Annotated in this window: 50 protein-coding genes and 2 pseudogenes (2 of these 52 cut by a window edge); 40 read left to right on the top strand and 12 right to left on the bottom strand. The window is 68.0% G+C overall.

The window, feature by feature from the left end:
• Window positions 1–309 carry the 5' portion of a DUF6278 family protein gene (locus tag OG562_RS35135; RefSeq protein ID WP_266405345.1) on the bottom strand. The gene continues 111 nt to the left of window position 1, outside the view, so 309 of the gene's 420 nt are visible here — the first part of the coding sequence; its start codon is at window positions 307–309; the stop codon falls past the left edge of the window.
• A 211-nt stretch (window positions 310–520) separates the two neighbouring features.
• Here OG562_RS35135 and OG562_RS35130 point away from each other — a divergent pair, with 211 nt between their 5' ends.
• Complete coding sequence (locus OG562_RS35130) at window positions 521–2,314, top strand: SGNH/GDSL hydrolase family protein (protein ID WP_266409685.1); 1,794 nt, start codon at window positions 521–523, stop codon at window positions 2,312–2,314.
• A gap of 34 nt (window positions 2,315–2,348) precedes the next feature.
• On the opposite strand, the gene OG562_RS35125 is transcribed toward OG562_RS35130, so the two are convergent.
• From OG562_RS35125 to OG562_RS35110, 4 genes are all read right to left on the bottom strand, one after another.
• On the bottom strand, window positions 2,349–3,128 hold the full coding sequence (locus OG562_RS35125) for an exodeoxyribonuclease III (protein ID WP_266405344.1): 780 nt from the start codon (window positions 3,126–3,128) through the stop codon (window positions 2,349–2,351).
• 38 nt (window positions 3,129–3,166) lie between these two features.
• Window positions 3,167–3,802, bottom strand: coding sequence for an MBL fold metallo-hydrolase (locus OG562_RS35120; protein WP_266405342.1), 636 nt, complete (start codon window positions 3,800–3,802; stop codon window positions 3,167–3,169).
• A 70-nt stretch (window positions 3,803–3,872) separates the two neighbouring features.
• Window positions 3,873–5,174: a 4-carboxymuconolactone decarboxylase gene (gene pcaC, locus OG562_RS35115; protein ID WP_266405340.1), complete on the bottom strand. Its 1,302-nt coding sequence runs from the start codon at window positions 5,172–5,174 to the stop codon at window positions 3,873–3,875.
• Between the two features lie 457 nt (window positions 5,175–5,631).
• A complete protein-coding gene (locus OG562_RS35110) occupies window positions 5,632–6,837 on the bottom strand; it encodes a tyrosine-type recombinase/integrase (protein ID WP_266405339.1) in 1,206 nt (401 codons plus the stop codon).
• Between the two features lie 880 nt (window positions 6,838–7,717).
• Between OG562_RS35110 and cutA the strand changes: the two genes are divergently transcribed.
• Window positions 7,718–8,038: a divalent-cation tolerance protein CutA gene (gene cutA / locus OG562_RS35105; RefSeq protein WP_266405338.1), complete on the top strand. Its 321-nt coding sequence runs from the start codon at window positions 7,718–7,720 to the stop codon at window positions 8,036–8,038.
• A 74-nt stretch (window positions 8,039–8,112) separates the two neighbouring features.
• Here the strand turns inward: cutA and OG562_RS35100 are convergent, their stop codons facing one another.
• Window positions 8,113–9,354 (bottom strand): helix-turn-helix transcriptional regulator, encoded by a 1,242-nt coding sequence (locus OG562_RS35100; protein ID WP_266405337.1) that lies wholly within the window; start codon window positions 9,352–9,354, stop codon window positions 8,113–8,115.
• Window positions 9,355–9,485: 131 nt separating this feature from the next.
• Here OG562_RS35100 and OG562_RS35095 point away from each other — a divergent pair, with 131 nt between their 5' ends.
• Window positions 9,486–9,995 (top strand): ATP-binding protein, encoded by a 510-nt coding sequence (locus OG562_RS35095; protein WP_266405336.1) that lies wholly within the window; start codon window positions 9,486–9,488, stop codon window positions 9,993–9,995.
• A 62-nt stretch (window positions 9,996–10,057) separates the two neighbouring features.
• Here the strand turns inward: OG562_RS35095 and OG562_RS35090 are convergent, their stop codons facing one another.
• Together OG562_RS35090 and OG562_RS35085 are read right to left on the bottom strand one after the other, a co-directional pair.
• The gene (locus OG562_RS35090) at window positions 10,058–10,558 is read right to left on the bottom strand and encodes an SAM-dependent methyltransferase (RefSeq protein ID WP_175435692.1); all 501 of its coding nucleotides are present in this window, start codon (window positions 10,556–10,558) and stop codon (window positions 10,058–10,060) included.
• 72 nt (window positions 10,559–10,630) lie between these two features.
• Complete coding sequence (locus OG562_RS35085; RefSeq protein ID WP_266405333.1) at window positions 10,631–12,019, bottom strand: Tat pathway signal protein; 1,389 nt, start codon at window positions 12,017–12,019, stop codon at window positions 10,631–10,633.
• A 189-nt stretch (window positions 12,020–12,208) separates the two neighbouring features.
• Here OG562_RS35085 and OG562_RS35080 point away from each other — a divergent pair, with 189 nt between their 5' ends.
• The 30 genes and pseudogenes from OG562_RS35080 to OG562_RS34935 all read left to right on the top strand — a co-directional run bounded on the left by OG562_RS35080 (window position 12,209) and on the right by OG562_RS34935 (window position 48,438).
• Window positions 12,209–12,715, top strand: a complete 507-nt coding sequence (locus tag OG562_RS35080) for a DUF6415 family natural product biosynthesis protein (RefSeq protein ID WP_266405332.1) — start codon at window positions 12,209–12,211, stop codon at window positions 12,713–12,715.
• Between the two features lie 229 nt (window positions 12,716–12,944).
• A complete protein-coding gene (locus OG562_RS35075; RefSeq protein WP_266405331.1) occupies window positions 12,945–14,846 on the top strand; it encodes a glycoside hydrolase family 15 protein in 1,902 nt (633 codons plus the stop codon).
• Window positions 14,847–14,871: 25 nt separating this feature from the next.
• The gene (locus tag OG562_RS35070; protein WP_266405330.1) at window positions 14,872–16,386 is read left to right on the top strand and encodes a sensor histidine kinase KdpD; all 1,515 of its coding nucleotides are present in this window, start codon (window positions 14,872–14,874) and stop codon (window positions 16,384–16,386) included.
• 72 nt (window positions 16,387–16,458) lie between these two features.
• Window positions 16,459–16,974, top strand: coding sequence for a roadblock/LC7 domain-containing protein (locus tag OG562_RS35065; protein WP_266405329.1), 516 nt, complete (start codon window positions 16,459–16,461; stop codon window positions 16,972–16,974).
• The gene (locus OG562_RS35060; RefSeq protein WP_057608332.1) at window positions 16,971–17,378 is read left to right on the top strand and encodes a DUF742 domain-containing protein; all 408 of its coding nucleotides are present in this window, start codon (window positions 16,971–16,973) and stop codon (window positions 17,376–17,378) included. The genes OG562_RS35065 and OG562_RS35060 overlap by 4 nt, the downstream gene beginning before the upstream one ends.
• Window positions 17,350–18,021, top strand: coding sequence for an ATP/GTP-binding protein (locus OG562_RS35055; protein WP_266405328.1), 672 nt, complete (start codon window positions 17,350–17,352; stop codon window positions 18,019–18,021). Before OG562_RS35060 ends, OG562_RS35055 begins: the two co-directional genes overlap by 29 nt.
• The gene (locus OG562_RS35050) at window positions 18,021–18,659 is read left to right on the top strand and encodes a GAF domain-containing protein (protein WP_266405327.1); all 639 of its coding nucleotides are present in this window, start codon (window positions 18,021–18,023) and stop codon (window positions 18,657–18,659) included. The genes OG562_RS35055 and OG562_RS35050 overlap by 1 nt, the downstream gene beginning before the upstream one ends.
• Window positions 18,660–18,742: 83 nt before the next feature.
• Complete coding sequence (locus OG562_RS35045; RefSeq protein WP_266405326.1) at window positions 18,743–19,996, top strand: acyl-CoA dehydrogenase family protein; 1,254 nt, start codon at window positions 18,743–18,745, stop codon at window positions 19,994–19,996.
• 128 nt (window positions 19,997–20,124) lie between these two features.
• Entirely contained in the window at window positions 20,125–20,619 is a 495-nt protein-coding gene (locus OG562_RS35040) for a LuxR C-terminal-related transcriptional regulator (protein ID WP_266405325.1), read from the top strand.
• The gene (locus OG562_RS35035) at window positions 20,616–21,266 is read left to right on the top strand and encodes a hypothetical protein (RefSeq protein ID WP_266405324.1); all 651 of its coding nucleotides are present in this window, start codon (window positions 20,616–20,618) and stop codon (window positions 21,264–21,266) included. The genes OG562_RS35040 and OG562_RS35035 overlap by 4 nt, the downstream gene beginning before the upstream one ends.
• A complete protein-coding gene (locus tag OG562_RS35030; RefSeq protein ID WP_266405322.1) occupies window positions 21,263–21,835 on the top strand; it encodes a DUF6624 domain-containing protein in 573 nt (190 codons plus the stop codon). Before OG562_RS35035 ends, OG562_RS35030 begins: the two co-directional genes overlap by 4 nt.
• Window positions 21,836–21,909: 74 nt before the next feature.
• Window positions 21,910–22,377 carry a DUF6082 family protein gene (locus OG562_RS35025; protein WP_266405320.1) on the top strand — a complete coding sequence of 156 codons (468 nt, stop codon included), beginning with the start codon at window positions 21,910–21,912 and terminating at the stop codon, window positions 22,375–22,377.
• 132 nt (window positions 22,378–22,509) lie between these two features.
• On the top strand, window positions 22,510–22,698 hold the full coding sequence (locus OG562_RS35020) for an FxLD family lanthipeptide (RefSeq protein ID WP_057608338.1): 189 nt from the start codon (window positions 22,510–22,512) through the stop codon (window positions 22,696–22,698).
• Window positions 22,699–22,785: 87 nt separating this feature from the next.
• On the top strand, window positions 22,786–24,825 hold the full coding sequence (locus OG562_RS35015; protein WP_266405317.1) for a lantibiotic dehydratase family protein: 2,040 nt from the start codon (window positions 22,786–22,788) through the stop codon (window positions 24,823–24,825).
• 2 nt (window positions 24,826–24,827) lie between these two features.
• Window positions 24,828–25,892 (top strand): lanthionine synthetase C family protein, encoded by a 1,065-nt coding sequence (locus OG562_RS35010; RefSeq protein ID WP_266405316.1) that lies wholly within the window; start codon window positions 24,828–24,830, stop codon window positions 25,890–25,892.
• Between the two features lie 35 nt (window positions 25,893–25,927).
• Window positions 25,928–27,973 carry a methyltransferase, FxLD system gene (gene fxlM / locus OG562_RS35005; RefSeq protein WP_266405314.1) on the top strand — a complete coding sequence of 682 codons (2,046 nt, stop codon included), beginning with the start codon at window positions 25,928–25,930 and terminating at the stop codon, window positions 27,971–27,973.
• Between the two features lie 4 nt (window positions 27,974–27,977).
• On the top strand, window positions 27,978–29,090 hold the full coding sequence (locus tag OG562_RS35000; protein WP_266405311.1) for a hypothetical protein: 1,113 nt from the start codon (window positions 27,978–27,980) through the stop codon (window positions 29,088–29,090).
• Between the two features lie 232 nt (window positions 29,091–29,322).
• Complete coding sequence (locus OG562_RS34995; protein WP_266405309.1) at window positions 29,323–31,263, top strand: ABC transporter ATP-binding protein; 1,941 nt, start codon at window positions 29,323–29,325, stop codon at window positions 31,261–31,263.
• A gap of 144 nt (window positions 31,264–31,407) precedes the next feature.
• Entirely contained in the window at window positions 31,408–32,670 is a 1,263-nt protein-coding gene (gene fxlM, locus OG562_RS34990) for a methyltransferase, FxLD system (RefSeq protein ID WP_266405305.1), read from the top strand.
• A gap of 76 nt (window positions 32,671–32,746) precedes the next feature.
• Window positions 32,747–33,886, top strand: coding sequence for an NUDIX hydrolase (locus tag OG562_RS34985; protein ID WP_266405303.1), 1,140 nt, complete (start codon window positions 32,747–32,749; stop codon window positions 33,884–33,886).
• 57 nt (window positions 33,887–33,943) lie between these two features.
• Window positions 33,944–35,425 (top strand): NUDIX domain-containing protein, encoded by a 1,482-nt coding sequence (locus OG562_RS34980; protein WP_266405301.1) that lies wholly within the window; start codon window positions 33,944–33,946, stop codon window positions 35,423–35,425.
• Window positions 35,422–36,066 (top strand): hypothetical protein, encoded by a 645-nt coding sequence (locus OG562_RS34975; RefSeq protein WP_266405299.1) that lies wholly within the window; start codon window positions 35,422–35,424, stop codon window positions 36,064–36,066. The genes OG562_RS34980 and OG562_RS34975 overlap by 4 nt, the downstream gene beginning before the upstream one ends.
• An 876-nt stretch (window positions 36,067–36,942) precedes the next feature.
• The gene (locus tag OG562_RS34970; protein WP_266405296.1) at window positions 36,943–37,788 is read left to right on the top strand and encodes a hypothetical protein; all 846 of its coding nucleotides are present in this window, start codon (window positions 36,943–36,945) and stop codon (window positions 37,786–37,788) included.
• A gap of 27 nt (window positions 37,789–37,815) precedes the next feature.
• On the top strand, window positions 37,816–39,639 hold the full coding sequence (locus OG562_RS34965; RefSeq protein WP_266405294.1) for an amino acid adenylation domain-containing protein: 1,824 nt from the start codon (window positions 37,816–37,818) through the stop codon (window positions 39,637–39,639).
• The gene (locus tag OG562_RS34960) at window positions 39,611–43,531 is read left to right on the top strand and encodes a MupA/Atu3671 family FMN-dependent luciferase-like monooxygenase (protein ID WP_323187589.1); all 3,921 of its coding nucleotides are present in this window, start codon (window positions 39,611–39,613) and stop codon (window positions 43,529–43,531) included. The genes OG562_RS34965 and OG562_RS34960 overlap by 29 nt, the downstream gene beginning before the upstream one ends.
• Window positions 43,528–44,910, top strand: a complete 1,383-nt coding sequence (locus OG562_RS34955; RefSeq protein ID WP_323187588.1) for a condensation domain-containing protein — start codon at window positions 43,528–43,530, stop codon at window positions 44,908–44,910. The genes OG562_RS34960 and OG562_RS34955 overlap by 4 nt, the downstream gene beginning before the upstream one ends.
• Window positions 44,911–45,338: 428 nt before the next feature.
• Window positions 45,339–45,554, top strand: a pseudogene (locus tag OG562_RS34950) (hypothetical protein); the annotation flags it as partial.
• Window positions 45,524–46,282, top strand: coding sequence for a recombinase family protein (locus tag OG562_RS34945; protein ID WP_323187669.1), 759 nt, complete (start codon window positions 45,524–45,526; stop codon window positions 46,280–46,282). The pseudogene OG562_RS34950 and the gene OG562_RS34945, both read left to right, overlap by 31 nt.
• A 615-nt stretch (window positions 46,283–46,897) precedes the next feature.
• Window positions 46,898–47,962, top strand: a complete 1,065-nt coding sequence (locus tag OG562_RS34940) for a hypothetical protein (RefSeq protein ID WP_266405292.1) — start codon at window positions 46,898–46,900, stop codon at window positions 47,960–47,962.
• Between the two features lie 110 nt (window positions 47,963–48,072).
• Complete coding sequence (locus OG562_RS34935; protein ID WP_323187668.1) at window positions 48,073–48,438, top strand: AAA family ATPase; 366 nt, start codon at window positions 48,073–48,075, stop codon at window positions 48,436–48,438.
• A gap of 3 nt (window positions 48,439–48,441) precedes the next feature.
• Here the strand turns inward: OG562_RS34935 and OG562_RS34930 are convergent, their stop codons facing one another.
• The 4 genes from OG562_RS34930 to OG562_RS34915 all read right to left on the bottom strand — a co-directional run bounded on the left by OG562_RS34930 (window position 48,442) and on the right by OG562_RS34915 (window position 52,070).
• Window positions 48,442–49,890, bottom strand: coding sequence for an amidase family protein (locus OG562_RS34930; protein ID WP_266405290.1), 1,449 nt, complete (start codon window positions 49,888–49,890; stop codon window positions 48,442–48,444).
• Complete coding sequence (locus tag OG562_RS34925; RefSeq protein WP_266405288.1) at window positions 49,887–51,095, bottom strand: MAB_1171c family putative transporter; 1,209 nt, start codon at window positions 51,093–51,095, stop codon at window positions 49,887–49,889. The genes OG562_RS34930 and OG562_RS34925 overlap by 4 nt, the downstream gene beginning before the upstream one ends.
• Window positions 51,092–51,568: a hypothetical protein gene (locus OG562_RS34920; RefSeq protein WP_266405286.1), complete on the bottom strand. Its 477-nt coding sequence runs from the start codon at window positions 51,566–51,568 to the stop codon at window positions 51,092–51,094. The genes OG562_RS34925 and OG562_RS34920 overlap by 4 nt, the downstream gene beginning before the upstream one ends.
• Window positions 51,569–51,638: 70 nt before the next feature.
• Entirely contained in the window at window positions 51,639–52,070 is a 432-nt protein-coding gene (locus OG562_RS34915; protein WP_245237322.1) for an XRE family transcriptional regulator, read from the bottom strand.
• A gap of 888 nt (window positions 52,071–52,958) precedes the next feature.
• Between OG562_RS34915 and OG562_RS34910 the strand changes: the two genes are divergently transcribed.
• The 7 genes and pseudogenes from OG562_RS34910 to OG562_RS34880 form a co-directional block, all read left to right on the top strand.
• Window positions 52,959–53,855 (top strand): helix-turn-helix domain-containing protein, encoded by an 897-nt coding sequence (locus tag OG562_RS34910; RefSeq protein WP_266405280.1) that lies wholly within the window; start codon window positions 52,959–52,961, stop codon window positions 53,853–53,855.
• A gap of 2 nt (window positions 53,856–53,857) precedes the next feature.
• The gene (locus OG562_RS34905; protein WP_266405278.1) at window positions 53,858–54,574 is read left to right on the top strand and encodes a hypothetical protein; all 717 of its coding nucleotides are present in this window, start codon (window positions 53,858–53,860) and stop codon (window positions 54,572–54,574) included.
• Window positions 54,575–54,734: 160 nt separating this feature from the next.
• Window positions 54,735–55,376: a WhiB family transcriptional regulator gene (locus OG562_RS34900; RefSeq protein WP_266405275.1), complete on the top strand. Its 642-nt coding sequence runs from the start codon at window positions 54,735–54,737 to the stop codon at window positions 55,374–55,376.
• Window positions 55,373–56,966: pseudogene (locus OG562_RS34895) on the top strand (hypothetical protein). The gene OG562_RS34900 and the pseudogene OG562_RS34895 overlap by 4 nt, the downstream one beginning before the upstream one ends.
• Window positions 56,963–57,154 carry a hypothetical protein gene (locus tag OG562_RS34890; protein ID WP_057608355.1) on the top strand — a complete coding sequence of 64 codons (192 nt, stop codon included), beginning with the start codon at window positions 56,963–56,965 and terminating at the stop codon, window positions 57,152–57,154. Before OG562_RS34895 ends, OG562_RS34890 begins: the two are co-directional and overlap by 4 nt.
• 85 nt (window positions 57,155–57,239) lie before the next feature.
• Window positions 57,240–57,476: a hypothetical protein gene (locus OG562_RS34885; RefSeq protein WP_266405268.1), complete on the top strand. Its 237-nt coding sequence runs from the start codon at window positions 57,240–57,242 to the stop codon at window positions 57,474–57,476.
• Window positions 57,473–57,671: the 5' end (the start) of a hypothetical protein gene (locus OG562_RS34880; RefSeq protein ID WP_266405265.1), read on the top strand. Its footprint extends 428 nt past the window's final position; the window shows 199 of its 627 coding nt (coding positions 1–199); its start codon is at window positions 57,473–57,475; its stop codon lies off the right edge, out of view. The genes OG562_RS34885 and OG562_RS34880 overlap by 4 nt, the downstream gene beginning before the upstream one ends.

Genomic DNA, 57,671 nt, shown 5'->3' with positions numbered 1-57,671 from the left:
GACCGGCTGCCCGCCCGGCCAGACCTCCCAGACGGCGCCGGGCACGCTGCGCACGATGACCGTGCCCAGGTAGAGGCCGGCGTCGTTGCCGAGCCAGGGCAGGATCTCCTCGTCGTCGCGCCAGCGCGGCAGCAGCTGGTCCAGCGCCTCCAACGAGGCGGCGGTGTCGTCGAGTCGGATCCCCGTCAGGGCCGCCTGGGAACGCAGCAGCTCGCATTCGGAGAGGAGTGCGGCCACCCCCTCGGGGTCCGCGGTCAGCACCGCTTCACCGTGCTTCTTGCGCTTGTTGCCCAGGAAAGGGATGTTCATAAGCCCAGCGTGACATTCGCACCGACGTGCGCACCACAGGCGCGCGGGCAAGCGCTTCCGGTCGAATGTCCGCGCCCGCCGCGCATGGCGCGTTGACCGGCGCGTTCCGGCTCCCTAGCGTCGCGAGACGCTGCTGATCATCGGCCGGTGCGGGAGGAGTCGGTACGTGCGCCGAGGTGTCCGGGGTCTCCCCGGGGTGGGCCCCTTCCTGATGGTCCCGATCGTCCTGCTCGCGCCGTTCCTCGCGCCCCCGCCCGCGCGGGCCGCCGGACCGCTCCCGCTGGAGGCGCTCTACGACAACACGGCCGTCGGCGACGACGCCCGTCCGGGGACCGCGGACCTGGACGGCACGGGCGCCTCGCTGTCGGCGCGGGACCTCACGGCGGCGGGCTGGACGCCGGGCCGGGCGCCGACCGTGCAGGGCGCCCGGCTGCGCTGGCCGCGCCGCGCGCCGGGCGTCCCCGACAACGTGCGCGCCGCCGGACAGTCCGTCCGCCTCGCCGGCCGGGGCGACGCCCTCGCCTTCCTGGTCACGAGCACCGGCGGCGCCGAAGCCGGCGGCCCGGGAACCGTTCAGTACACCGACGGCTCCCGCTCCCCCTACCGGCTGACCGCCCCGGACTGGCGCACCGGCCCCCTCGCCACCCGGGCGCTCGCCCTGCCGCACATCACCACCCCCGCCGGCCAACTCACCGAGAAGGCCCGCCTGTACGTCGTGACGGTCCCGCTCGCGCGGAGCCGCGAGATCGCCTCGGTACGGCTCCCCGTGGCCCCGGACCTGCACGTGTTCGCGCTCTCCCGGCGCAGCGCGGCGCCGCCGGGGTGGACCGGGAGCTGGGCGACGGCGACGTCCGGGCATCCGGCCGTGGGGCCGTGGACCGACCGGACGCTGCGCCTGGTGGTGCACACGTCGGCGGGCGGTCCGCGGGTGCGCCTGCGGTTCGAGAACGCTTTCGCCTCCGCTCCGCTGCGTATCGGCGGTGCGACGGTGGCGGTGCGGGCGGCCCCGGGCCCGGAGGCAGCCGCGGGGACGCCTGCGGGGGCGCGGGGCGTGCCACGGCGGCGGGCTCACGGCGGCGCGGCGGCGCACGGCACGCCCGTGCCGCTGTCCTTCGGGGGCGCGGCGGGCGTCGAGGTGCCCGCGGGGGCGCAGGCGGTCAGTGATCCGCTGGCCTTCGCGGTGCCCGCGGGCGCCGATCTGCTGGTGAGCTTCCACCTCCCCGGCACGGTGGCCTCGGCGCCCGTGCACGGGCTCGCGGTGCAGCGGTCGTACGTCAGCGAGCCTGGCGACCATACGGCGGACGCGGGCGGGACGGCGTACACCTCGACGGTGACGAGCTGGCCGCTGCTGACCGGAGTGGACGTGGGCGACGGCGTCGGGGCGGTGGCGCTGCTCGGGGACTCGATCACCGACGGGTCCCGGTCGACGACGGACGCGAACCGGCGGTGGCCGGACGCGCTGGCCGCCCGGCTGCGCCGACAGGACGCGGTGCCGCGCTACGGCGTGCTCAACGTGGGGATCTCGGGGAACCGGGTCGTCGCCGACCGCTATCCCGGTGACGGGGTCTCGAAGGATCTGGCCGGGGTGAGCGCGGTGCACCGGCTCGACCGTGACGTGTTCGCGCGGACCGGGGTGCGCACGCTGGTCGTGTTCGAGGGCATCAACGATCTGGGGGACGGGACGCAGGCGGCGCGGGTGATCGAGGGGCTGCGGGAGATCGCCGTGCGGGCCCGGGAGCGCGGGGTGCGGGTGCTCGGGGCGACGCTGCTGCCGTGCGGGGGCGCCACGCGGTGCACGGCGGCGGTGGAGGCCGAGCGGGCCGTGGTGAACGCCTGGATCCGGGAAGCCGACGCCTTCGACGGCGTCCTCGACTTCGACCGCGCCCTGCGCGACCCCGCGGCCCCCGCCCGCCTGCTGCCCGCGTACGACAGCGGGGACCATCTGCATCCCGGGGACGCGGGGTACGCGGCCCTCGCGCAGGCGGTCGACCTGAAGCTGTTGTGAGGACCGTCCGCGGAGCGGTGAGGGCTGCTGAGGGCTATACGTCCAGGTCGACGACGACCGGTGCGTGGTCGGAGGCGCCCTTGCCCTTGCGCTCCTCGCGGTCGACGTAGGAGTCCTCGACCGCCTTGGCGAACGGCTCGTTGCCGTAGACCAGGTCGATGCGCATGCCGCGGTTCTTGGGGAAGGCGAGCTGGCGGTAGTCCCAGTACGTGTACGGGTGGTCGTACTTCAGGGGGCGCGGCACGACGTCGGACAGGCCCGCCTCGCGCAGAGACGTCAGGGCGGCGCGCTCGGCGGGGGTGACATGGGTGAGGCCCTCGAAGGCGGCCGTGTCGAAGACGTCGTCGTCGGTCGGGGCGACGTTGTAGTCGCCCAGGACCGCGAAGGGGCGGCTGCCGGTCGCGTCCCCGGCGACGGCGGCCTTGAGGGCCTCGAACCACTGGAGCTTGTAGGCGTAGTGCGGGTGGTCGACCTCCCGGCCGTTGGGCACGTACACCGACCAGACGCGCACCGGGCCGCAGGTCGCGGAGATCGCGCGGGGCTCCTGGGCGCCCTCGTAGCCGGGGTCGCCTGGCAGGCCCTTGACGACGTCCGCCAGGCCCACGCGGGAGAGCACCGCCACACCGTTCCACCGGCCGGTCGCGTGGACCGCCGACTCGTAGCCCAGCTCGCGCAGCTGGTCGACCGGGAACTGGGCCTCGGCGACCTTGGCCTCCTGCAGGCAGAGCACGTCGGTGCCGCTGCTCTCCAGCCAGGCCAGGAGCCTCGGGAGACGGGCGGTGATCGAGTTCACGTTCCAGGTCGCGATGCGCATGCCTCACAACCTACCGGGCGCCTCTGACAGTCAGACACTCACAGGACCGTGGCCTCCCCCGGCGCCAGCCGCAGGTGCTCCGCGCCGCCGAGGGCGCCGATCTGGTGGTCGTAGATCGGGCGGGCGAGGTCGGTGAGGAGGGCGTCGTGGATGTCGTAGGCGCGCTGGGGCTTGAGTTCGCGGACGTAGTCGATGACCTCGGAGATCTTGCTCCAGGGGGCCATGACCGGGAGCATCAGCGTCTCGACGGCGTGGTCGGGGACGGTGAGGGCGTCGCCGGGGTGGAAGACGCGGCCGTCGTCGACGAGGTAGCCGACGTTGGTGATGCGCGGGATGTCCGGGTGGATGACCGCGTGCAGTTCGCCGTGGACCTGGACGTCGAAGCCCGCGGCGGTGAAGGCGTCGCCGTGGCCGACGGTGTGGACGCGGCCGGGGAAGGCGGCGGAGATCTTCTCCGCGACCGACCTCAGCGTCCAGATCTCGGCCGCGGGGTTCGCCTCGAGACCCGCCCGCAGCCGCTCCTCGCTGAAGTGGTCGAGGTGCTCGTGCGTGACCAGGATCGCGTCCGCGCCGAGCGTGGCGTCCTCCTCGGTGAAGGCGCCCGGGTCGATGACGAGTGTCCGGCCGTCCTTCTCGAGACGGATGCAGGCGTGCGACTTCTTCGTGAGCTTCATGGGTCCATCCTGCCGTCCGCGCCCGGTGCGCGGACGGCTCAGCCGGGTGGTTTCGCTACCAGGCCGGCCCTCACTCCGTGGGAGTCGTCTCCTCCCGGATGATCTGCTGCGCCACCCGGAACGCGCTGTTCGCCGCCGGTACGCCGCAGTAGACGGCCGCCTGCAGCAGCACCTCCTTGATCTCGTCCGGGGTCAGACCGTTGCGCAGGGCGGCGCGGGTGTGGAAGGCGAGCTCGTCGAGGTGACCGCCGGCGACCAGCGCGGTGAGCGTGACACAGGAGCGGGAGCGCCGGTCGAGGCCGGGGCGGTCCCAGATCTCGCCCCAGGCGTAGCGGGTGATGAACTCCTGGAAGTCCCCCGAGAAGTCGTCGGCCTGCGACAGCGCCCGGTCCACGTGCGCGTCGCCGAGCACCTCGCGGCGCACCTTCAGCCCGGTGTCGTAGGGGTCGGGACGACCCATGACCTGCGGGGGCTCCAGGACGGGGGCGGGCGCGATCTCCGCGATGGCCACGGGCTGCGGGGGCGCGGCGAGGACCGCCCGGACGGGGATGCCCGGGACGGCCGTCTGCCCGGTGCCGGAGTCGACGGCGGGCTGCCAGGCGGTGGAGAAGTGCCGGACCAGCAGGTCGGTGACGGCCGCGGGCTGCTCCACCGGCACCAGGTGCGAGGCTCCGGGCACGACGGCGAGGCGGGCGTCCGGGATCCCGGCGACCAGCGTCCGCGCCTCGGCGGGGCCGGTGACCTGGTCGTCCGAGCCGACGAGGACCAGCGTCGGCACGCCGATCAGGCCGAGTTCGGCGCGCACGTCGAACGCGGCGAGCGCCTCGCAGGCCGCGATGTAGCAGCCGGGGTCGGTGGTGCGCACCATCTGCACCGCCCACTCGGTGATCGCGGGCTGCGCGGCCGCGAACCCGCTGGTGAACCAGCGGTCGGGCGAGGTGCGGGCGATGGGGTCGAGGCCGTTCGTCCGCACGATCACGCCCCGCTGGCGGAACTCGTCCGCGGTTCCGAACCGCGGGGAGGCGGCGATCAGCGCCAGCGAGGCGACGCGCTCGGGGCGGCGCAGGGCCAGCTCGACGCCGACCGCCCCGCCGAGGGCGCAGCCCGCGTAGCCGAAGCGCTGCACGCCGAGCCCGTCGAGGGTGGCGAGCAGCCGTTCGGCCAGGTCGGACACGGAGCCCACCGCGTAGGCGTGGGCTCCGCCGTGGCCGGGCAGGTCGAACCGGAAGACCCGCCACTGCTGGGCCAGCTCGGGGACCTGACGGTCCCACATGTGCCATGTGGTACCCAGGGAGGGACCCAGGATCAGGACAGGTGCGTCTTCTGGCCCGTCAAAGCGGTATTGCAGGGTGTTCGGTGGTGTCTCGCTCACCCGTCTGAGCCTCTCATCTGTCACGAGATGTCACATCGCCGGGGTGGACCTAGCGGGCCTTGCCCCGCTCCGGTCCTGCCAACGAGAACCCAGGTATACATTCTCCGGCATGTACTCGTGGCCGTGTCGGCAGTGGGCCCTCCGGGCGAGTGCCCTCCTTCAGTCGCTACGAGCGACGCTTTCCTCTTTGATCACGGCCTCCAGACGGTTCAGGAAGCAGCATCGAGTGTGGTGGCACGAACGAGGCTCGGCGTGATCCACCTGGAAACCTTCCGAAATCCCGCCCAACAGCAGCTTAAACACCACACGGTGAACGCTTGGTAGAAGGCTTGGCCGTAGCCGGATGCTCTCAGCTACAGCCACCGGTCCAAAACCAGCAAACGGTCTCCGAAGCCCCCTCGCCCCATTCCTGCAGGCCATACGGCGCGCAAGTCGCTCGGCTCATAGTCCGCGTGGCTCACTCTTGCCCCTCTGCCGCACCCCCGTGCAGGCCATCCCAAGTGGTGGCGGCTCCGCGAAGATCTTCTACATCCGGCTTGACGTACCACCGCTTGGTCGTCTTTACGTTCGTATGTCCGGCCCATCGCGCGAGGATGTGGTCCGGGACGCCGTTGTTGGCCAGGAAGGTGAAGCACGACGAGCGTGCGTCGTAGAGCCTGACGCGACGGAGCCCGAGAAGCTCCATAAGCCGGTACGCGCGTCGGCGGAGTTGCTTGATCGTGAAGGCGTCGCCCGTCTCATGCGCCAGCACGTAGCCCGACACCGTGTACGCCTCCCCCAGAGCGAGCCTCTCCTCGGCTTGGAGAGCCCGGAATGCCTTGAGGGCTCCCAGCACCAGCGCCGGCAGCGGCAGGTCCCGCTCACCCGCAAGAGACTTGGTGTCCTTCTCCACCACGTACCGGTTGCCCATCATCGTGCGCGTGTTGGCAATGACGATCGTGGCGTTCTCCAAGTCAACGTCTTCCCACCGGAGGCCGCAGACTTCAGCTGGACGAAGCCCCATCAGCGAAAGAAGAAGCGCAGCATAGAGACGCTCACCCCTAATTCCATGGATGAATTTCTGAACCTCCTGGACGTTCCAGGGCGGCACCTCCTCTTTAGTCTTCCGTTCATCCTTGCGCGCTCTCCGGGGAATGGTCACGTGCGCAGCGACATTGACGTACACCAACCGCCGGGTAACGGCTCTCCCCAGCGCTTCCTTCAGCCGAGCGAGGCTCATATCCACACTCGTGACACTGAGTGGCGTCCCGGCCCTTTTACCACGCACGCGGCCATGCGCCAGCGCCCAGTCCCTCCAATCTTCCACGTGCTCTTCAGTAAGGTCCTGGAGACGGATATTGCCGAGCCTCCCCCGAACTCGGTCCAGGGTAATCCCGTAGTTGTAGATGGTGGTTTCTTCGAGATCCTCCGCTTTCATGGCCAGCCATCGGTCGAGCCACTCATTCACGGTGATCTTGTTGGGCGGCACAAGCGACCCATCATGCCGCCGGTTAGTTATGTTCGCGTACTCAGCCCTAGCTTCCTTCAACGAGTCGAAGGTGCGCCTCAACTGCTTACGCTTACCAGTATCGGGGTCGATTCCTGCGTCGACAACAAACCGGTATCGAACCTTCCCCTTCGAGTTCGGTGGAAGTTTCTTGATGGGATCGGACAGAGTACTCACTCTCCTTGAGGTGTGGAAACTGCACGCGGGCGGAGGGGCCGCTGCGCTTCAGCGAAGGGTGCCGCGGGTATCACCGCTGCGGTAGCCGATGCTCCTCCTCTCCCTCCCCGGGGGTTTGGGGAGCGCTGCCTTCTTCTGTGTCCGCTACGGCTCCATTGCCAAGTACAGCCAAATGCGGACCTGCTCAATGGTCGCGACGATCGCCGGTTTGGCTAACCGGCAATCTTGGTCTATGTTGCGCTCGCGCTCCGAAAAGAGGCTCGCCCCGACTGCCAGCCTCGACGCCAATCGATCCGCCCCCGTATGTGGATCCGGCATGAACGGTCCACCGTGTATCGCACAAAGAGTAAGCGGACAGGGGCGGTCGGCCGGACTGATCGGAGGACGCGCATCGGCGGAAATGCTCCTCATCGGATCTCCAGGCGGGTCGCTTACCGGCCTCGCACTTCCGAGGTGTTGTACGTTGACATACACCCGGAGAGGGTTCCAGTCCTTCGAGCCCCTTTCTCGTCTGCCATGGGCGAAATGCCGAGTCAGCCTGAGGACACGGAAAGAATTCGCCCTATCGGCCGACCTCGTCCGGGCCGCCGCTCGCTCTCCGCTAGGCACCCGCCGACGCGCTGTCGCCCTCGGAAGTCAGGGGCTCGCCGGCCTGCCTTGCGGTCAGTACGAAGCCCAACGGACGACACAACACCCCGGTGAGGTCACGCACCTATGCGGTCCACGCGTTCAGGTCGCCAAGCGTTTGAATGGCCTGCTGCCTGTCTCAGTGGTCCAGGTCGCTGGTTGAGTCCCGCCCGCCTTCACCGGTAGCTACCGACTTCGATGCGCGCTGGACGGCTGGGTAGGGTCGCGGTACCCGAGCTGGAGAGGTAGTCGCATGGCCAACGAGATTGTGATCGCGCAGACGACCAGCGACAACGAGGATCAGGCGAAGGCGCTGGCCCGTGGCGCGGTCCAGAGCAAGCTGGCAGCAGGCGTTCACATTGATGCGCCGATCACAGCTTTCTACTGGTGGAAGGGGAAGGTCGAGACGGCGCAGGAGTGGCGGATCTCGTATGTGACTACGACGGACCGTCTCCCGGCACTGGAGGCGTGGCTGCACGAGAAGCACTCGTACGACGTTCCCCAGTGGATCACGCTGCCCGTGACCGGAGGGTCGGAGGCATACCTGTCTTGGGTTGTCGAGGAGACGGCATAGGTTCTGCGGAGCGCCGGGCCGGCCGTACGACGGCGTTCGCGTCCTGGGCTTACCCGCCAACCGCGTGTGGGGACTCAGGAAGCGAACTGCCGTAGATAGCTGCCGAGCTCCTGCTCACGGTCTGGGAGCGACGCTGCGATAGTCGATGCGCGCTCCTTGCCCATCGTGTTGGGTTTGGCCTGTGCTGCTGCGGCGAACTGGCGTGACACGTAGACCCCTTGGTCGACGTCACCTCCACGCAGCAGGGCCGAAGCGAGATCACCGAGGACCACGACGCCTCCGTCCGGGAGTTCGTCTCCGAGGCGGTCGACTGCGGTGTCTGCTGCAGCGGTGAGTTCGGGACGCCCCAACTGCCCGTATACAGAGAGGGCCAGCGAGTCCATGCGGTACGGGGTCACGAACCGGACCCACGCCTGCTCGTTGGTGTGATCCGCGAAGTCGTAGGCGAAGCGCGCTCGCTCCAACGCCCGGAGCGCCCCCATCTCGTCGCCGGCCGCCGCAGCCTCCTCGGCGTGCCTGCCGAGGACCCAAGCGGCAGCAGTAGCGTTGCCGTGGCCTCGCACATCGCTGGCCGCCTGGGAAAGGAACTCCAACTTCGCCTTCGGCGTCGAGGCGCCGTAGCTGCTGTAGGTCAGGGCCAGGGCTCGGAGCGGAGGGTGCCCGGCGGTCGTCGCGCACTGCGACGTGACCTTGTAGTAGGCGTCGGCTTTGTCGTGCTCACCCAGGTCCCAGGCAACCCAACCGGCCAGGGCGGCGGTTTCTCCGGCGGCGATAGTGAGAGCCCGCTCGTGCTCGCCGGCACGAGGCAGAGCCGCGGTGATCGCGTCAAGATGCGACTCGACCGTGCTTTGTAGCCGCCGGGCGCTGAGATCGAGTTCCTGGACGTGTAGTTCAGCGGCCCGATCGATGAGCGCGACGGCGGAGGGCGAATCGATCTTGGACCCATTGCTGAGGGCGAAGGCGAGGCGCCCCCAGGGCTCGGCAGCCGCGCTCACGCCGACAGCGGCGCCACCCAGCAGCGTGCGACGCTTCACGGCGTCCTGGTCCTCCTCTGCATTGGCATGCCCCTTTCTCTTCCGAGCGCGGGCAGCCTTGGCCTCCCGCTGTAGCTCCTCGAAGGGCACACCGCAGGCCGCCGCGATGTGGGCGATTGTGTGATTGGTAGGGACGTTCTCGAAGTTCTCATAGCGGCTGATCTCTCGGCGGGTCATGGTGTCCCGGCCGGAGACAGCGTTGATCGCGTCTGCCTGCTCCTCCTGCGTCCTGCCCGCCTCCTGCCGGAGCCGGAGGAGCAGGTCGGCGAACGGATCTGGCATGAGTGTGACCTCTGTTGGTGGGCGGAATCCAATCATGGCCTCAATTCCCCCTCCGCCTTTCCCCCTTGACAGATATTTCCCCCTCTGGATTCCCCTGGCCGACGGCGTCGCCACGCGGTGCGATAGCCCCCATGACCAGGCTCCAAGAGGAGACCCCGCCGCGCGGGGGCATCCGTAGCTTTGCCGACGTGGCAGGCATGTCATGCGCGAGGTCGGTTCACGAAGACCGGCACAGCACATCGGCGATGGCAGGCATACCGGCGGCATCCCATGGCTGTCAGGCGGCCTTTCTCCCTGATCTCGCGAAAGTTGGGGAGATGCGGCAGACAGCCGGGGCGTTCCTGCGGCGGTGCCGTGTTTCGGAGCCGGTGGCGGGGGTCGTCGTACTGGCCGTCTCGGAGCTGGTCACCAACGCCGTGATTCACGGTGAGGGAGAAGTGGTGCTCCGGATCACGGTGGCCGTCGACGTGGTGCGCGTCTCGGTCACCGATCACCATCCGGCCCCAGCTGTACTCAAGGAAGCCGGACCCGACGGTGAATCCGGTCGAGGGATCCGGCTTGTCGATGCGATCTCAGACGCGTGGGAGAGCAGCGGCGAGGAGACGTGGTGTGAGTTCCGGTATGCGAGGGCTGCGGGTTGAGCCAGACTGCCAAATGGTTCCCGGCCATGCGGTTGACGAGTCGGGCAGCTCAGTCACTTCCCCTACAGGGGACGCTCGGAGGGCCGTTCGCTTGCCTTCGCCCAGTAGTTCGGTTCAAGCATCTCGCCAGGCCATGCGGGCTGACGGATCGGGCCCTGAGGCCCCATCTGTTCGAAGTACGGTGCCAGGTCGATCACGGGCGTCCCGTCGACGGCGTCGAGATCGGTGACCAGGAGGTCCCTGCCTTCGACCTTGAGCAACCGCGGGTAACTGACCGCCAGTTGGTTGGGGCGCCGGTGGTTGCGGTGGACGAACGTACCGGTCGCCGGCCAGTTCTGGTTTCCCCTTGGACTGCGTGCGTGGAGCTGAACGTCTTCGGGTCGGGCCAGATGGAAGCGCCAGGTCACGGTCAGGTGGGAGAACTCCTCGATTCCTTGCAGCGTTTCGAGGGGATACGCGTCGTCGAGCCGGATGATCGATTCGACCCCGCCTTGGTAGTCGTCCTGTACGCGGGTGTGGCCGCCGACGACCGTTGCGATCGACTTGACCTCGTAGGTCGGCATCAGCGCTCGTTCCTCTCCCTGGGCGTAGCGTGCGCGGCGGCCTCCGGTCAGCGCCGCGAAACCGTTCTGTGGTCAGCCTATGGCGCGCAACATGCCTCGCGCGCGACGGTCCAGTTCGGCGACGTAGCGACCACCGCGCTGCCGGACGGGCGAGATGTCGCTCTGCATGCGGACGATGACGTCGCGGGCTCGCCCGGACTGGATACCGGCCATGGCGTCGAGTGCTTCGTTCCAGGTTGCGCATGCCTCGTCGAGGCGTCCCTGCTGGACTTGGACAGCGCCGAGGTAGCCGAGCGTCACGCTGTGGGTACGGGCGAACTGCTGGCGTCGGCGCGTGGCCACGCTGCGCTTGAAGTGGATCTCCGCATCCCGAGGCTGGCCCATGTCACGCAGAGCGCAGGCCGTCTCGTGTGCGAGGGAGGCTTCCTGGAAAAAGCCGACGCGGGCCGGTGCCTCGGTGGCGTCGGCGCGGGCGAGGTCCCGTTCCGCGCGGCTAATGGCCGCGAGGGTGCCGGCCCGGTCGCCATCGGATGCGAGGGCGCGTGCATGGACGATCGCCAGCAGCGCCTTTTCACGAGGGCTGGCCTGGCCGTAGCGGTCGCGGGACATCGAGGCGTCTGCCAGGTCCAGCGCCCGGCGTGGATGCCCGAGGTCCACGGCCTGGTGGGCGAGGGCGCGCAGGACATGACCACCGAGCGGTCCGTCTCCAGCTTCCGCCGCGATGCGGGCGGCAATGGTGAGGTAGCGCTGGGCAGTGCGGTGTTCACTGGCGTCGAAGGCCATCCAACCGGCGAGGTAAGTCATCTCCGCCACGGCGGAGTACGTGTCGCGGCGGAGCTGATCTGTACGGAATCGGCCGCCAAGCAGCGGTACCGCACCGTCGAGCAGGTGGCTGGCGAGGGCCTTGCGGCCGGAAGCGCCGCCTCGCTGCTGGTCGCGCGCGGAGTAGTAAACCGTGAGATCGCGGACGTCGTCGATGTCCGCCTGGGTCACCGAGCGCGAGGATGCCGGTCGGCGGTTCGCCGCTGCAGCGGGGGCGGCTGCCCACCACGAGGTAGTGGGCAGGGCAAGGCCAGCCGCGGAGTAGGCGGCGGTGGCCAGCAGCTTACGTCGGTGCATATCGAGATCGTCGCTTCCCAGCTCGGCCAGTGCGGTCAGAGGGTCGACGCTCCAGTCGGATCCGGTGTCGGTCGTGCCTGTCGGCGCTTCTTCCAGCCCGAGGTCGGCCAGGGAGAGGCGGCGGCCGAGTCTGCGGGACAGCGTCTCGCGCAGGATATGCGGCGCTCTGCCACTGGGCTTTGTGCCCTGGACCCACATGGCGATGTGCGAGCGGGAGATCGCGTCAAGTTCGCGCACTCCGCTCTCCGCGGCCACGCGGGTCACCGCGGCGGCTGCTTGTGGCTGGGACCAGCCTGCTTCGCGCAGAAGTGCGGCGAGGACGACGTTGCGTTCACGGGCCATGGACTGCCCCTCGGTTCCGAAATGATCTTTGACGCCTTTGACGGCCCTGCGGGCGGTGTGGGCATACCGCTCGGCCGTGATTCACGGTTCGCTCAACGTAGCGACCAGATCACTCACTTCGCACGTCAGTCGTCGGTGCCACTTGGTGACTTGGGCTCACTTTGGCTTAATCCGAACAGGAGTTGTGTCATGCGCCTTTCGCTGGACCATCGCCGAGGCGACAGCCAGATCGGAGGCGGGCGCGGGCGGCGAGAGTCCGCCACCGTGGTGCTGGCGCCAGAGCGCGATCACGTGGTTGCCGCGTCGGAGACGGCAACGCTCGTGCTGGGCGAGGATTCGCCGCTGCCCGAGAACGCTGCCGATGTAGAGGACCTCGTTCGACTTCTGCGCGGTCACGTCGCTCAGTTGGGAGCACGGACCGACCTGGGCAGCCCTGTCCTGGTGCGGGCGCAACGGCTCTGCTCCGAAAGCATTCCCGAGGGCTACGTGCCGAGCCGGGTGTACCTGGTCAAGCTTGCCGAAGCCACCCAGGAGCTAATGGCAGACGTGGAACGGGGCGGTCCCGGGCCGATCCGATCGAAGCGCGGGCGACGCGGGCGGCGTTGGCGGAAGCCGCAGATCAACCTGATGCGCGGGGCGGTCTTCGCCGTCGCCCTGGCCTGTCTCGTCTTCGCCGCTTCGGTACCGCGGACATGACGGTGACCGGGGCCGTCGTCATCGGGCTGGTCCTCGGGCCGATGGCCTGGCTGGTTCTTCGCGGCGAGCGCGCGGCCAGCCCTGCAGGGGCCGACGAGGACTTGCCGCCGCCCCGAAACGCCCCTTCCTCACTCCGGTAACCACCGGCCTCTCCTCTTCCCACCGTTCCCGGCCGCTGCGGCGGTCCCGATACCGCCCCGAACCTGCGGGGCTCACGGAGATCCACACGATGAAACGGCTTCCGCGCATCGAGCAGTACGGGTTGATCGGCGACATGCAGACCAGTGCCCACGTCTGCGATGACGGTTCGATCGACTGGCTGTGCCTGCCCCGGTTCGACTCGCCGGCCGTCTTCACCGGCTTGCTCGGCACGCAGAAACACGGCACCTGGCGGATCGCTCCGGCCGCTCCTGCCGACCGTTCCCGCTCCGAAGCAGTCGCCCAGCGCCGGTACCGCGGTGACTCGCTCGTCCTCGAATCGGTATGGCGCACCCAGGCCGGTTCCGTCCGTGTCCTGGACTTCATGCCACAGCGCGACGGGGCACCGCAGGTGATCCGCATCGTCGAGGGCCTGACCGGTGAGGTCTCCATGATCTCGGCCATGCGTCCACGGCCGGGGTACGGCAGCGTCAGCCCGTGGATTCACGAGGTCGGTGGGCGCATGGTCGCGGAGGCCGGCGCAGACGCTCTGTGGCTCGACACCTGCGTCCCGCAGGTGGAGAAGGACGGCGTCATGGTCAGTGCCTTCTCCGTCGCCGCCGGGCAGAGCGTGGCGTTCGTCCTCAGCTGGTGCCCGTCCCACGCAGCGGCGCCCGACGTTCCCGACCCCGAGGCCGCGCTGACCGAGACACTCACGTTCTGGCAGGACTGGACACGAGACTGCACCTACGAGGGGCCATATCGCGAGGCCGTGGTTCGATCCTTGATCGCGCTGAAGGCGATGACGTACGAGCCGAGCGGTGGGATCGTCGCGGCGCCGACCACGTCGCTGCCAGAGGAGATCGGCGGAAACCGGAACTGGGACTATCGCTTCACTTGGTTGCGGGACGCCTCCACGACGCTGGCCGCGCTCCTGGGGACCGGGTACCGGCAGGAGGCGCAGGCATGGCGGCAATGGCTCTTGCGCGCCGTGGCCGGTGATCCGGAAAACCTGCAAATCATGTACGGGATCACCGGAGAGCGTGACCTGCGGGAACGGGAGCTGTCCTGGCTGCCCGGCTACGAGGGCTCGACCCCGGTACGGGTCGGCAATGGGGCGGCGGACCAACTGCAGCTCGACGTGTACGGCGAGGTCATCGAGACCCTGTACCTCGCACACGAGAGCGGTGTCGCCCACTGTGCCGACACCGCCGTGCTGCACCATCGACTCATCGAGCACCTGGCACAGCGCTGGCAGGAGCCCGACGAGGGCATCTGGGAGATCCGCGGAGCACGCCGGCACTTTGTCCACTCCAAGGTGATGGCCTGGGTGGCGGTCGACCGCACCATCCGCCTGACCGAGGCCGGTGCCCTCCACATCGATGTAGCCCCGTTGGTCGAGCTGCGGGCAACCATCTACCACGAGGTCTGCACCAAGGGCTTCGATCCGGTGCGCAACACCTTCACCCAGTCCTACGGTTCCCAAGAGCTGGATGCCGCCACGCTGCTGATCCCCCGCGTCGGCTTCCTGCCGCCCGACGACCCTCGCGTCATCGGCACCGTGGACGCAGTGCGCCGTGAACTCTCCTCGCCGGACGGGTTCGTGCGCCGTTACCCGACCATCGGTGACCGTACCGGGGTGGACGGCCTGAAGGGCGATGAGGGCACCTTCGTCCTCTGCTCCTTCTGGCTCGTCGATGCCCTGGCCCTGATCGGCCGCCTCAACGAGGCCCACGCCCTGTTCGAACGCCTCCTCGCTCTGCGCAACGACCTCGGGCTCCTTGCCGAGGAGTACGACCCCGTCCAACAGCGCCAGCTCGGCAACTTTCCGCAGGCGTTCAGCCACATGGGCCTGATCCAGAGCGCCCGGCTCCTTCAGCTCCTGTCGACGCAGTCCTCACACCACCGCGGCGCGGTCGCGGTTCCGACGCCCCGTTCGGCCCCACGCAGCACACGCCAGATCCGCGCAGACCTGACGCCGCAACACGCTTAGTCACCCCCACCTGACGAGGATTCCCATGCCTGACAGCGCCTTCCCGGCACGGCCGGCCGCTACCGGCCACCGCAGACGGCGGCCTCCGATCGACGCGTTCACGCTGCATCGTGTCCGCCGCGCCGTGGCATTGCCCCTGGTGCTGCTAGCCGCGCTGCTGGGTGCCGCCTTCCCCCTCTGGTCGGTGTCCGCCGTAGGCCCCGGGTGGCTCCTGGCCGGCCTGGTCTGCGGACTGGCCGGGGTCGCCACGGCGGCGGCTCGCGGAGCGCGCATGGCGGCAGGTGCCGTGCAGGCGACCGCGGAGGAGGACTGGGCAGCGGCACTGGCAGCGGTTGCGGGGGCAGCGGCGGCCGTCGAGAAGTCGGTGCAGTGGTCGGCGGATGAGCTGTGCCGCGGGGGACGCCCGCCGCTGCCGGACCTGCAGGCGCCAACGTCGGCCAGTCCGAACGCCGAGATCAACACGGCGTTGAGTGCCCTCCAGGTGCAGGCCATCGCGTCGCTGATACGGGTGCACGACGAGTCCCAGTCCGTCGTCCTCCTGGAAGTGCTGCGCCGTCTGGCCATGCGCGAGCACGCACTGGTCGGCAAGGCGCTTCAGGCACTGAGCGAGCTGGAGATGCTGACCGACGACCCGGAGCTACTGGCCAAGATCTTCGAGATCGATCACCTCGTGACACGGATGCGTCGCCAGGTCGAGAGCACTGCGGTGCTGGGCGGCCAGTCCCTGCGCAGCGTGCGCCGGCCCGTTCCCGTCGCGACGGCACTGCGCGGCGCCGTCTCCGAGGTCGTGCAGTATCCACGTGTGTCCGTCGCCGCCGGGTCCGTGGGCGCCGAGCTAGGTCTTCCCGGCCATGTGGGCCCGGACCTGACGCACCTGCTGGCCGAGCTGATCGAGAACGCCTGCGAGTGCTCCGATCCCGCGACGAAGGTGATGGTGCGTGCGCAGCGCGTGGCGAACGGGCTGGCGGTCGAAGTCGAGGACCGGGCTATTCCCATGCATCCGCAGACGCGGGCGCAGATGAATCACCTGCTCAAAGCCCCCGACGAAGTCGACGTCAGCGGCCAAGTCCGGGCCGGCCAACTCGGATTGCTGGTCGCCGCGAAGATCGCCCAGTCGCACGGGCTGTCCGTTCTCCTGCAGGAGAACGTAACAGGAGGGACCACCGCCCTCGTCGTCATCCCGGCACGGCTCCTGGTAGCGATTCCCTCTGTCGACGATGCGACCGCGCGGCACCAGGAAGCCCGCCCATCCGCTCCGCCGCAGCAGGTCGCCGCGGCTCCAGCCGTCCCGACGGCAGGCCAGGTCACACACCCCGGCAATGTGGGGGCACCAGGAGCCGTAGAGGCAGGTCACTCTGCTGATGCGCCCGCTCTTCCCACGCGTAGACGTCAGGCCGGCTCGTTCCGTCCATCGCGCGAGCGGGAGCAAGCCCCCGTGACCGGGGCGACGCCAGGGCTCGCAGCCGCCTTCCGCAACGGCATCCAGGCCGGCGGGAGAGCCGGTTCTTCCGCCGCTTCGACAGAGCAGCCCGCGCCCTGAGCCCCCGTCCCTCGACGTTCCCGGTGGCCCGTTACATCCACGGGCGCCCTTCCCCCTTCTGGAGCGATCCCTATGAGCACCCACCCCGCGATGGACAACGTGACCGGCGACGCGCTCGTAACCGAGACAACTGCAAGCGGACAGCGGGACAACATGGCCTGGCTGCTGCGTCAGTTCGCCTCCGACGTCCCGGGCGTCACGCACGCCGTCCTGCTGTCGCGCGACGGACTGCGGCTGCTGGACAGCGACGTCGACAAGGACTGGGCGGACGAACTGTCGGCCGCCCTCAGCGGAGTTGCCTCCCTCGCGGCGAACATCACCGGCCCCAGCCACAAGAAGAGGCCGGCCCGGCAGGTCATCATCGAGCGCGACGACTGCCTCTTCTTTGTTCAGAGCGCCGGACGCAGCGCGGCCTTCGACAACCACCCCGGCAACGAACGCGGTGAGGTGGACACGATTCTCGCCGTCATCGCAACCACGGACGCCGATGCGGGCACCGTCGGATTCGAGATGGGGCGCCTCGTCCAGAAGTTCGCCCCCTACATGCTGATCCCGGTCCGCGTCGGCACGGGCGGAGAGGTCCGGTGAGCACACACGGCCGCGCGACCGAGGAGTCGATGTTCGTGCGGACCTACACCCTGACGCGCGGGCGGACCAGGCCGCGGCACCTGCTCGGTCTGGAAACCGTGCTGGAAGCAGGACGGGGAAGGCCCGGCCCGGCCCAGGCCGAGGAATGCGAGGAGATCCTCGCCCTGTGCCGGGAGCGCCGACGATCGGTGGTCGAACTGGCGGGACGACTTGGCCGGCCCGTCACCGCCGTCAAGATCCTCGTCTCGGACCTCCTGGACGCCGACGCCTTGGTCGTCCCCCTCACCCACCCCTATGCCGATACAGGCGCGGAATCCGGTCCGTCTACCCAACTGCTGGCAGCCCTTTCAGCGGGCTTGAAGAGGAAGTGGCCTGATGCCATCGCCTACCCCCAGGCCGGATGACCCGGGCGCGGTGCTGCGTACTTCGCCGCACCCGCGCGCCGGCGCCGCGCCGACCGTGCTGAAGGTCGTGATCGCCGGGGGCTTCGGCGCGGGCAAGACCACCGCCGTAGGCGCCGTCAGCGAGATCGCGCCGCTGAGCACGGAGGAGTACCTGACCGAGGCGAGCGCTGACGTGGACAGCCTGGCGGGCATCGAGGCGAAGCAGACCACCACGGTCGCCTTCGACTTCGGCCGCCTCAGCCTGCCCGACGCGCCCGTACCCCTGGAACTGTTCCTGTTCGGCACGCCCGGCCAGGACCGGTTCGTCGACCTCTGGTACGACCTCTCCCGCGGCGCCGTCGGGGCGGTCGTCCTGGTCGACACCCGCCGTCTGGAGAGCAGCTTCACTCCCATCAGCTTCTTCGAAGACATCAGCCTGCCCTTCGTCGTCGCCATCAACCAGTTCGACGGAGCGCACCGTTACCAGCCCGAGCAGGTCCGCACTGCCCTCGAACTCCCTGCCTCCGTACCGGTGATCACCTGTGACGCCCGCGACCCGAACCACGTCGCCGGCGTCCTGCTGACCCTCGTCGGCCACGCCGTGAAGAACGCCTCCGCGAGCCGCGTTCACCACACGCCCACTACCAACCTCCAGGACGCCTGATGTCACATCACCCCAACCCCTACCTCGCATCGCCGACCGCCCCACCCGCACTGTCCCTGCCGCGACGCGGCACGCGGGACGCCGACCGCGGGCTGATCACCCCGCCCGCCACCGCCGTCACCGGGCCACAGACCCAGCAGGCACCGGAGCTGGCGCAGCGGTACGAGCTACTCAACCGCCTGGGCGTGCCTACCGTGGCGAGCGAGGACTTGGACGACCTGGCCCGCGACATGGCCGCCAAGGCCGGGTTCCTGTACGGGTTCGTCAATCTCTTCCTGGAGGAGCAGACCTTCGTCGGGCTGCACCAGCCGCCGGCGGACAGCGGGTACTTCATCGTCGGCCGCACCATGAGCCGCGACCACGGCTGGTGCCCGGACGTCATGGCCCGCAAGAAGGCTCTCCCGCTGCACGACGTGCACGCCAGTCCGCGCTTCAGCGGCAACCACGTGGTCGACGCCGTCGGGATCCGCTCCTACTTCGGCGCCCCGCTCGTCCATGACAGCGGCACCGTGCTGGGCACGGTGTGCGTCATCGACCCCGAGAAGCGCCCCCTGAGCGAGGCCCAACGGCTCAGGGACATCGTCATCAACGCCGGTGCCCAGGTGATGGACCACATGGTCCGCGCCCCCGTCCGCTAGGCCGTTCCACCACCCCCACCCGGGAGCCGTAGTCGATCCCCGGCCGCTCCACGTTGCGACCTTCGCCCAGGGAGAGGGAGACCATGTCCGCCACACCCACTACACCGCCACCGGCGCTGCGCCCCTACCTCACCGCCCGCCACGAAGTGCTGTGGGACGAGGCGGACGCCTTCGCGGCCGAGCACATCGCGTCGCGCGTCGCGCGTATGGAGGCCGCTCCGGGCAGGGTGGAGCGCAAGGTCGCCGACCTGATGGCCGCACGGGACTGGTTCGCCGTCACCATCCCGGCCTCCTTCGGTGGGCTGGGTGCCGGACATGTGGCCAAGACCATCCTGGTCCACCGCATCGCGCGGATCTCGGCGGCTGCCGCAGCCATCCTGCAGGCCACCCTGATCCCCGTCGGCGCCCTGCTGCACTTCGCCACCTACGAGCAGAAGGGCCGCTGGCTGCCCCGTGTCGCGGACGGTTCCCTGCTGCTATCGATCGCCGTGACCGAACCACAGGCCGGCGGACACATCGGTGGCATCGAAACCACAGCCGAACGCGCCGGCAGCGAGTGGGTGATCACCGGCCGCAAGGTCCATATCGGCAATAGTCACCTCGCCGGTGCCCACCTCGTCGTCGCCCGCACCGCCGAAGCGGGCGTGAGCACCTCCCAGGCGCTGACCGCGTTCATGGTCGAATCAAGCCGCCGCGGGCTCTCGGTCCCCGAGCACCGCCCCGGCCTTGGTCTGCACGGCTTCTCCGCCGGCCGACTCGACCTCGATCACGTCCGTGTTCCCGAGGACAACGTGGTCGGAGAGATCGGCCAGGGGCTGAGCGTGGCCCAGAGCAGCAGCATTCTGTACGGCCGTCCCAACCTGGCCGCCGTGAGCCTCGGCATTCACGAAGCGGTCGTGGCCGCCACTACTGCTCGTCTCAAGACCCGTCCTCGCTATCGGGCCAGCCTGTCCGACCTGCCCGTACTGCGGGACCGCATCGGTGGCATGGAGGCCCGCCTGCGCGCCGGCCGGATACTCGCCTACCAGTCCGTGCACCTTCTCGACCAGGGCCTGCCCTGCGACGCCGACCTGATCAACGCCAAGTACCTCGGCCACCAGTGGGCCGCGCAGTCGGCCCAGGACGCCATGGAACTGCACGGCGCCCACGCCTTCGACCGCGACTACGTCCTCCAGCGCTTGTGGCGCGACATCCAGCACACCTACCCGCCCGCCGGCACCGGCGAGGTCCAGCGCATACGCCTAGCCGACGCCGCTTTCGACGAGGACCACATCCAGTGGTCCGAACGCCTCGCCGCCGAAGCCGCCTGGGCACGCCCCGACCCGACCGCCGCATGAGCCCCCGTACGCGGCACCCCGTGAATCCCGACCGCCGCGCACGGGCCGGTGCCGCCGGTCCCCGTCCCCCGCGGGGACCGGCGGCACCCACCCCGGTGACCGTCCGTTCCAGCCGAGAAAGAGACACCGTGACCCCGCCCGTGACGACCAGCGCACCGATCACCCCTCTGACGCCGACGCTGCAGCGCGTCGCCCAACACCTCGCGAACGGCTGTGCATCCCAAGAGATCGCCGCGAAGACAGGGCTCTCGGCGGTCACCGTCCGCCAGTACATCCGCGACATCCGCGCGAGCCTCCACTGCCCGCCCCGCTGCAAGCCCCCCGTCATCGTGCACCGCCTGTTCACCACCCAGCAGGTGGCCTCTCCCCCGGCGGACAGGCCAGCTCCGAAGCTCAGCCCCGAGCAGCTGCTGCTGTTGCGAGCCGTCGCTGAGCACAGCGATACGCGCGACATCGCCGTCGCCGCCAAGCTCGCCCCGGCCGACCAGCGCGCCGCGCTCGACCAGCTCCTCGCCGACACGGGCGCACAGGACACCACCGAACTGGTGGTCCTGGCGCACGGCTGGCAGCTGCTGCCGGCCGAGCAGGGAGCCCACGCGACGCGAAACGGGGCAAGCCAGTGACCCGGCCTACGACCTCAGCGGCCAGTGAGTACCGCTCCGCCTCCGTCCCCTTCACGCAGACGCCGCCGACCGCCATCTACGAGATGCGCATGCTGCGCACGGCGGCCGAGCGCGAGGAAGCTGCGGCCCTCGTCCAGGACCGCCAGCGCTGGCTCACAATGCACGGCCTGCCCGTACCCGCCCGCGCCGACATCCCGGCACTCTTCCGCGAGGCGCAGACCATGTCCGCCGGACTGTACGAGGACGGAAAGCTGCTGGCCTGCATGATCCCCGTGCGTGACCCCGACCTCGGATGGGGCCAGGGTCCGTGCCTCTTCCTCCAAAGCGTCCACACCCTGCCCGGCCAGTCCGATGACATCACCCGCCTGATCACCCTGTGGGCGTCCGACTTCGCCGCCCGACTCGACCTCCAAGTCGTACGGGCCGAGACGCTGGCCCGCCACACTCTCGAAGCCGAACCCCTCGCTGCCCTCCTGCGTCGGCTCACCGACAACGGCTGGGACGTGTGCGGATCCGGCCCCGGACGCGACGGCGATCGAGTCGCCCGCCTCGAACTCCCCGCCGAGCACCGCGCCGGGCTCCGCGCGCTGATCAGCTGCCAGGTCCACGCGCCTCAGCCGGCTCCGGATGATCGGAGCAACGCGTGACAACTGACGAACCGCAGCGGCCCGACCTCGCCCGCGAGCTGATCGCCCGCGCCACGGAATCGGCCACGCACCGGGCCAAGCGCGTGCGCGACCAGCTCGACGCCGTCCAACTCGGACAGGGCCGGCACACCGACCACGTCAACACCAAGGTGCTGCGCCGCATCCTGGCCGACCACGACTGGCCCGGCCACCGCCTCGTCGGCCCCGACGCGGCCCGTGCCGCGTGGAGCATCGCCCTGCACAGCGACGACGAACCCGACTTCCAGCGCGCCGCCACCACCCTGCTGGGACGTGCGGTCCAGACCGGCGACGCGCTGGTCCAGCACTGGGCGCACCTGCACGACCGCGCCCTCATCACCAGCGGGCGCGACCAGGAGTACGGAACCCAGCTCCTGCTGTGCGCCGACGGCATCGAGTTGTGCCCGCTGCGCGCGCCGGAGTCAGTCGACGCACGCAGGGCCACCGTGGGTCTGCCGCCGATCGCTGTCGCTCTGAAGGCGGTGCGCCGCCGGTACGCCGCGCGTGGCTCTGCCGATGAAGCCTCGACCGTCCTCGCGGGGGCCGCGTGAAGCAGCGGAATCCCAGCTTCTCCACCAGTCGGCCTTCCGGCCGCAACTCCGCTCTGCGAAAGGATCGTTGACAGATGAAGCTCACTACAGCCGTCCTCGCTGCCGGTGCTGCCGTCTCCCTCACCACCGCCGTGGTCGGAGCCGTCCGGCTCAGGCAGGACGCGCGGCACCAGGCCGAGCGCAACGAGGCGGTCGTCGCCCGCAACCAGTTCGACTGGCTGGCGCAGATGTCCACCAATGCCGACCTCGCCAAACTCTGGGCGCCCGAGGACATGGACGTCGAGGAGTACATGCAGCTGCTCCATGCCAACCAGCAGATCTGCACCCTCAGCCTGCGCGACCGCTTGGGCTTCGTCCGCGACGGACAATTGCCCTTCTACGCCTCGGTGCTCATGAACAGCGACGTCTGCCGGCGCTACTGGGCCCGTTTCGGAGACCTCCGCGCCCAGGAGGCCGAGGGCGACGAACGCGCCGAGCACTTCACCAAGGTCCTGAACCAGGCCGCGAAGGCCCACCAGGAAGCGCAGCCCGTAGCAGCCTGACGGCACAGGTCCCATCGACTCCCAGACGTCCTGGACCAGGCGACGCCTTCGCCTGCCACCGTCTGGCACCAAGCTCCGGGCCCCGACCGGGTCCCGGGATCCCGCACCACCCATCGCCACTAGGAGGCAAGCATGACCGCCGTGCAGACGGAGAGGCCGACCGCCCCCGTGCAGTCGGACCTGGCAACCACCGACGAGACCGACCCGTTCGGACTCGACATCACCTTCATCGAGGGCACGCCGGCGACCGAGACGGTCCTGATGTGCAGCACGGGCGACACCTGCGGCAGCTCCTGCCCCAGCGCCTGCACCACCTCGTAAGCCGGGACACCCCGGCAACGCGGGCCGGACGGGGCTCTCCCCGTCCGGCCCGCCCCGCCCACCACGCAGAAGATGAGGAGAGCCCTGATGACACGGCACCGGCCCAGCCTGTACGAGGCCGCGGGGCAGGCCATGCTGCGCGCCGCGGTGCACACGACCGAGCCCGCCATGCCGCCCTGGCCGGTGGCCAAAGCGCCCGTGGACGAGTGGCGCGCGTGGCTGAGCACGGTGTGGTCCGACACCGACTTCCGCCGGGCCGTGTCGCAGGCGAGCCCTCACCTGGCGGACCAAGTCCAGGCCATCATCGATGGCCGCACACCGAAGGTGCGCCGGATGCGCCGGGCGGCGCTGGCCACCGCCCGCTACGCGATCCGCTACGCCCGCCGCTCCACCCCCTACGGCCTGTTCGCCGGCGTCGCCCCGCTCGGCTTCGCCCAGGCCACGTCCGTGCGCTTCGGTGAGAAGCACCAGGCGGTCACCCGCCCCGACCCGGTGGGGCTCGAAGAGATACTCAGTGCCTGGGAGAGCGACGCTGCGCGCATGGCCGACGCCGAGGTCTGCGTCAACACCCTGATCCGACAGCACGACCAGCACATCCATGTACCGTCCGAAGGCGATGCCGAGTTCCGTCTCGCCCTCAGCCCCGCGCTGCGTCTCGTACTCGACCTCGCGCGATCGCCGATCACGTACCGTCAGTTGTCCGACAAACTGGCCGCGGAGTTCCCCGCCGTGAGCGACACGGCGCGCGACCGGCTGCTGGGTGAACTGCTTCGGGTGCGGCTGCTGCGTTCCTCCCTGCGCGCCCCCGCCACCATCGCCAACCCCACCGACGTCTTACCGCCTGCAACGCACACCCAGGCAGCCGGCCTGCGGACAGCGTGCGACCTGCGGCTGGACGCCGACGTGCGGCTGCCCAAGCAGGTGCTGACCGAATCGGAGACCGCGGCCACCGTCCTGGCCCGCCTGGTTACCCATCCGAACGGGACACCGACCTGGCGCCGGTGGATCGAGCAGTTCTCCGAGCGCTACGGCGAGAACACCGCGGTGCCAGTGGAAGCGGTGACTGACCCCGACCGGGGCGTGGGCTTCCCGGCAGGGTTTGTCACAGCGAGCGAACCGCCCCGGCCGATGTCCCGGCGCGACCGCCTGCTGCTGGAGCTGGCCGGCACCGCAGCCGCCGAAGGCAGCCGCACCGTCGCGCTGACCGAGGCGATGATCGAGGAACTGGAAGCAGCGGCCGGCGACAAGCCCCAGGCCCTGGCACCCCACCTCGAACTGGCCGCGCAGGTCCACGCCTCCTCTCTTCCGGCCCTGGACCGAGGCGACTTCCGGCTGCACGTTCTGACCGTCTCCCGCTCAGCCGGATCGATGACCGGTCGGTTCTGGCACCTCCTGCCCGGCACCGAGACGGCGTACGCGAACCTGCCCACCGTCGATCCGGAGGCGGAACTCGCGCAGCTCTCCTTCCACGCCGGGCGGGTGCCGGCCGACCTGCTCACCCGCGCACCACAGGCCCTGCCCCGGATCGTCAGCGTCGGCGAATTCCGCCGTCCCGAACCGCACGTGCTCTTCCCACGCGACCTGGCGGTCACCGTCGCGGACGGCCGCCCCCAGCTGGTGGAGTCCGCGACGGGCAAGCCGCTGGAGCTGCTGGCCCCCACCGCCATCAACTTCCTGTGGAACAACTACACCCCGCCGATGGCCCGCTTCCTCGGCGAGATCAGCCGGGCAGCGTCCCCGCAGGTGACCTGGTTCGACTGGGGCGCCGCCTGGACCCTGCCCTTCACCCCGGCCCTCACCTACCGTCGCACCATCCTCACCACCAGCCGGTGGAAGATCCGCAGCCGTACGCTGCCTGCCCGCACCGCCCCACTCCAGCAGTGGGCAGACCAACTCCATGCCTGGCGTGCCCGGTTCCGCGTGCCGGATCGGGTCCTGCTCGCCGAGGACGACCAGCAACTGCCCCTCGACCTCGCCCGCGACGTCGACCTGGACCTCCTGCGCGCGCACCTGGACGCCAGCCCCCTCGGCATCGCCACCCTGCACGACGCGCCCCTGCCGGACGCCGACGGGTGGATCGGCGGCCGGGCCCACAGCATCGTCGTCCCCCTGGCCAGGCGCTCATGACCATGACGACCGTGCCCCGTACGCAGGACCTGTCCGAGGGCGCCCTGGGGATGGCCCTGCTCGACATCGAGCGCCGTGACCTGGCCACCGCCCGCCGCCACCTCGCCCAGGCCACCGTCCGGGGCGTCAGCACCGGCAGCAACGCCAGCCTCTTCCACGGCGCACCCGCCCTGGAGTTCGTCCTGGACCGCGCCCACGGGGCCGCAAACGACGTCCGCGCGGCCGTCGACCGCGTCGTGGACGCCCGGCTCGCCGCCGCCCACCGCCGGCAGGCGGCCGGCGCGCTGCCCCACCTCGCCGAATGGGACCTCATCCGCGGCATGACCGGGCTCGCCGCACTGCTGCTGTCCCGCCGCCCGATCGCGCCCCGGCTGCCCGACGTGCTCGCTTGCCTCGTCGCGCTCGCACACCCCGCCCGCAGTGACGGCAGGATCCTGCCCGGGTGGTGGTCGCCGGTCGGCCCCGACGGGAAGGACATGGCAGGCGGGCACGGCAACAACGGCATGGCCCACGGCATAGCGGGGCCCCTGGCCGTGCTCTCCCTCGCCCTGCGCGCCGGAGTCAGCGTCCCCGGCCAGGAGGAGGCCGTCGGCACGTTCGCGACCTGGCTCGACCGGCACGGCGACCACTACTGGTCCACCGCAGCCCACATGGACGTCGACCAGCCGCCCGCAGCGGAGCCAGCCCGCCAGTCCTGGTGCTACGGCCAGCCCGGCATCGCCCGCGCCCAGCAGCTCGCCGCGCTTGTCCTCGGCGACCCTGTACGGCGCCAAGCGGCCGAGGACACCGTCGAGGCGATCCTGACCGACCCGCTGCGGCTCGCCCGGATCACCGACTCGACGCTCTGCCACGGCTGGGCCGGGCTGCTGACTCTCACCCGCGCGGTCGCCGCCGACAGCACCAGCCCCGAGCGCTTCACCCCGATCATCCATGAACTGCACCGACGGCTGGCCGCCGACTGGGAGCACCTGCCCAAACCCGGATTCATGGAAGGCCGCGCCGGGGCCCAACTTGCCCTGAAGGCCACCGACGCCACCGGTTGGACCCGCGTCCTCCTGCTCACCTGACCCCACCCCGCCGTCTCGCAAGGAGTTCCCTCCTCATGACCCTCGACGAAGAGAACCTGCCCGTCCCCCCGGACACGTCCTGGTGGCACGCCTCCGTGGCCTTTCCCGACCCGCACGCGGACGCCGCCCGGGCCCTTGCGACCGCGCTGGCCGGGCGCCGCTTCCACTTCCTGCGCAAGGACGCCGGCGTGCGCCTGCGTACCGAACAGCCCGTCGCCGACTTGCTGGACCAGCTCGTCGCCGGCCGCGTGATCACCGGCTGGGTGGGCGGGATCTACGAGCCCGAGACGCACGCCTTCGGCGGCCCCGAGGGCATGGAGGTCGCGCACGACGTGTTCTGCGCCGACAGCCCGGCCGCGCTCGCCGAGACCGGCACCCCCGGCGCCCGCGAGCGCAGCGTGATGCTGCTGTCCGTCATGATCCGCGCGGCGGGACTGGACCCTTTCGAAGCCGGAGACGTATGGGCCCGGTTGGCCGCCCTGCGGCCCCCCGTCACCCCGCCCCAGGGGCCCGCACTGGACAGAGCCGTCTCCGCGATGCGGCGGCTGATGAACGCGGACGCGGCCCTGCGCCCAGACGCGGAAGCGGGCTGGGTCGAGCGCGTCGCCGAGTTCGAGGACGCTGGCCGCCGCCTGCGCCGGCTCGCCGCCGACGGTCGACTGATACGCGGAATCCGGGCCGTCATCGCCCATCACGCGATCTTCGCGTTCAACCGTGCGGGCGTGCCTGCCGAGACACAGGCCGCCACCGCGTGGCTCGGCCGTCACGTCGCTTTCTCCACCGGAGAAGGAGCTGACGTGTCTACCCCCAAGTCCGCCTCAGCGGACCCTAGCCTCCCTCGAATGGAGACCACCGTGACACCCGTAACCGACCCCAACCAACTGCGCGAAGCCCTCGCCCAGCGGCTCGTCGACAGCGGCCACCTGCGCAGCAAGGCGGCCGTCGACGCCTTCCGCACCACCGACCGGCACGCCTTCCTGCCCGGCGTCGACCTGGAGAGCGCGTACAAGGAGGACGCCGTCCCGATCAAGCACGACGAGCACGCGGAGATGATCTCCTGCATCTCCGCGCCGTCCATCGTCGCCACCCAGCTCGAACAGCTCGGCGCCCAGCCCGGTCACAAGGTCCTGGAGGCTGGAGCCGCCACCGGCTACAACGCCGCCCTTCTCGGCAAGATCGTCTCCCCCGGCGGGCAGGTGTGGACCCTCGACGTCGACCAGGACCTCGTCTCCGGCGCGAGCAAGCACCTCGCCGAGGCCGGCGTCGACAACGCCACCGCGGTGATGGCCGACGGCGCGGCCGGGCTGCCCGAGCACGCCCCCTACGACCGGATCATCTTCACCGTCGGCGCCGGCGACGTACCCGTGAAGATCCTCGACCAGCTCGCCCCCGGCGGACGCCTGGTCCTGCCGATGCGCATCCGCGGCAGCATCTCCCGATCCTTCGCCTTCGAACGCGACGGCGACACGTGGAAGACCGTCTCCTGCGAGATGGCGACCTTCATCCCGCTGCGCAAGGGCGTCTGCGACGACGTGTACGCCCTCGTACCGATGGCAGGCGAGGGCAACGTGCGCCTGGAGACGTTCAGCGAGCAGGACGTCGACCGCGACGCGCTGCGCTCCGTCCTCGACCAGCAGCAGACCAAGCTCTACACCGGGGTGAAGTTCCGGCAGGGCTCAGCCTGGGAGTGGCTGTACCTGTACCTGGCCTGCGTGCTGCCCAACGGCCTGTCCCGCCTGCCGGGCCAACGCCCCGGGTTCACCCCGCACTTCGGCTGGGGCTCCATGGCCGCCCTCGACGGCGGATCGCTCGCGTACCTGACCATCCGCGAGGGCGAGGACGAGCAGGGCCGGTACTGGGAAGTCGGCGTGATCGGCCACGGCGAGAGCGGCGCCGACCTCGCCGAGCGCGTCGCGAGCGAGATTCGCGCCTGGGACGCGACCGGCGGCAACGACGCCCCCGAGCCGGGCTTCCGGATGGCCGTCGCGGACTCGCGTGACCGGCTGACGGCGGACGACGCCTGCTTCGTCGTCGACAAGCCCTACAGCCGACTCGTCGTCGACTGGGCGCGCAAGGGCTGAGCCGATGATCCCCGCGATAGCCAGCCGCATCCCCCTGGTCCGCCGCACCAAGGCGCCCGCTCTCTCCTTGGAGGAGCGCATCAACCACCTCACCGGGCTGACCGTCGCGCCCGCAGGTGCGAGCCACCACGACCTGGTGGCCCGCGCCTGCGGGGTCCTCAACTACGCCGCGCTCATCGCCTCCGACGTCGGCCTGCCCGACCTGGCCGCCGACCTGTGCTGGCGCCAGCACCAGGTCTTCGCCAACGCCGGACGCCTGAGCGGACCGATCGCCGTCATGTCGCTGATGCCGCTGGTCAACCTCTCCCGGCTGCTGACCCGCGACGGCCAGGGCGAGGCCGCCTACGACCTGCTGGTCCGCCTCAACCACGCCGCGCGGCAGCGGGAGAAGACCGAGATCGACGGCCGGACCGTCGACCTCTCGACCCTGACCGGCACGGACGAGGATCACCGCACGGTGTGCCAGGAGCTGTACGTCACCCTCCTCGTGGACGGCGCCCGCGCCCTCGCCCGCATCGGCCGGTGGACCGAGGCCGCCGACGCCATGACCCAGCACCGCGGCATCGGCAACCGGCTCCTCGACGGCCGCCAGATCAAGATCATGGCCCTGATGGAGCAGGGCCTGGACCAACAGGCCCGCGACCTGATCGACACCACCCAGCCCACGGAGCCTTGGGAGAGAGCCATCGCCCTCCTCCTGCACGCCCACTGCCGGCCCGTAGACACCCCCGTCCCTGAACCCGACCTCGACCGCACCCTTGATGAGGCCGTCCAGCTCCTTGCCCACCCCGATCCGCCGACCGCCGCCTTCCAGACCCGGACGGGCCTGTCAGCCCTGGAATTGGATCGCACCGGACGACATGCCGCCCCCATACTCGACTCCCTCGTCAGCGTCGCCCGACTCGACGCCTACGCCGCACGAGACGCACTGCACCACCCCGTCGCCGCGTCCGCACTGGACGACGGGGCGACAGACGCGCTCAACGCGGTGATCACCGCGGCCGGACTGGGATCCGGCGTCCTGTCCGCCCACCACCATGAGGCTCTGACGGGCGCGGTCGGCCACGCCGAGACAGAACTGGCAAAGCTGCTGCAGGCCGAACCAGATCCCAGCTAAGAGGGGACGACCCGGGATGCCCCCGTGCTGCCCACGCTGTTTGGCGGTGTCGGCGTTTCGGCCATTTCCTGCCCGCAGCCGCTCCAAGCCAGACCAGGGATCCCGCGCCCGCGGGGTTCCCTGACGCAGGAAATAGCGGGCTCCCCAGCACGACCGAATGACGTGTGTTCGATATGGCAGCCGTGTCGTTAGACCTCACGACTCTGCCGCAGCGACCGTCCTAGGGGGAACGATGACCTCGGCCATTACGCAGGACCAGCCGCCGCAACCGCCCAAGAAGACCGCGCCGGACGACGAACCGCAGGAGGCCGGTGTTCGAGAGGAGGAATACCTCTACCGCGACGAGTCGAGGCTCCAGGCCGGCTCCCTGCTGACCTCCCGCACCATGGCGCGGCGCCTTCCCTCGCTCGTGCGACGCTCGGTGCAGATGGCCTGGCGCGTGGACCGCGGCGCGACCATCGGCCTGCTGGTGTGCCAGATCGGGACCGGCCTCCTCGCTGCCCTCAGCCTCCTGGCCGTCACGGGCACGATCACCGCGCTGATCTCCTCGGGCGACATCACTGAGCGGCTGTGGGACGCCGCCCCGCAGCTGGCCGTGATCGCCGCCGCCACCGGCCTGCGCACCCTGCTGGGCATCACCGTCGTCTGGCTGACCGGCCGTCTGCGCCCGGTGCTCGGCCGGGCAGCGGAGCTGACGATGATCGAGGCCGCGCTCGGCGCGGAACTGGCCGCCAACAACAAGCCCGGCTACAACGACGCCTACGACATCGCTGACCGCGGCGCCCAGGTCACCCCCGATCTCGTCGAAGAAGCGCAGGACGTCCTCGCGGCCACCGCCACGCTCGCGGCAGGCGCCACCGTCCTGACCGTCCTGCACCCCCTGCTCCTTCCCCTGCTCTTCTTCGCCTGCCTGCCGCAGGCCGCCGCCTACGTCCGCTCCGCCCGCGTGATCTACCTCGCCGGGCTGGAGACCTCCGGGCGACGCCGGATGCTGGGCAAGCTGCGCTGGCACATGGCCTATCAGGAGTCCAGTGAGGAGATGCGCGCCTGCCTGGCCGGCCCTTTCCTGATCGGCCGGTACCGGCGGCTGGCCGCCTCGGTCAACGCCGCCGAACGCCAAGCCGCGAACACCGGTGCCTGGATGGGACTGGCCGGAGCAGTGGCCGGCGGGATCGCCTCGACCGCGGTGTGGGCGGCGCTGCTGTGGCTCCTGGCCTCCGGGCGGATGAGCCTGGCGGCCGGCGGCGGCGCCGTATTCGCTCTCCAGACCGCCACCGGCTCAGTGCGCGGCATCATCAACGGCGGGGCCCGCCTGGTGCGCACCGGCTGGTACGTACAGGACTGGCAGAACTTCCTCGACAACGCCCACGGCCAGGCCATGACCGACTCCCGCGGCACCGCGCCCGTGACCACGGCCCCGGAGCGCTTCGAGGTCCGAGACGTCACCTACCGCTACGACGGCGCCCCCAAGGACAGCCTGAGCAACGTCTCCCTGCACGTGCGACGCGGGGAGATCGTGGCGCTCGTCGGGGAGAACGGCTCCGGCAAGACAACCCTCTCGCGCCTGCTGTGCGGACTGCTGCTGCCCACCGAGGGCGACGTGGCCTGGGACCACGCCTCCACCGCGGACCTGCACCCGTGGGGGTCGTGGGAGCACGTCGCGCTAGTCCCGCAGAAGTTCACGTACCTGCCGCTGACGATGCGCGACAACATCACGTTCGGGCAGGGCGACACCAGCGACGCGGCCCTGCTAGCCGCCTGCGAGGCGTCCGGCGCCGCGGAGATGCTGCCGAGCCTCCGCTCCGGCCTGAACACCCTCCTGACCAGCGAGTGGTTCGGCGGACAGCAGCTCTCCGGCGGGCAGTGGCAGCGCCTAGTCCTCACTCGCGCGTTCCACCGGCAGGCGGCGCTGCTGGTGATGGATGAACCCACGGCCGCCCTCGACGCCCGCGCAGAGCACCGGATCTTCGCCGGCCTGCGCGAACTGGCCAAGGACCGCGCCATCCTGCTGATCACGCACCGCCTCACCAACGTGGCCGTCGCCGACCGGATCGTGGTCCTGGACGAAGGGCGGATCGTCCAGGAGGGCACCTACGCCCAGCTCACCCAGGAGCCAGGTCTCTTCCGGACCCTGTGGGAGCTGCAGCGCCGGATGAGCGGCGACACCCCCTGATCACCCGGCCCGCGCGAGGCCACCGTTCTGCCAGGCAGAGACACAGGGCCGCTCCCGATGCTCCCTCCGCTCCACGTCCGAACCCGCCCAACTAGCCCTGGAAGGAATGCCGTGACGACTCCACCGGCTACGGAAGTCAGCGACGTGAGCGAGCTTCGCCACCAGCTCGTCGAGCAGCTCCGCGCCGACAACCACATCCGCACCGCCGCTGTCGAGCGCGCCTTCCGCACCGTGCCCCGGCACGTCTTCGCTCCCGACGTCGCTGTGGAAGCGGCGTACGCCAACGACATCATCCCCACCCGCCACGCGCCCGACGGCCGGGTGATCAGCTCCGTTTCCGCACCGTGGCTACAGGCCGACATGCTCGAAGCCGCTCGCATTCGGCCTGGCCACCGTGTCCTGGAGATTGGCTCCGGGGGCTACAACGCCGCCCTCATGGCCGAACTCGTCGGCCCGGCCGGGCTCGTCACCACCCTCGAGATCGACCCTGCCGTCTCCGAGAGGGCCGCCCGCTTCCTCACCGAGGCCGGGTACTACCGCGTCCGCGTGGTCACTGCGGACGCCGAGCACCTGCCCGCCGGTGTGGTTCCGGACGGCGGATTCGACGCCATCGTGGTCACCGTCGACACCTGGGATCTGCCCTGGATCGGCGCCCTGGCCGAGGGCGGCCGTCTCATCGCACCGCTGCGTCTGCACGGCTACCACTGGGCCATCGGCTTCACCAAAGATGAGGGGACGCTGCACAGCGACGAGCCGCTCATCGTCTGCGGCTTCGTCGCCATGCAGGGCGACGGCGCCTGGCAGACGGACCGTCGCACCGTCCCCGGCACCGGAGTCCACCTGTCTTGGGAAGACGGCACCCCGCTGCCCGTTGATCAACTCGCCTCAGCCCTCACCCGCAAGCCGACCGTGACACGCACCCACGTCACCGTCGGCGGCCAGGAACCCTTCGACGCCCTCACCCTCTACCTCGCCGGCGCCCTGCCCGGCTTCTGCCGCCTGGAGGTCGACCCCGACGGCGACAACGGGGTCCTGAACCCGCCGCCCCGGCATTGGCCCGGCGCCGCCATCGTCCGCGGGGCCTCCCTCGCCCGGCTGGCCACTGAGCGCATCGGCGATGGAGACGATGGCAAGGGCCTGTACAGGTTCGTCGTCCACGGCCATGGCGCCCAAGGACACGTCGCCGCGCAGGAGATGGCCGAGCAGGTCGAGCACTGGCAGCGCAACCACCGCGGCGCCCGCTGCCCCCTCATCACCGCCCGCCCGACAGCCGACTGTGCTCCGGCAGGCACGGACCACGAACCGCACGTGTTCGCCAAGAAGCACACCCGTATCACCGTGGACTGGCCGATCGTTCCCAGCAGCGCTTCCCTGCTCACCAACCCGGGGAGCTGCAGCGCCCGATGAACGGCGGTGCCTCCTGATCACCGCTCACCCGCCCGCGCTGCACTCGCCCGTCCACCGTCTCGGAAGGCAGAGCTTCGTGACCTCTCCCGTCTCCCCTTCGGATCACGTCACACCGCGTGCCGCCCTGTTCACGGGACAGTACGCCGCATCCCGGCACGCAGTATGGGTCGGCGCCGCCGCGATCATCACCGACGAGGTCGGCCGGGTCCTGCTGGTGCACCCCACCTACCGCGAGGACGGCTCGTGGCTGCTGCCCGGAGGCGTCGTCGAACCCGGCGAACATCCGGACGTCACTTGCCGCCGCGAGATCACCGAGGAACTGGGCCTGGCGAACATGCCCCTGGCTGGCGTGCTCGCCGTCCACTCCCTCTCCCCGCACCACCCCGACATTCAGCCCGGCACTCCCTTCCCCGGGGAGATCCGGTTCGTCTTCGACGGGGGAACCCTCTGCCCCGACCAGGTCGAGGCCATCCGCCTGCCGCGCGAGGAGCTGTCCGAGTTCGCCTTCCTGGAGACCCGGGATGCGGTACAGCGGCTGCGCCCTGTGGACGGGCAGATCATGCTCGCCGCCTACCGTGCCCGGCTCGGGAACACGGCCACCGCCCAACTCGCCGACGGCCGACACATCCTCGACGTCCCGGCGCTGGACCGCCACGACGTGCACGTCCGCTACCGGCCTTTGTGGGACAGCCCTCTCAACCGCGGCCCCGTCCCCGAGCGGCTCCCCGTGCAGCAAGCCTGGGCGTGGTGCTTCGTCCCGGACGGCCGGGTCGTCCTCGTGGCCGACCCCGGCCCCCGTGGCGCGCTGCCGATGCTGCCCGGCGGCACCGTGGAGACGACCGACATGACGCCCGAGGACACCCTGCACCGCGAAGCCGCCGAGGAAGCCCAACTCACCCTGGCCGATCCGGTACGACTGGGCTGGGTGCTGGACGAGACCGGCGAGGTCTACGGCGGAGTGGGGCCTAACGCCCGGCTCCGCCTTGCCGCCCGGGTCACCGCCATCGGGCCTGCGACCGTCGACCCCGCCACCGGGCGCCCTTTCGCCCGCCTGCTCGCCACCCCTGCCCAGACAGCCGCTCTCCTGGGATGGGGCCCGCCCGGAGCGCGGCAAGCCCTGCTCGCCGCGGAGACAGCCCGGAAGCGGTGGCGCCTGCCCACGGCTCGCGCCGCCGCCATCGAGGAAGTCCCGCCGGAGGGGGTGCGGCTGAGCTGACACGAACGACCACCCCGCCTCGACTCGTCCCGCTCCACGCACCTCTGAGGTAGCCCCATGCCGTTGTCGCACGACCACATCCGCACCACCGTCGAGACCTACCTCGCTCGCCACCCTCACGAGCGCGAGCAGCTCGGCGGCCTCCTGGACGCCCTAGACCGGCCCACCGACATCGCCAGCCGCTCCACCTTCACCGGGCACGTCACCTGCGGCGCGATCGTCGTCGACCCGCTCGGCCGCGTCCTGCACGTGCTGCACCTGGCGAGCGGGAAGGTCCTCGCCCCCGGCGGACACACCGAGCCCGTCGACGAGTCCCTGGCAGCAGCAGCGCTGCGGGAGCTGCACGAGGAGACCGGGATCCCGCCCCAGGCCGTGGCACCGTGGCCCGGCTACGAGGCCGTGCCGTTCGACATCGACATCCACGACATCGACGCCCACCCGGGCAAAGGCGAACCCGGCCACCAGCACTTCGACCTCCGGTTTCTCTTCCACCTGCACGCCGCGACCGAGGCGCCGGTGGTGCTGCAGGAAGAAGAGGTCGGTGGCATCGAGTGGCGGCCCGTGGACAGGGTGACCTCCCCCTCCCTGCGCGCGAAGCTGCTCAAGCTCACGCCGGAGACCGAACCGCAGACCGCCAATGCCTCCGCCCTGATCTACAACGACCGCGGCGAGTACCTGCTCCACCTGCGCGACTACTTCCCCGGCCGGATCTGGGAGCCGGGCATGTGGTCCCTGCTGGGCGGCGGCCGAGAGCCCCAGGACGCCACCCTGGAACACACCGTGCGGCGCGAACTGGCCGAGGAAGCCGGCCTCGACATCGCCGACCTGACCCCGTTCGAAACCGAGTACGCCTCCGACGACGCCGGCGGGAGCGTGCCCATCGCCATCTACGCCGGCCGCTGGAACGGTGATCCCCGCGAACTTCGCCTGACGGAAGGAGTGATGCTGGCCTGGTTCGCCCCCGACGACCTCCACCGCCTGCGCATCGCAGACACCACCAGCGACCTCGTATGGCGCCACGCGGCCAGCCTCCCGGCCAGCACCGCGCCGCAGAGCGGGCCCTCATCGCACGAGGAGCGCCGCCCAGCTTCGCCGCACGGCACGGTCCTCAACGTCATCGGCGTCCACCTCTACCTGGAGCGGCCCGACGGGACGGTGCTGCTCGGGCTGCGCCACCCCGACTCCGCGTTCGCGCCGTCCACCTGGCACGTCCTGGCCGGCCACTGCGAGCAGGAGAGCGCCATCACCTGCCTGATCAGGGAGGCACAGGAGGAGGCCGGCCTGCACATCGAGCGACAGGACGTCGAACTCGTCCACGTCGTCCACCACATCGACAAGGCCGGGGACCGGCCCCGCATGGGCCTGTTCTTCCGCGCCCGGACCTGGAGCGGCGAACCGGAACTGCGCGAGCCGGACAAGTGCACCCAGTGGAGTTTCTGGGACCCGGCCGCGCTCCCCGACGACCTCGTCCCCTACACCCGGGTGGCCATCGAAGGAATTCGCACCGGCCGCCTCTACTCCGAAACCGGATGGAAATGAGCACGGCCACGTCCACGCACCCGGACCTTCTGCCCGAGGAAGTGCGGCAGCTCGCCGAACAGGTGGTGGGGCGCATCGCCACCTGGACGGACACCTCCTGGGCCCGCGACAGCAGCCGGGTATGGCGGGCCGACGGAGCGCAAACGGGGGTCTGGTACGTCAAGATCCACCAGAACACGCGGTTCCACTACCGTGAGGTCGACGCGTACCGCAGCTGGGTTCCCAGCCTCGGAACAGCCGCTCCCACCCTCGTGACCGCCGACAGCGCGTTGCGCGCCGTCGTCATCACTGCGGTGCCCGGCCATCCTCTGCACGGTCTCGACCACCCGCCCGAGCAGCAACAGCTCCTCTTCCGCCAGATCGGCGCCCTGGCCGCGGCCATCCACCGCAGCGCAGCACCGCTCCCCGCGAATGAAGGAGTGCCCGCTCTCGCGAAGGTCGAGCGGCACCTGGAAGCAGCCCGCCCCTACCTGCGCCCAGGGGACGAGAAGTTCATCGCCAGATCGTGGCGCACGCCGAAGACGTTCCGCCCCTGGACCGCGTGCCGACACACGGGGACTTCCAGTTACTTCATTAGGCAAGCCAGTTGTCGGGATCGAAGTTGTCGGATCGGTCGTCGGCCCCTTCCCCCGCAGCTGTAGGTTCCGCACTTCGGCGTCACATGCCGACGCGGTGAGCTGGTCGTTCTGACGGCAGGGCCTCGGCGAAGTCGCGTGATGCCCGGTTTGTGTTCGTGAGGTCTCGCGAGGTGAGGGGCGCCGAACGTCGCAGGCCCCACGCGAACTCGCGCGCTGATAGCTTCGCGTCCGTGATCGTGTATCCGCTGCGGCATGTCGGCCACCAGAACGAAGCCGGCGACGACGGCTCGACAGTGCACGTCGATGAGAGCGGTGTGTTCTGCGACGAGGCGGACGGCGACAACGTGAAGCTGCTCGGTATCTCCTCAACACTCGAACGGGTTGAAGAGCGTGTGCGTCAGGCTCGACTGCTCCAGGCTTCGGTGATGAACCGGAGTGCTTCTACTTCGACGCCTGCAAGTTCGATGAGGACGATTGGACCGAGGGCTTCGTTCGAGTTCCGCCGGGCGAGTAGGCCGGTTGGCAGAGTCCCGATGGGATGCCGTGCATGGTCACGTAAGCCCCAGGGCTTCAGCGCAATTGTATGACGTTCGGTTCGTGATCATCCAAGGCCGAGGATTGCGAGCGTTGCGGCGGAGGCCGGCCGAGATGGTGCGTTGATCTCGGAAGCCGTGCCTGTCACGTTCCGGTGGCACCGTCGAGCTGACAGATCCTTACGAACCAGGCGTCAGGCGAATACGCCGAAGCCTTGCTCGTCGTACCGCGACATGTGGCGGGAACTCCCAAAGCCTCGGCCCCTGTGGATCTCGTGAGCCCATCCAGCCGCACGGCGCGCGTTCCAAGTTGACGGACACGGAAGGTTGCGTCAACGTGACAGAGGGATGAGTTTCATGTCAACGCTTCAAGGCCGGGGGCTCCATCGTTCCAGGAGGCCACAGAATGCCTGACATCCGCTACGAACAGCCCTATCACTGGTGGGGTCTTCGAACCACAGAACCTGAGCCGCTTTCTGTCCTCGAGCTCGTTGATGCGGGAACTTTCGATACAGAATCAATCGCGCTCCTGTGGTTTCTACTCCAGAAACCGGCCTCGATTCTCGTGTCTGCCTTGCCTCACGAGGCTGGGAAGACCACAACCCTCACTGCACTACTTGACTTCTTGCCCGCCCGAGCGAAGAAATATTATCTTCGCGGGAGCGACGAGGACTTCAGCTTCGCCACCGCAGAGGCAATGGATCCCCATGACACTTACCTACTTGTGAATGAATTTTCGGGGTCCTGGCCGCCATATATGTGGGGCTCGCAGATAACGCGACTCTTCGCACTTCTCCCACAAGGATACCTGCTTGCCGGCAGCATTCACTGTGATTCGGTTGAGGAGGTGATCGAGACGTTGAGCTCGGCGCCGAACCATGCGCAAGGAGCCGGCATTCGCTCAATAGACATCGTCGTCATACTTCATCACGAAAATAATTCAACGAACAAAGTTCATCGGTGTGCGTCCATCAACCTGATGCTTCCGGGAGTGGGCAGCCAAGATATTAGGGTCAGGGAGCTGGTGTCGTGGGACCCGCAGGCGGATCGATTCATCCACCACCACAACGATAACGGCGTCTTCGCCGAGATGTCTCAATGGTGTGGCATCGCCCCCTCGGCAGTCGGTGGAGATCTCGCGGTTCGCCAGGCGTTCCTCGAGAAACTTCAAAGCAGTGGGGTGACGGACTATTTCCAAGTTCGTGAGGCTATCGCGCACTTCACCGACCGTCCTTCAAAAACCCGGCCATAGTCGATATGCGACTGGATAGGTGATCTGATGGACGTACTTCAGAGCCGAATGCAGATTCCTGAGATATTCGCGATCCAGGCGTCCCGCAGACCGCGGAAGACTGCAGTGAGATGCGGGCAGGATCAGATCTCGTATGGTGCGCTGGAATCACGCGCGACTCTTCTGGCAAAACAACTCAGAGACGCGGGTGTGAAAAATGGAGATCGCGTAGCGGTATGCCTCGATCGCTCCATTGATCTGGTTGTAAGCATCTTGGCAGTACTTAGGGCAGGCGCCGCCTATGTGCCGCTTGACCCTTCGTACCCAGCTCGACGGATCAATCGGAATGTTGCCGACGCTCGGGTGAATACTGTTATCACACAGGAGGATCTATACCATGTCTTCGCCAGAATTTCAGTGGCCATCTTTAGTCCATCCGGGCGACCAGTTTCCGGTAACAAGGTCAGGATGCGCGTCTGGCCTTTTGACGGCGATCTAGAGAACCTTGCATACATCATGTATACATCAGGTTCCACGGGGGATCCGAAAGGTGTTCGCATTAGCCATCGCAACGTTGTCTGCCTGTTTGCAGCTGTCGCACAGCAGATGGCCTGGAGCACCGAGGACGTCTGGACGCAGTTTCATTCAGCAGCGTTCGACTTTTCAGTATGGGAGATTTGGGGCGCATTGCTAAATGGGGGCACATTGATCGTGGTCCCTTATGCAATAAGCCGCGACCCGCAGAGCTTCTGCGACCTTCTCCATGCAGAAAGAGTGACAATTCTTAGTCAAACGCCGACAGCGTTTCGAAACCTTCTTAGCAATAGCAATATTTTGAATGATCGCGAGCTGGCACTCCGATACGTCGTATTCGGAGGAGAGATGCTGACTCCGTCGGATCTACGCCCGTGGTTCGCGCACCACAACCGAATAAATCCCGTCATGGTAAACATGTACGGCACTACCGAGGCGACAGTGCATTCAACTTTCAAGAGCATCAGTGGCGCTGATACGTTGAACGGGAATAAAAGCGTCATCGGATTTCCTTTGGCAGGCACATCGATATACCTTCTAGACGACTCACTGAACGAGGTTTCTGATGGCTCCGTCGGCGAGATATACATTGGAGGGGACGGCGTTAGCCTGGGCTATTGTAACGTCGCTCAGACGGCGCGGAGATTTCTGACAGATATCTCCCGCCCTAGCGCGCGAATGTATCGGACGGGCGACTTGGCTCGACGTACCTCAGGTGGAGAATTGGAGTATATTGGAAGAATAGATCAGCAGGTAAAGATTCGCGGGCACCGCGTCGAGCCTGCGGAAGTCGTGCGTGGGCTCTTGGAGCACCCCAACGTGCAGCAGGCCACAGTTCTGGCTGGCGACGATCCATACGGTATGCGTTCCCTTGAGGCATACCTCGTCTGCACGCCGACGAAGCCTTCGCTCCAGGAGATGCGGAAGTACTTGCTCCAACGTCTGCCTGAATACATGGTACCCACCAAGATGAGCTCGGTTACCGAATACCCGATGACTGCCTCCGGGAAGCTGGATGTCGCGCGACTGAAACAATTGGCTAGCCCACTAACGGTGATGCAGCAACGCGAAGCGACTCGAGACCTGGAGAGACTCGTCGGAAGCGTATGGGCCTCGGTCCTAGGAGTATCGGATATAGATCCCGATTCCAGCTTCTTCGATCTGGGGGGCACTTCACTGAACCTCGTTCAGGTGCATGCACGACTCAAGTTGATCGCCGACAAAGTGAGACTTATTGACCTATACAAGTATCCCAGCGTAGCTTCCCTGGCGCAATATTTGTCCACGGTGGCGGGCCATACGGAAGGAAATGGCGATGACAGACCACATGATCATTAACAAGCTCTGTCCTGCCGACATCGCTATCATCGGAATGTCATGTCGATTTCCAGGCGCGCAGAACCCAAAATCGCTCTGGGAGAATCTCTGCGCCGGACGCGAGTCAATCTCTCAGTTCACAGAGGCGCAACTTCTACGATCAGGTGTGGGCCTGGATCTCGTAGGGCATCCAGGATACGTGAGGGCAGCTGGTGTTATATCGGATGCAGAGATGTTCGATGCAGAGTTGTTTCGATTTACGGACAGGGAAGCCAGGCTGCTCGACCCTCAACATCGAGTATTCCTGGAATGCGCATGGAGCGCGCTTGAAGACAGTGCGCACAACCCGGCGACGTTTGACTCCCCCATAGGTGTCTACTGCGGTTGTAGTGAGAACGCCTACCACCTAACAAATCTCCTTCCCGACCAGCCCTTCGTGGACTCGGTCGACCCCTATATATTGAGACTTGCGAGCGGAAAGGACTACATGGCGACAAGGACGTCTTACAAGCTCGGGCTCACTGGGCCAAGCGTTACGGTCCAAACCGCGTGCTCGACCTCACTGGTTGCCCTGCATATTGCGCGGCAAGCGCTACTGGCCGGAGACTGCGAGATCGCAATAGTTGGCGCCTCGTCACTGAGAGTTCCTCAGCACGAGGGCTATATATATCAAGACGGAGGAATCAATTCGCCGGACGGACACTGTAGGCCTTTTGACGCACAAGCTCGAGGCACTGTTCCGTCAAGTGGTACAGGAGTAGTGGTTCTGCGACGCTTGGAAAACGCGATTGAAGACCATGATCATATCTATGCGGTCCTCAAGGGAACTGCGGTAAACAACGATGGAGCATTTAAGGCTGGTTACACGGCTCCCAGTGTCCAAGGTCAGGCAGCTGTGATCGCCGCTGCTCTGGCAACCTCTGGCGTGGATCCGGGGTCCATTTCCTTCATTGAGGCCCACGGTACCGGAACTCTCGTCGGGGATCCGATCGAGGTCGAGGCGTTGATGCAGGTGTTCGGTGCTGCTAAACCGGAGTCACGGACATGCCGCATCGGATCCATCAAAGCGAACATCGGCCACCTCGATGTGGCCTCCGGTATGGCAGGCCTCATCAAAGTCGCGCTTTCATTGCAGCACCGCACACTTCCGCCGGCAATAAATTTCGAGCGTGAGAACCCTCTCCTCAACCTCGCTGCCGGCCCGTTCTTCGTTGACACCTCGGTCGCGCGCTTCGAAGCGTCGGATGCACCCGTCACCGCTGGCCTGAGTTCGTTCGGCATAGGGGGAACGAATGTTCACGCAGTCCTGCAGGAGCATCGTGCTGCATCGACACCTGAGGATGGCTCTGATCTTAATGCGCGAGCGATTTGCATATCGGCGCGAACGGCCGAGTCGCTCAGATATCTGGCGCTTGACCTCGCCAATCACATAAATGAATCCGACGCTGTGTCGTCGCTCTCAGACTTTGCATTCAGCTTGCATGAGGGCCGAAGGGAGCTGGAGTACCGGTATGCCTTCATCGCACCTACCATAGGTGCTGCCGCGCTCGCGCTGTCCCAAATAGATAGCACGTCTGTTGTTCATGCACGACGCGACCCCCGTGCGCTCTTTGCATTCGACGACGATTCAGTAAACATTGAAGCGATAAAAGACGCATACGATTCGAGCGCGATTTTTAGAGGACATTTCGATGAGTGCGCGAATACTTTTCAAGTGATGGAAGGGGTGGACCTGAGGGGGAATCTGATATTCGCAGATCGTTCTGAGTCGACCAGACCGTCTCTTCCCCTGATCTTTGCTTACGAGTACAGCGTCGCGCTGATGTACATCGACGTGGGCATCGACCCTGTCGCGTTGGTGGGGGGTGGAGTTGGGGAGTGGGTCGCTGCGTGTGTGGCTGGTGTCATGTCACCACGGGATGCCCTACGGCTGGTCGCAGCATATGAACACTTCGACGGTGAGGCTTCGGCAGTCCACCGGAATCCAATCGTGGAGGGATTTAACGAATTCCTTCTTGGGGAACCGACCCTTCCCTTCGTCTCGACCGCCACAGGGGAGTGGGTTTCCCGTCACGACGCTCAGAGCCCCACGTATTGGTATATGAGACGGAATGAAACTCTCCGGCTCGACATAGCGCTCGTGACTGCTCTTGAGGTTGGGGCTGATGCCGTCATTTGCGTCGGTGGGATGGATGACACGCTTATCGCGTCACTTGACCCGGTACTCCGCGGCCGAGGAGCCACGCTGCACAGCTGGCACGTCGTGGATTCAAGTCAGGGGTCTGCATATGGTGAATTCTTGCGTGTTGTGACCTCGATGTGGGCAGCTGGCTGGCCTGTTCGCTGGGATACCCTCGATAGCCAAGAGAGCGCGATGCGCATATCGCTACCAACTTACCGATTTGAGCGTAAGCGTCATTGGAGAACTATCGAAGGCACTTCCACGAATCTTCATCCGGAAGGGTCCTTCCATAAAGCAGTCGATGTGGCACCGACGCTCATTGCCGAGTCAGTGATCGTCGAGGAAGGTGGCGTATCTGATGTCGTGCGATCATTGTTCGCGGAAATTCTCGGCTCCGAGGTCGATGATTCCTCCGATTTTATGGACCTTGGTGGCGATTCTTTGAGTGCCATTAATCTCATCGCGCGGCTCGAAGACATGGGTTGGGATGTAACGCTCGAAGATTTCCTCGCGTCGCCTTCAGTGGCCGGCGTCGTGGATCTGATTGCTCGACGCGGCGGCCACGTGAAGAGCTCACTCTCGCAGGTTGGTCCGCCGGGACAACTCAAGACCGGTATGGATCGACGCATAAATGATGGTGCGAAACTTGACGACACGACGTACAAGGGATTGAAGTTCAGTCTGTTTTTCTTCTCGGACGATTCAGAGGAGCTTACCGAGGATCAATACGGATTGGTATTGGGCGGAGCGCGATGGGCAGACGAAAACGGGCTGTGGGCTGTGTGGACACCGGAACGCCATTTTCATCGTTTTGGGGGGCTCTACCCGAATCCCGCTGTCCTGAGCGCTGCTCTGGCGGTGGCCACGAGGTCCGTTCAACTGCGGGCAGGAAGCGTTATTGCGCCCTTGCATTCCCCGTTGCGCTTGGCGGAGGACTGGGCGGTCGTCGATAATTTGTCGAAAGGCCGGGTGGGCGTGTCTTTTGCCTCCGGATTCCACGCCCGTGACTTCACGCAAAGTCCGGAGTCGTATGCCAATAGAAGACATCTCATGTACGACACGCTCGACGAGGTCCGAGGGCTTTGGCGTGGTGACCGAGTTGATTTCATCGATGGCGAGGGGAATCCTTTCAGTGCTGAACTCTTCCCTCGCCCGCTCCAGCCGAACCTTCCAACGTGGATCACAGCCAGTGAGAGTGCTTCCACGTTTGAGGCGGCTGGCGCATGCGGTGCCAATGTGCTGACTGGGCTACTGGGCCTTACATTGGACGAGTTGAGCCAGCGGATTGCGGTATACAAGGAGGCCCGTCGTCGTCAGGGGCTGGATCCTGAGGCAGGGGAGATATCGCTCATGCTTCACACGTTTGTCGTTGAAGAGAGCGAGGTTAATGAACTGGAGAGCATTGTTCGTGATCCTTTCTGTCGTTATCTCGCCTCTCATATTGAACTCATTAGAAATCAGGCGGCGAAGCTGAGTCTTGACTTCGATCGTTTGGGGCAGGCAGGCGAGGCTGCCCTCGTGGAATTTGCCTTTCGGAGGTATTATGAAAGAGCTTCGCTGATAGGCACGCCGGAAAAGTGTGCCGAGTTTGTGAGAACGCTAGCTCGACTCGGCGTGACGGAGATTGCCTGTCTGGTCGATTTTGGTCTTGAGCGGCGCACCATTCTTGAGCATTTGCCGAACTTGTTGCGAGTGCGGGCGGTGCTTCAGGCGATGAAGGGTGCCAGTTGAATACGAGTGAGTCATCAACATTCGGGTTGTCCCTAAATCAACTCGCGGTGTGGTACGTGTACATGCTCGCCCCGGAGAGCCCTGCATATCATCTACAATTCTGTTCACGGATTACATCCGTACTCAGCTTGGATCGACTGGAAAGGGCCTTGGCGACCGTGGTCGCACAGTCACCGATGTTGCGAACCACCATCAATTCCGAGACGGGGGTTCCGCTTCAGACAGTCCATGCGAGCTGGCGTCCGAGCTTGAGGATCTACGATTCAAGTACACTGTCTGACGAGGAACTTCTGGCGCGGATTCGAGACGATTATGAGCGACCATTTAATCTTGCCGCTCATCCCGGGTTTCGGGCCAGTGTTTATTGTCGAGGCTCTGATGACCACATACTTCTGCTCACGGTACATCATGCGTTCATAGACGGCTGGGGACTGAGCCTACTTATTGATCGTATATGCTGCGCCTACGCAGGTGAGGTACCCGATCGACCAATTGCCGAATACCTCGACTTCATCCGCTGGCAAGAACGCTTTATGCGGAGCAGCGAAGCTCGCCGCCAGCTCAGTTACTGGGAGGCCGAGCTTGATGGCGTTCTATCGGTGCTTGACTTGCCCGTCGACAGGCCGCGACCATCTTTGCAGGCACTGCGGGGCGATTCTGTGACGTTCTCAGTTGAGCAAGACACAACTAGCCGACTAGTACACCTTGCACGGGAATCCAATACGAGTCTTTTCCGTGTGCTTCTCTCGGTGTGTCACGCGACGATTGGCTGTCTTGCCGACTCCGATCAGGTCCTGATCGGTGTGCCGGTCGCTGGACGGAGTCAGCCGGGCTTCGCGGATACCATCGGCCATTTTGTCAACCTCCTTGCGTTGCGTGGAGACCTGCGCGGCGAGCCAAGCTTCCGTGATCTCGTTCACCGGACTGATGGTATTGTTCGATCTGCCCTGGCAAATCAAGATTATCCCTTCGCGGCTTTGATTGAGAATCTTACGTTCCCCCGGAGCGCTGGGCGCTCACCGGTGGTGCAGGTCAGCTTTGCATTACAGCGCGCCCCGATACCTGAGATGCCACAGTTCTTCTTGGCCTCGTCGGGTGAGCGGGGGTTTGAACGTAAGGGGCTCACGTTTGAGCCGGTAGGAATGGGACAACAACATGGAGCATTCGATTTGTCTCTATGGCTGGCCAGATCGTCCCGGGGGCTCATTGGAGAGTTGAAATACAACTCGGACCATTACTGTCGGCCGACGGTCGAGCGGTACACGGAGATTCTGCCAACCTTGCTCGCGAGGGTTACGAAGATTCCTGATATGTCAGTTGCCGAGCTCACTCGGATTGGTACTAATTTATTTGCTGCGAATGTTGAGTACAAGGTGTGAACGCCGCGCTTAAGGCATCCGACACTGCTCCGGCTATGGAGCAGGCGTGCGCTCGGCAGCCCGGTTGTACCTGATAGGCCGACACCGTGCGCCTTTGTGCCCCGCCATGCAGTGTTGCTTCTTTGTTAGCTGTGGTGCGACTCAACTCAGCAGGCGGGCCCCGGCCCCTCCCCCGAGGGCGACGACAATAGCGGTCACCGTGGCCTGCAGGGCGGGGGTATCCCATGGCCAGGGCTTCGGCCTAGTCGGCTGACGTCCGCTTCCCGACGTTGATCAGGTTGGCCGGGTCCGATGCAGAACAGGCACGGATGCCCGTGCTCATGGAGTTCTCTACGCTCTGTGATCCTGGGAAGTCCGTGCCTGCCGACGCATCATCTCTGGTCCCTCCTGTCTTTGACCAACTCGGTCCCCATCCGAGAACCGCTCCCCGGGACACCTTCACCGAGGACGCCTCCCAGTTGCGGACCGGGCACGCACCCCGGGCGATGGCGACCTGCAGAAATCTTGCGGTCGGAGCCCTCCGCCTCGCCGGCGTCCGCAATATAGCCGTCGGCCGGCGGCCGGCGCGGCCTCGACGGGCCAGCTCGACGCGCTCGAACCGCTCTGCAAGCGGATCTTCCACGAGAAGATCTCCACGCGGGTGAAGACCCGGCCGAAGCTGGAAGAGGCACTGAAGCTGACGTACGACATCAAGGAGGCCGCCCCCGACCAGGAGGTCATCCTCACCGTCCACGAGCTCAAGCGCCTGGCCCGCAACGCCGCCGAGCTGATGACGCTGTCCGGCCAGCTCCAGGCCGCCGGCGTCCAGCTCGAACTTCTCACCGGCCCGCTCAACGGCATCTACGACCCCAACGGCATGGGCGCGATGTTCTTCGCCGTCCTGGCCGCCGCCGCCCAGATCGAGCGCAACTACATCCGCGAGAAGACGCTGGAAGGCCAGGTCGCGGCCGCCGCGAAGGGGAACCACGGCGGGCGGCCGAAGGTCATCGACGACGACATGCTCCTGTTCGCCCGCGCGCTGAAGGATCGCGGCGTTCCCGTCCCCGAGATCGCCAAGAAGCTGACCATCAAGACCGGCGAGAACGCGGGTCAGCATCCCTCGGTAGCCTCCGTCTACCGCGCGCTCGCCGACGCCGAGGCGTCCGAAGCGCCGGCTGGGCCGGAGATCATCGCCCCGCGCCGTCCGACCCGGGTGGACCTCACCGGCCCTAGCAGTGGCACCGACCCCGAGCTGATGGACCGCCTCACCCGGCAGGCCCTCGGCGGCGCCACCGACGAGGTGACGGCCACGCTCGTCGAACAGACCGAGGACGGGACGAACGACGTCGTTGCGGCGCTGCTGGCGCAGGCCCGACACGAAGGGGACTCGTGAGCCCGCTGCTGCCGCACCGTACGAAGGGCCCCGATGTCGGCGCCGGCCTGCGCGAGTGGCGGGAGGCCCCCGGCATCGCCGGGGGCCTCCCCACCTCAAGATCAACTGTATGGCGTCAGCGCGGGTTGATCTCGACCTTGACGTGAAGGCACGTACCGGCGGTGATGAGCGGGCCGCCGACGAAGGGGAAGCCGGTGAAGCAAAGGGCGACCCCGGAACCAACACAGAGAACGGAGAATCCGAACTGGCACCAGGCAAGTACTCCCTCGCTACGCCTCCTGCTCACGGAGACAAGGGGCTGGTGCTCTGCCGGATCTACTGGGGTACCGTCGGTAGTCAGGGGAAGTACCTCTTTCCTGTGCGTACAGGCACCAGGGCAGTTCTGCTTGCCGGCTGTCTGCCCTGGGCCTGTGGGACCTCCACGGCTGGGGTTCCAGCTCGTGAGATCCATGGTGCGGCGGGCTTGACAGGTCCTGAGGTACACTGGTCGACGGATTGATCCGCATGGCGTCGAGTCTCAGATAATTGACGTTGAAGCTGACATTGGAACTGGATAGCGACGCCATACGGATCAATCGGTAGCGGTGAGACCGCCATACTTTTTTTGGAGAACCTGTGGCGCAGGAGCGTGACGCGAAGGTCGAAGTCCGCATGGGGCAGCTGGAGACCATGCTGGGGAGCGAGCTCCCCGATGCGATCAAGAAAGCGCGCGAGATCTACGAGCGGGGCAGGAAGCCTCAGGTCGTGTGCGTTCGGCGGTCCTTCGTGCGGCTGGAGAAGTTCGGCGGGACCGTTGAGGACGAGAGGAAGCCGCTGCCCCGGTCCGAGCGCCCACTCTCCGCCCAGATGATCACGCCGAAGGGGCTCGCCCTGAAGCTGTACCTCCTGATGCTGTTCGCGGCGCAGTGCGAGGCGCCTGTCGGCAAGGAGTGGCCTCGGCCGTATCCGCTCGAGCCGGACGCCCGGACGACCGACTCCTGGGAGGGACTGGTGGCGACCGTCGCCAAGTACGCCGGACCCGGCGTCCAGGCGTCCTCGGTCCGCACGAACAAGCTCCGGCAGATCACCCAGGCGATGAAGACGCTTGAGGAGATGGGGCTGGTCAAGTCGGCGACCTGGGTGAAGGGGCAGGTCCGCCGCGGTGTCCTGCTCCTGTGCGAGAACGGGAAGAGCAAGGACACGGGTGCCGCGAGCATTCCGTACGCTGTGCCGGCTGATGACGAGAGCTTCCTTGAGATCCCCATCGGGTTCTTCACCAACGGCTGGATCCACGCGCTCACCAACAGCGAGATCGCAGCCCTGCTGATGTGGTTCGACGTCATGAAGTTTGACGCCACGCACGTGACTCCCGAGGGCGGAGCGCCCATCACAGTCGGGTACGTGCTGAGCAACGTGCGCCACGGCTTCTACGGCCTCGGCCGCGACACCTACGAGACGCACAAACCGCTCGAAGCCTTCCAGATCCTGGACGTGCACCGGCCCTCCAAGCGCTACGACAGCGGCAAGTGGAAGGACTTCAAGGAGGACAGCAGCGACCTGGTCTGCCACCGAGTAGTGCTCCGGGACGGCGCATTCGACAAAGAGGCGGGCCCGGTCGTCCTGGACGTGCTCAAGAGGCGCGACGCCACCAATGAGTGGCGTCGGTCCATCGGCGGATTTCAGCAGCCCCGGAGGTGGTGACCAGGGCCCGGACCAGGAACCACTCCTTCCCAAGCCCTAGCTCGATCGCCTACGTCCGCGTCCCGCAGGGATACTCCGCCACCTAAAGATCATCTACTTAGCGCTAACGGCTGTTCCGTTGTTCCCCGACGCCGTACCCCGAGCACGAATATTTCGAGCGCGAGACCCCTGCGGTCGAGACCGTACGGGCGCAGCTTACGGAGCTGCTGCGCTCCGGCCGGTCCATCGTCCTCGACCACGGCCTCTGGCGTCGTTCCGATCGCGACGAGTGGAAGAAGACCGTCCGGGCCGTGGGAGGACGCCCACTGCTCGTCTACCTGCCAGCGTCCAAGGAGGTCCTCCTGCGGCGCCTCGCGGCACGCAACCAGCGTCGAGACGCCAATGCCTTGACCGTCACTCCCGAAGCCTTGGACGACTTCTTCGCTCGGTTCGAACCGCCTACCGCCGATGAAGACGCAGTTACAACGGTGACGTAGAGGTCATCCGCTCCGTGGTGCGATGGCGCCCTCGGCCATCCCTCCGAGCAGGGATGCCAGGTGCTCGGCCATCACGAGCAGGGTCCGGTCCGAATAGGCCGGTCCTACGAGCTGCACAGCGATCGGGAGGCCGTCGGCGCCGTGCGCAATAGGCATGACCAGGCTGGGCAGGCCGACGTGGCTGGTGAGGTTGGCCCAGCCGGTCTGGTCGAAGAAGCTCCGTTCGACGCCGTCGACCGTGAGAGAACGGCTCCCGGCCGGGATCGCCGCGGTGGGAGCGGCGGGCGTAATGAGGACGTCGTACTGGCCGTCGGCGAAGAACCGGTGCCACGTCTGCTGGAGCCGGAGGCGCTCCTCGTTGGCGCGGAGCCAGGTGCGGTGTGTCTGCGTGCGGTGGCGGAGGATGGCGGCCCGTGGGCTCGCGTCGTCGGTGTGCAGGTCACGGGCGGCGGCGAGTTCGGCCGCGCCGGCGGCGTCGTCGGTGGCGGCCGTCGTGGTGGCGTGGAGGAGTTGCTCGAAGAGGCGGAGGGATTCCGCGAAGCCGACCGGCCCCGCAGTGCGGTGGACACTGGCGCCGACGGAGGCGAGTGTCCCTTCGAGGGCGGCGACAGCGTCGGCGGTGTTGCGGTCGACGGGGCAGCTCGCGTCGTCGGCCCACACTGCCACGCGGAGTTGGCCGGTCGGGCGCTGCGCTGTGGGCAGCGTGACGTTCCAGGGGTTGTTCTCGTCGGGTGACGGTGTCGTCAGTGCGGCGAGGAGCAGGTCGAGGTCGCGGGGGTGGCGGGCCAGGGGGCCGGGGGTGACCATGTCGCTGCTGGTGATCCATCCCGGCGGTCGGGGGATGTGGCCGCGGGCTGGGATGAGTCCGTGGGTGGGGCGCAGGCCGTAGACGCCGCAGTAGTGGGCCGGGAGTCGTAGGGAGCCGGCGAGGTCGCTGCCGAGGTCGGCGGGGGTCAGGTGTGCGGCGACTGCTGCGGCGGGGCCTCCGGAGGAGCCACCGGTGGTGTGCTTGGGGTCATGCGGGTTGAGCGTGGGGCCGAACAGGGCGTTGTCGGTGTGCAGGTCCTGGCAGTACGCCGGGGTGTTGGTCTTGCCCATGATGACGGCACCTTGGTGGCGGAGCCGGGCGACCGCGTCGGCGTCGCGGGCGGGCACGTGGTCGGCGAGGTCTTCGGCGCCGCTAGTGGTGCGCAGGCCGGCCGTCTCGAAGCTGTCCTTGATCGTGAGGGGAAGGCCGTCGAGGACGCCGATGCTCTCGCTGCGGGCGCGGCGTTCGTCGGCCGCGTGCGCGGCGGCTCGGGCCGCGCCGTCGTCGCGGGTGACGACGGCGTTGATCTGGCTGGCGTCTATCTGGGCGACGTGCAGGTCCAGCAGTTCGCGGCTGGAGATCTCGCCGCGGTCCAGGGCCTGGAGCTGGACGTGAGCGGGCTGGTGGGTGAGGTCGTTCGTCATGCTGGGACTCGCTCAAGGTGGGGGGCTCGTGCGGGCTGGCGGGGCAGGTGGCGCGCGACGTCGAGGAGAGCGTCGATGTCGTCCATGGGCCTGGCGGTCTGGCGTTCGGAGTCGGCGAACTCGGTGAGCTGGTCGGGCTCCGGGCGGGTGCCCGCGGCCCTGGCCGCGATTCCGGCGAGGATCTGGTCCGCCGTGACGGCCGCGGACAGATCCATTCCGTGAAGCCCTCGGGCCCGGTGACGGGCTTCGCTGGCCTCGCGGACGGCGGCATCGAGGTACTGGCGGATCACGAACCGACCGTCCCGGATCTCGACGGCTCGGCGGTAGAGCCGGATCGAGATGCGGCGGAAACGGCGCCGCTGGGCCGGGTCGACCCTGTCGATCGGCAGCTCGATCTCAGGTGCCTCGCTGTAGAAGGCCAGCCACAGGGGGCGCAGGCCGTAGTAGCTGCGGTACTGCTTGATCCGGTACCGGACGCTCTGGGCCTGGTCGCTGATCGTGGGCACGAGCCAGCCGATCAGCGTGAGCATGGCGCCGACATCGCCGCAGGTCCAGGCAAAGCCTTCCCATTCCGCGAGGGAGGTGTCGAAGGCGCCGGCGATCACGTTGCCGATGCGGACGGCGCTGTATCCGAGGGTGACGGTCGCGCCGAGGGCGACGATGCGCAGGCCGACGCGGACGGACCCGCGAGTGCTGCGGCGGGCCAGGCGCCAGCAGGCGCGGGCGAGGAAGACCTCGCCGATGGTGTAGGCCGTGACGTACAGGGTGAGGTACGCGGCGTACCAGTCGTCGTGCGCGTAGTAGAGCGTGAAGTCGATCGGGTGCGGCGCGTTGGGCGTCAGCAGGGCGAACAGCACCAGCAGCCCGGCGATCACCGCGAAGCCGGCCCAGAGCCAGCGGCGACTGAGCAGGCGGGCTACCTCGGGCGGGGATCCCCAGTAGGTGAGGACCACCTGTTGGCAGGCCAGGAGCGCGACCACGCAGCCCTGCGCGAGGGGCGCGGATATGTTGACGGTGCCGAGCACGCGGTCGAGGTAGTTCCACATCGGCGTGATGGAGAACAGGAACGAGAGCCCTGACAGCAGGAAGACAGCGGCCAGCGCGGCGGAGGCGGGGTCGCGGCGCCGGGTGGGCACGTCCCGCAGGAGGCAGAGGAAGCCGAGCATCGCGACGACGAGGCTGATCGGGTGGAACAGGTCCTTCACGGCCGGGCCTCCCGTCGGCGCAGCAGCGTGTGCGTCACCCGATCCTGCACTTCGTCCCCGGAGGGCTCGTCGCTGCGCAACCACCGGTCGATGATCCGGCGCTGGAGCAGCGATGCTAGGAGTTCGGTGTCTCGCTCCTCGTCCTCGTCGTACTTGGTGCGCCCCAACATCATCTGCACGGTGGCCGGGTCCACGCTGGTGATGAAGGCCGGAGCCAGCGCGGAGACCGGTCGGTTCTCGTGGTGGCCGAGCAGTAGGTGGCTGAACTCGTGGGCGATGATGTGGTCCTGGTGCAGGACACTGGTCCACGGGTCGTAGAAAACGTGGACGGCACTCTCTGTAACGGCACATGCCCCGCACACTGAGGGCGCCTGCTCCCGGGGCTCTAGGACCACCGTCCGTCCCGTGCGGCGAGAGACCTCGTCGCTGAGGTCGCGGATGTTGGTGACGTGCGGGAGCTTCAGCTCGGCCAAGAGGTCAGGCCGGCGCAGCCTACGTGCAGACCACATTGCTTTCCTTGATCATTTACTGAACTGCGGCTGTTTACGCGCCAGTTGAGGGCGGCAACCCCTCGGATTTTCGCACGCTCTCAACGATCCCCAGGACGGCATCCTTTCCGTCTGCGGAGACGTCGGATAGGCGAAGAAGAACGTTCTTGATCTTCGCGTCGCGAAGCAGCGCGAGCAACTCAAGTTCCTGCACGGTCTTTTCGGCGACGGCATCGTCGAACCAATAGGCGGGATCCACGCCGAAGAACCCTGCGAGCGCTTCGAGATGACGCTTCGTCGGGTTATCGCGCTGCCCGGTCCGCAAGAGCCACAGGTACTGCCCCGACAGCTTGCCCAGCCCTCGCTTCTCCATCAGTTCGGCCACTTCAGCGTTGCTGTAAGGGCCGCGATCGGGCGGGTGCACAGTGTCGAACAGGCGGTTTAGACGATCCATGAGCCCCTTGGGGCTCACCTGACCTTCGGCCACTCTTTCATGATCCTTTCGAGGACGGGTTCGTCGTAACTTCAGCCACCCTACCCCGCCATAAACACCAGTTTGACGCGCCGATCACACGTGTGGAAAGTTCTTCTTCACCAGCACGTTTCCGTGTGGCGCGTACCGCCTGTTTCAGGTCGACCTGTCCGTTTCTACCGGCTGGAGTACGCCGGGCGACGTGGCGCAAGCCACATTCGCCCAGCCACATACGTCACGTCTGGCAGGCCGTATTTGATCTTCGATCGGAAAGCACGGAGGCGACCGTGGAAACTCCTCATCCACATCGCTTTTCCGCTGCCGGGAATACCAGACTCCCGCTCCAACTCGGGCACAATGGCAGGCTCTTGGCGCACGAGACAACCGCGGCAACGGTGCACTTCGACGCGAGGACGGACCCCGCCAGGCTCTCTGCGGACGGCTGCGGCAGACGACCGTTCGGTGACTCTCTGCAACCAGTGCAGAGTTTAAGAACCAAGTCTGGATCTTGACACCGGTCCGTGCGTATGTTCGTCGTCCCCGGGCAGCCCGCCTGCGGCGACGAACGTGAGGAGACCGCGAGCACGGACCGGACCGCGAAGGTCCGCAAACAGCGACGGCGCCCGAGAGCGGTAACTCACGGACGCCGAACGCTAAGCGGCATATCCGCCCCGGCAAGGGCGGAGAGTGCCCACCATCACCACGCTGAGTCCTTCCGAGGGGCGCGTCAGCGTGGCAACACTGCAAAGGGGAGTATCGCATGCCTCCTGCCCTGCGTAAAAGGCCCTTCCGCCTGGCCTGCGCGGCAGCCACCACCGCCTCGGCGCCTCAGCGCCCCGAGCCGGACCGCACCACCCTGGCCCCGGCGACCAGCCGGACCCGCCCGCTCGTCTGGAGCGGCCGATGAGCAGCGAAGCCCGCGAGTGGGTGTGGGAGCACAGCTCCAGCCGAGGGGCCGCGCGCCTGGTCCTGCTGTCGATCGCCGACCGGGTGGCCGACGAGCAGTGCATCTCCTGGGCCTCGCTGTCCAGCCTGGCCAAGCGCACCCGCGCCTCGGTCTCCACGGTGCGCGAAGCCGTCGAGCGCCTGCTCCTGGCCGGCGAGCTGGAACAGCTCGATGACCTCGTAGGTCCGCAGCGCAGCACGGTCTACCGCATGCCCCTCGCCGCCGAAGTGGTCGCCCAGGCCCAGCGAGAGCAGCAGGAGCAGGAAGACAGCGACACAGCAGCAGACGAGCCCGCGGGCCCCGCGAAGCTTCGGCTCTCGGCTCTGCGGCGGTACGGAATCCGCCCGCGTGAGGTGCCGGAATCCCCCGCGAGGGTCCGGAATCCGGCAGTACCGGAAACCGGCAGGTCGAGGCGGAAACCGGCACAGCGACGTACCGGCCACCGGCACAGCGATGTACCGGCTACCGGCACACAGAACCGTAGTGAACCTGATTTGAACCGGAGGTACAGCAGTAGTGGTGCTGCCGTCCTCCCGGCTGCCGAGTGGCAGGTCGACTCCGCTACCCACACTTGGGCCCGCCAGCAGGGACACCTCGATCGCCTCGGCGAGCAGGGCCTGCGGGCCGCCGACGCGAAGTGGCGTGTACACCGGGCGGGCCATGCGCCGAGGGCGGCGGAAGCCTGGGCTGCCGACTGGCGCGCCTGGGTCGCCCGGGAGCACGCTCCCAGCCGACCGAACCTCTACGCCGTGCCCGGCAAGAACACCGCCGTACCGGGGGGCATGACGCGGACGGAGGCCCACACCGCCGCCCTGATTGCCGCCCTCGACGAGCCGACCGGAACGGAGGGCTGACCGTGGACCGCCGCGAAATCGCAGCCCTGCTGGCCTACATCGGCCGACTCGACCCCCGCACCATCCGCACCGACCAAGGCGAGGCCCGCGACCAGCTCGCCCAGTGGCACGAGCTGCTCGGCGACGTGCCGATGGCCACCCAGCAAGGCTGGGACGTCCGCGTCGCCGCCCGCCAGCACATCCGCACCTCGCCGTACCAAATCCTGCCCGCGGACCTGGCCCGTCCCTGGGAGAGCTACCGGCGCGACCGCCTGGCGAGGCACTCCGACCCGACACCGTCCGTCGACCCGGACGACCAGGCCGCCTGGACCGCCGAGCTGGTCGGCACCCGCCGCGCCGTCGCCGCCGGTACCGCGCAGCCCGCGCAGGCCCGGGCGATCACCAGCGGTCGCGACGGAGTCGACCCGAAGCTGGAGGCGCGGCTGCGGGAGATCGGCTCCTGCATACCGCCCGCCGCCCGAGCAGCCCTCGCGCCCTACCGGCCCGCCCGCGCAGTCCGTGAGGCCGCTGTCGCGCAGGGACTGCCCGATGCCCTGAGCGTGCGGTGCGAGTGGTGCCTGGCCCAGCCCGGCGAGCCGTGCCGCCGCCGGAGGATCGGCCCCGATGGCGGAGCCCGCGGAACCGCCCCGCGCGCCACTCCGCACCCCGGCCGTCTCGACCTCGCCGCCGCCGAGCAGGCACAGCGCACCGAGCAGGCCCAGCAGCCCGCCTTGGCCTGATCCGGCGCCTCCGGCGCGTGCATCCCGTCCGCTCCACCGCCGCAACATCACCGTCCCGCACCGGCTGCGTCGCACGCCCTGGGCCGCAGCCGGCCCCCGACGCCGCACCCGCCGAGCACCGTCCTAGCCGGCCGGCGCGGCAGCACATCGGAGAGTCGCCTTGCGCCACATCACCACCCACGACGCGCCGGCCACCGGCCTGCGCGGCATCGGAGACACCAGCTGGCACGTCCGCGGAGCGTGCCACGGCATGGACGTCGAGGACGCCGACGCCGTGTTCTTCCCCGGGCCCCGGGATCACGAGGAGATCGCGGAGGCGAAGGAGCTGTGCGGTTGGTGCCCCGTACGCCGCGAGTGCCTGGACTTCGCTCTGGAGAACGTCCTCAAGGAGGGCGTCTGGGGCGGGTTCACCGAAGCCGAGCGGCGCCCGCTGCACGACGGACTGCACCGGCGCCTGGACTACCGGCGCGTGACGGCCTTCTTCCAGGGACGCGACGTGCACCTGACCGAGGCCGAGCGGCAGGTTGTCATCGACCACGCCTACGTCCGGGGCTGGCGGCCCGACCGGCTTGCCACCGCCCTGCAGATCAGCCACAAGCACGCCCGCGACCTGCTCCGGCAAGCGGCCAACAAGGTCCTCGACCGCGACCGTAATTACGGCGTGCCCCACTCCAAGAAGAAGCGGAAGAAGACCTCCAAGGCCAAGGGCACCCCCGGGCCCGCAGCTCCCGGCACTCAGCAGCTGGCAGGCCGCCCGGCAACGTCGACCCCGGCGCAGGCCCCTCTCGGAAAGGCAGCATGACCCATCCCGTCCTCGCCTTCGGTGCTACCGGACCTCCCTCTCCTCCTCGCCGCCGTCGTCCCCGCCGCCCTCGCGCTCGTGCTGACCGCCTGGACTGTCCGGCGCCGGGGAACCCGCGCGCAGAAACGTCTCGGCGGCCCGGCGGTCAAGGTCGCCGCCGTCGCTGCCCTGGGCTGCACCGCCTACAGCGCCGACACCTCGTGGCGGTTCGCGGCCGACTACCTCGACATGGCCGGCACCGCCGAGCGCGCCGGCATGTTCGCCGCCGCCGAACTCGCATTGTTCGCCACCGCGCTGATGGCACGGCAGAACCTCGCCGTCCAGGGCGCCCCCGGCCTGCCGGGCACGCTGGTCTGGGTGATCACGACTGTGCAGGTGATCCCCGCCTACGCAGAGAGCGGCCCCATCGGCGGCACGGTCCGCGCCTTCGTCGGACCGGTCATGGCGGCGATGCTGTGGCACCTGGCCATGGGCATCGAACTGCGCCTGCGCACACCCGGCGCCGCCTCGAACGGACTGATCGCCGTCCTGGGCCGGGAGGCACGCGAGCGGCTGCTGTCCCGCCTGGGCATCGCCGCGCGAGACCGCGACGCCGCGCAGATCACCCGGGACCGAGCCACCGCCCGTGCGGTCACCCTCGCCGCCCGCCTCGCCGAGCGCACACCCGAGCAGCAGCGGAACCGTCGAGGCCGGCGGCTGACGCGACGCCTGTCGAAGGCGGTCGGCAGGGCCTCGGTCGGCACCGACCCCCTCCAGCGGGCACAGCTGCTCGACCAGCTCGCCGCCCGGCGACACGCGCTCGCGCTCGCCACGGTCCCGCTCCCTTCTCCCTGGTCCCCTGCGCACAGCAGCGCATCGGCGGCCACGGTCCCCGCACAGCCGACATCGAATGTGCCGGTCCCCGTCCCCGGTCCCGACGGTTCCGACGAGCCGGTCCCGGACCGAGGACCGAGGACTCCTCGGGGACCGGTCCCCGAGGAGGCGGACCCGGAAGCCAAGGTCGACGCGGGGACCGAGGGCGACGAAACGGGAACGACCGCGGGAACCAAGCCTCCTGAAGACGGCACGGTCCCGAGGACCGAACCCGCCGATCCAGAAGCCGCAGCGCGGGACGCAGCGGCCACGAGGACCGATCGCAACGCGCGAGAAGTAGCAGCTCAGGACTCAGATTCTCATCGGGGACCGAGCCTCGCGAAGTCGGGGACCGAGAGCACCGAGGACCGAGGACCGACCGCCACCGAGTCCGGGACCGAGACCACCCAGGACCGAGGACACAAGGTCCCACTCCGCCGGAAGCCGGCCAGGAAGTCCCGGACGAAGAACAAGGACAACCGTACCCGGTCCCGCTCTCCGCAGACGGAGCGCCCGGCACGCGAGCTGGGCGAGTCCGAGCGCCAGCTTGTCCACGAGGTACGCCCCCACGTTCCCGCCCTGCTCGAACGGGACGGCAACGGAGCGATCACCCGGGTGCAGCTGCGCGAAATCATCCGCCGCCAGGGCCTGACGGGTGTCGGGAACGACCGACTCGGCCTCGTCCTCCAGGAGCTGCGGAACGAGGACATCACGACGACGAGGAGCACCGCCCGATGAAGACCTGCCACCAGTTCGACACCGTCCGCGCGGAGTACGAGCGAGAGATCGGATTCATGCTCGCTCACTCCGAGCGGCACGCGGGCAGGCCGGCAGCGAAGTCCAGCGCGAAGCAAGCTGCCTCCGCGAAACAGCGGATGGCCCGCGCGCTCAACAGCCACGTCGGGCGCTGCCCCGAGTGCGGCTGAACCGGCAAAACCCCAGCTCAAAGCACGTATCCGCAAACGTGGCCCGGCTCCGTGCCGGGCCACCGTCCCGCTTAGGAGGTACGCCGTGATTCCGCGTCCCCCTCGTTCTTCCGAGCCCACCGTCACCGAGGCCGATGCCTGGGCGGACGTCCTGGTCCGCCAGCAACTCCTACACGCCGTCGTCCTCACGCCGACCGGGCAGTGGCTCGTCCAGGACCGCCCCGACGGACCGGTCGGCGTCCTTGCCGGCCCGGCCGATGTCCTCGCGCTGGCCGCAACCATCCAGCAGCGCACCCGCTCCACGAGGCCCGAATCCCGATGACGAACGCACGCAAGAACGGCACCACCCCGGAACCTGATCCCGACTCCAACTCGGTCTCGGGGCGAGCAAGTTGGGGCGGAAGCGTAGCTTCCACCAACCCCGCCCCCAAGTGGGACGGGGAGGACCTGCACCGGGGGGCGCAGGTCCAGGAGGCTTCGACCGAGGGCGGATCGAAGCCGGGACAGGAGAAGAAGC

Origin of the sequence: Streptomyces sp. NBC_01275, assembly GCF_026340655.1 — a bacterium.
GTDB lineage: Bacteria > Actinomycetota > Actinomycetes > Streptomycetales > Streptomycetaceae > Streptomyces.
This window is presented reverse-complemented; position numbering and strand designations above follow the sequence as displayed.

Bases quoted from the DNA above. Each gene is read 5' to 3' on its own strand.
- OG562_RS34980 (WP_266405301.1), top strand. From the start codon at position 33,944: ATGCCGTTGTCGCACGACCACATCCGCACCACCGTCGAGACCTACCTC.
- OG562_RS35055 (WP_266405328.1), top strand. From the start codon at position 17,350: ATGCCATCGCCTACCCCCAGGCCGGATGACCCGGGCGCGGTGCTGCGT.
- fxlM (WP_266405314.1), top strand. From the start codon at position 25,928: ATGACCCTCGACGAAGAGAACCTGCCCGTCCCCCCGGACACGTCCTGG.
- OG562_RS34890 (WP_057608355.1), top strand. From the start codon at position 56,963: ATGAAGACCTGCCACCAGTTCGACACCGTCCGCGCGGAGTACGAGCGA.
- OG562_RS35050 (WP_266405327.1), top strand. From the start codon at position 18,021: ATGTCACATCACCCCAACCCCTACCTCGCATCGCCGACCGCCCCACCC.
- OG562_RS34960 (WP_323187589.1), top strand. From the start codon at position 39,611: ATGGCGATGACAGACCACATGATCATTAACAAGCTCTGTCCTGCCGAC.
- OG562_RS35015 (WP_266405317.1), top strand. From the start codon at position 22,786: ATGACACGGCACCGGCCCAGCCTGTACGAGGCCGCGGGGCAGGCCATG.
- OG562_RS35020 (WP_057608338.1), top strand. From the start codon at position 22,510: ATGACCGCCGTGCAGACGGAGAGGCCGACCGCCCCCGTGCAGTCGGAC.
- OG562_RS35085 (WP_266405333.1), bottom strand. From the start codon at position 12,019: ATGGCCCGTGAACGCAACGTCGTCCTCGCCGCACTTCTGCGCGAAGCA.
- OG562_RS35010 (WP_266405316.1), top strand. From the start codon at position 24,828: ATGACGACCGTGCCCCGTACGCAGGACCTGTCCGAGGGCGCCCTGGGG.
- OG562_RS35075 (WP_266405331.1), top strand. From the start codon at position 12,945: ATGAAACGGCTTCCGCGCATCGAGCAGTACGGGTTGATCGGCGACATG.
- OG562_RS34965 (WP_266405294.1), top strand. From the start codon at position 37,816: ATGGACGTACTTCAGAGCCGAATGCAGATTCCTGAGATATTCGCGATC.
- OG562_RS35095 (WP_266405336.1), top strand. From the start codon at position 9,486: ATGACCAGGCTCCAAGAGGAGACCCCGCCGCGCGGGGGCATCCGTAGC.
- OG562_RS35065 (WP_266405329.1), top strand. From the start codon at position 16,459: ATGAGCACCCACCCCGCGATGGACAACGTGACCGGCGACGCGCTCGTA.
- OG562_RS34970 (WP_266405296.1), top strand. From the start codon at position 36,943: ATGCCTGACATCCGCTACGAACAGCCCTATCACTGGTGGGGTCTTCGA.
- cutA (WP_266405338.1), top strand. From the start codon at position 7,718: ATGGCCAACGAGATTGTGATCGCGCAGACGACCAGCGACAACGAGGAT.
- OG562_RS34910 (WP_266405280.1), top strand. From the start codon at position 52,959: ATGAGCAGCGAAGCCCGCGAGTGGGTGTGGGAGCACAGCTCCAGCCGA.
- OG562_RS35080 (WP_266405332.1), top strand. From the start codon at position 12,209: ATGCGCCTTTCGCTGGACCATCGCCGAGGCGACAGCCAGATCGGAGGC.
- OG562_RS35090 (WP_175435692.1), bottom strand. From the start codon at position 10,558: ATGCCGACCTACGAGGTCAAGTCGATCGCAACGGTCGTCGGCGGCCAC.
- OG562_RS35130 (WP_266409685.1), top strand. From the start codon at position 521: ATGGTCCCGATCGTCCTGCTCGCGCCGTTCCTCGCGCCCCCGCCCGCG.
- OG562_RS35120 (WP_266405342.1), bottom strand. From the start codon at position 3,802: ATGAAGCTCACGAAGAAGTCGCACGCCTGCATCCGTCTCGAGAAGGAC.
- OG562_RS34995 (WP_266405309.1), top strand. From the start codon at position 29,323: ATGACCTCGGCCATTACGCAGGACCAGCCGCCGCAACCGCCCAAGAAG.
- OG562_RS35070 (WP_266405330.1), top strand. From the start codon at position 14,872: ATGCCTGACAGCGCCTTCCCGGCACGGCCGGCCGCTACCGGCCACCGC.
- OG562_RS34975 (WP_266405299.1), top strand. From the start codon at position 35,422: ATGAGCACGGCCACGTCCACGCACCCGGACCTTCTGCCCGAGGAAGTG.
- OG562_RS35045 (WP_266405326.1), top strand. From the start codon at position 18,743: ATGTCCGCCACACCCACTACACCGCCACCGGCGCTGCGCCCCTACCTC.
- OG562_RS35100 (WP_266405337.1), bottom strand. From the start codon at position 9,354: ATGCCAGATCCGTTCGCCGACCTGCTCCTCCGGCTCCGGCAGGAGGCG.
- OG562_RS35000 (WP_266405311.1), top strand. From the start codon at position 27,978: ATGATCCCCGCGATAGCCAGCCGCATCCCCCTGGTCCGCCGCACCAAG.
- OG562_RS35125 (WP_266405344.1), bottom strand. From the start codon at position 3,128: ATGCGCATCGCGACCTGGAACGTGAACTCGATCACCGCCCGTCTCCCG.
- OG562_RS34930 (WP_266405290.1), bottom strand. From the start codon at position 49,890: ATGACGAACGACCTCACCCACCAGCCCGCTCACGTCCAGCTCCAGGCC.
- OG562_RS35025 (WP_266405320.1), top strand. From the start codon at position 21,910: ATGAAGCTCACTACAGCCGTCCTCGCTGCCGGTGCTGCCGTCTCCCTC.